We start from the raw sequence: 46,394 nt of genomic DNA, 5'->3' as shown, positions 1-46,394 counted from the left end.
AGTAGTTGGGGGTCTCCCCCTGTGAGGATAGGACGTTGCCAGGCAAGATCGTTCCGCAATAGCTCAGTGGTAGAGCAACCGGCTGTTAACCGGTAGGTCGTAGGTTCAAATCCTACTTGCGGAGCCACTTTTTCTCTTCTTTGGAGAGCTGTCCGAGTGGCCGAAGGAGCACGATTGGAATTCGTGTAGGCGGCACAACCGTCTCAAGGGTTCGAATCCCTTGCTCTCCGCCAGTTTATCCATATTGTATGGCCCGTTGGTCAAGCGGTTAAGACACCGCCCTTTCACGGCGGTAACACGGGTTCGATTCCCGTACGGGTCACCATTTAAATTTTATATCGTCGCGGGGTGGAGCAGTCTGGTAGCTCGTTGGGCTCATAACCCAAAGGTCGTTGGTTCAAATCCAGCCCCCGCAATTGTGTGGTCCTGTGGTGTAGCGGTTAACATGCCTGCCTGTCACGCAGGAGATCGCGGGTTCGAATCCCGTCAGGACCGCCATTTTTTTATTTAACTAAATTACTACATACATGGCTTTGTAGCTCAGTTGGTAGAGCAAAGGACTGAAAATCCTTGTGTCGGCGGTTCGATTCCGTCCAAAGCCACCATGTGGGGGGGTAGCGAAGTGGCTAAACGCGGCGGACTGTAAATCCGCTCCCTCGGGTTCGGCGGTTCGAATCCGCCCCCCCCCACCACTTAGGGGCATAGTTTAGCGGTAGAACTACGGTCTCCAAAACCGTCAGCGCGGGTTCGATTCCTGCTGCCCCTGTTTATTATGGCGATTGTGGCGAAGTGGTTAACGCACCGGATTGTGATTCCGGCATTCGAGGGTTCAATTCCCTTCAGTCGCCCCATTTTGTTGGGCTGTAGCCAAGTGGTAAGGCATCGGATTTTGATTCCGACATGCGTAGGTTCGATCCCTTCCAGCCCAGCCATTTTGCGGAAGTAGTTCAGTGGTAGAATACGACCTTGCCAAGGTCGGGGTCGCGGGTTCGAATCCCGTCTTCCGCTCCATTTAATCTCTTTGGCGCCATAGCCAAGTGGTAAGGCAGAGGACTGCAACTCCTCTATCGTCGGTTCGATTCCGACTGGCGCCTCCAACATAATATGCCGGTGTGGCGGAATTGGTAGACGCGCACGACTCAAAATCGTGTTCCTCTGGAGTGTCGGTTCGACTCCGACCACCGGTACTCTCTGCGGGTGTAGTTTAATGGTAAAACCTCAGCCTTCCAAGCTGATGACGAGAGTTCGATTCTCTTCACCCGCTTCATATCTCTCTGCCCTTAGTGGCGGGGAGATTTTTTGTATGCGAAAATAAAGAGTGAGGGGATGAATGGGATGACTCCTGAGATACTAAAACAACAGATTGTCGAGTACGCTGCCTCAATCGGGATCGATGAGTTGAAAGTGACGACGGCCGATCCGTTCATCGTCATGAAACAACGGCTCATCAAACAACAAGAAAAAGGCTTCGCTTCAGGATTTGAAGAACCCGATCTTGATAAACGGACGACGCCTGAACTATTGTTAGAGGACGCGCAATCCATCATCGCGATTGCGATTGCCTACCCGAGCAAATTGAAAGACGCGCCCCGAAGCGTGGCGGGCGACCGGCGTGGGCTGTTCGCGCGTGCCTCGTGGGGGCTTGATTATCATCGCGCCGTCGGCTCACGGCTTGAACAGCTTCAAGTGTATATCGAAGAACTCGTTCCCGGCGTCAAAACGCGCTCGATGGTCGACACGGGTGAACTCGTTGACCGGGCTGTGGCCGAACGGGCCGGAATCGGGTTTAGTGGAAAAAATTGCTCGATCATTTCGCCGGAGAAGGGATCTTACTTGTACTTGGGCGAGATGATTTTAGACACGTATCTGCCACCCGATACAGCAATCGAGGACGGGTGCGGGGACTGTGATAAATGCATGACCGCCTGTCCGACGACGGCGCTCGTCGAACCGGGTGTGCTTGACGCCAAACGGTGCATCGCTTACTTGACCCAGATGAAGACGCTCATGCCGCGAGAGTTCCGCTCGCAGCTTGGCGGACGCCTTTACGGCTGTGATACGTGCCAACAAGTCTGTCCATATAACCGTAAGAAAGATTGGCGCCATCATGAAGAGCTGTTGCCGGAGGCAGAAGTCGTAAAACCGCTGCTCGAACCGTTGCTCAGCTTGAGTAACCGCGAGTTCAAGGCGAAGTTTGGTCACTTGTCCGGTTCGTGGCGCGGCAAGAAGCCGATTCAACGTAACGCGATTTTAGCGCTCGCACATTACCGTGAACCGTCAGCCGTCTCGGTGCTCGAAACATTCATTCGAACCGATGAGCGTGAAGACATGCGGGCGACGGCTGTCTGGGCGATCGGCGCGATTCTCGGTACTGACGCTGAAGCAATCTATCAAGAGATCGAACGCGTAGAGCAATCAGAACTGGTTAAAGAAGAGATTCGTATATTCCGAGAGGAGTGGGAACGTGAAGACCGTGTCATCTAAATGGGGAACGTTATCGTACGAATTAAATGAGCAGGGAAAATTAATCGCGTTAGACTTTGCGGAAACAAAACAGGCAGATGGGAGCGCACCGGTGTGGCTCGTCAACATGATTGAACGGGTCGAACGGGAAGGGCTCCAAGAAATTGACCGCGTGTGGATTGATATGAACGGGACGGTTTTCCAACAAGAAGTGTGGGATGCGTTGTTGACGATCCCGTCTGGAGAGACGCGGACGTATAAACAAATCGCGGAACAGATCGGACGTCCGAAAGCAGTCCGTGCCGTCGGCCAGGCGTTGAACCGTAATCCGTTGCCTGTCATCTTCCCGTGCCATCGTGTCGTCGGCAGCAGCGGACAGCTCACGGGTTTTGCGGGCGGGCTCGATCAAAAACAACGATTACTCGATATCGAACAAGTGAAGTGAGGAATAGATTATGGCTAACCATGTAGTAATGTTTCAACCGGAAATCCCGGCAAATACGGGTAACGTCTCGCGGACGTGTGCGGCAACGAACTCGGTGCTCCATCTGATTCGTCCGCTCGGCTTCTCGACGGATGACAAGATGTTAAAACGGGCCGGCCTCGACTATTGGCAGTTCGTCGACGTCCGTTACCATGACTCGCTTGACGAACTATGGGCACAACATCCGGACGGCGAATTTTTCTATATTACAAAGTACGGCGAACAGTATCCGAGTGACCTTGACGTGTCTGACGTCGAGAAAGACTATTTCTTCGTCTTCGGACGTGAGACGAAAGGCTTACCGATGGAAGTGATCGAGGACAACCTTGACCGCTGCATTCGCTTGCCCCAGTCAAACCTCGTCCGTTCGCTCAACGTCTCGAACACGGCAGCCATCATCGTCTATGAGGCACTGCGCCAGCAAAGCTATGCGGGATTAAAGTAAGAAAAAAGAGCCCGATTCGTTAGAATCGAGGCTCTTATTGATTACCTTCAGGTTTTCTGTTGTATCCTGCTGTTAAGATCGCCGCAAGGAAGACGACACTGATTCCGACCATTAATAATAATCCCATTTAAAAATCCCCCTTTTGTTCTCCGTGACTACGAATATTATAATATACTTGATAATAGATTTGCACTGAATATGAGAAATTCTTGTGAAATGAGAGCCTATATGAAAACAAATGTGTACTTGTTAAGCTACGCCCCGTTGATTGGGATCATTCTTTTTTCGATGTCACTCGCTATCGCCACGTCTGAATACGCCATTCAATGGCTGACGCGTGTCGGGGTGTATAGTGAAATCATCGCTCTGTTGTCTGTTCAAGAGACGAAGATCCTCGTGCTCGTCATGTTCTTCACGATATACTTCATGCTGTTTAGCGCTTTCAAACTCGTCGCCGATACGTTCAACCAACTCGGTTTCGCATTTTTTGCGCGTGAGACGAACGGTAGCTCGCTCCATCGCTTAAAGCCAGGAGCAACGATTTTCTTGGTCGGTTCAGGTGTCAGTTTTTTGTTTTTGACTTCACTGCCGGCAGCGATTGCGGTCTTGCTTGGGACGTTTGTCGTCTATTTATTCTACTATATTTGGCAAGTCAGTCAGTTGATGTCGACACTTCGTGCAATCGGGCTCTTGTTGATTCAAGCGATGATGTGGGCGATTCTTTTAAGTGGGCTCGTCTGGGCGCTCCTCAGGCTGTTTAACTCGGTCGGGGATATCATCTTATGAACGGGCCTCACATAAAACTAGCCCCTTCAGAAGCTGTGATCAACGAATGGATCAAGTCGTTTATGCCTGCTCATGATTTGTACTTTATCGATGAACGGCTACTATCGCGGCTCGATCATTCTCCAGGCATATTGCTCATACCAAGAGAAGAGTTCAGTCAGCATCCGACATATCGGGATATTAGCGTCGCCAACAGCTACACATACTGGACGGTCGATCCGGTCGCGACACACGTCGTCCATGCGCCTAGCGGGTGGCTAACATCGTTACCGGACGCGTTGAGAAGCGATGTGCTCACATTTCAGGCCACGGTCGGCCGAGGACTTGTCTTTCGGTTAACGGACGACGAATCCAGACGAGAGTGGATGCCTTATATCATCAACGTGGACGGGGTTAGATACCTCGTCTTGCAACAAGATGTATGGACGCTGATGACGAACTTCGAGCGCCGTCAGCTAGTGCTGAACTACGCGAAAGAATGGGATGTGTGGGACGCACATGATTTACCACTTGAAGCACCAAGTCATTTGACGAGATACGCCAACATGTTCTCGACGGAGGCGGGGAGCAACTGCTTAGCGGCGACACTGTTTGCTGTGACGGGGGAAGACTGGTTGATCACGCAATGGGTCCATCCGAAGACGTTTTTACAGACACTGGCTCATGCGTCTTATACTCAAGTCGATGCGGTAGCTGAGGCAGGGGACGTTCTCACTTTTTGGGATGACGCCGGACGTTTGCAGCATGCGACGTATCGTATAGACGATGAGCTGTTCTTCAACAAGAACGGCCAGACGATGTTTAATCCGTGGAAAGTGATTGACGAAACCGAACTACGCGCAGCTTGGGGCGCATTTACCGTCAAAATATACAGACGGACGAAACAAGGCTAGAGGACGCGTCCTCTAGCCTTGTTTTTTAGCGATGCGCTTCTGTCCAAATGATAGCCGGGTATGCCTGGTTGGCAAGCTCCGGGAACGGACGCGGCGTGTCGGCACCGAGCCAGATCGCCGTGATCGTCTGATCGGTCAAGCCGACATACCACATGTCCTTATGCGAGTTGGTCGTGCCGGTCTTGCCTCCGACGTAAGGGCGTTTGATCTGGCCGGCGTAACGTCCCGTTCCGTACGTTGTGACGGCAGATAACGCTTCTTGCATCGCCGAGGCCGTCTCGTCCGACCAGACGGCTTGTTTCATCATGCCCGGGCTGATTGTCGGGGCGCCCGAAGCAAAGCGGATTTCTTTAATCGTCTGACCAGATACGTACACACCTTTATTGAGAAAAGGCGTGTACGCGGCAGCGAGTTCCTTCGGAGATACTCCTTGTGTCAGACCGCCGAGCGCGCTCGCGAGATTGCTGTCTTTGTCGGGATCCCACTGGCTGAACATCATGTCGGCCGTCTCGTAAGCTCGCTCTTGATCGATCGCCGTGAACGCGGCGAGTGCCGGTGTGTTATACGAGTAAGCGACCGTATCTTGGAGCGTGACGTCGCCTAGGACACGGTTGCCACTGTTCGTCGGGCAATACGTCCCGTAACAGACAGGTCGTCCGTCAAGCACCGTATCGAGCTTCGCTCCGGTCTCTTCGATGTAAGGCGCAAACACAAGGACAGGTTTTATAGCCGAGCCCGGCTGCCGGTACGCTTGGGTGGCCCGGTTGAATTCACCACTCTGCTTCATCTCAGAATCGACGAGGGCGACGATGCGCCCGTTCGGCGTCAATTCGGCATAGCCGCCGTTCAAGCCGTTCGGTAAGCGGCTCATCACTTGTTTCGCTTGGTTTTGACGTTCGACGGACAAATACGTTTCGACTGTTGCTTTATTGCTCGCCAAGTAATCTTTAGCCGCTTCTTCATCGAGGTCATAACGTGTACGGACGAGGCGGACCGCGTCTTTCATGACCGTGTCCATATAGTCTGGATAGCGGACTTTGTGGCTACGATAAGAGGCCTTGAGTTTGACGCCGTGAAACGCATCATATGCTTGCTTCGATAGGACACCCGCATCTCTCAATTGCGTTAGGATGCGATCTTTACGCTCGTAAAAGGCAGGAGATGGGTCAAGCGGATCGTAAAGGGACGGATTGTTCGGTACAGTCAGCAAGAAAGCAATCTGGTTCCAATTTAAATCGTCTAGTGGACGGGAAAAGTACGTATCGGCTGCCGACTGGATACCATAGATGTTATGACCGAAGAAAATAACATTACTGTAAGCGGTCATAATTTCTTTTTTACTATAATTTTTTTCAAGCGCTCGCGCGATCATTAATTCCTTTACTTTGCGCTCATACGTCCGTTCGTGCGTTAAATATTCATTCCGGGCCAGTTGTTGGGTAATCGTGCTCCCGCCTTGGACCGACGATTCGTTCGCGTTGTTGATGAACGCTCGGGCAATCCCTCCGAGGTCATAGCCGGGATGGGCGTTGAACTTCCGATCCTCAATGACGATGATTGCTTCACGGATGTGATTCGGAAGCCCATCGACGGAGACATCGTTGCGGCGACCGTTCAAATACAACTGTTCCGTCCCTCCTTTATAAGTCAGCATGACAGCATGTTTCGATGAGAGCGGAGCGGAGCGGACGGCCTCCTCGCCCCACGCGACAATCGTTTTCGCTTGGTCAATCTCTTCTTTTAAAGCTCCGCTGACTGTGAAGCCGACGGCAACCAATCCAGCAATAAACACAACCCCGAGCCATGCTCTCATCGTCTCACCTCTTTCTCTATTCATTATATCGTCAATCTTTCGATAAAATTCAAAATGTAAACGCTATCATATAATAATTTAAGCAGGAATACATTAGGAAACAGCGAAAAAGGGTAATAGAGGATTATATTATGAATTTAGGAGGCAGTACTATGAAGCAAGAAATGGTTGCGATGCTCCTCGCTGGCGGGGAAGGCAAGAGACTTGGGCCTCTCACACGGAAGACGGCGAAACCTGCCGTCAACTTTGGAGGGAAGTACCGGATTATCGATTTCCCACTATCGAACTGTACGAATTCGGGAATCACGACAGTCGGTGTGTTGACACAATATGAGCCGTTAGAATTAAACCGTTACCTCGGCATCGGGTCTGCCTGGGATTTGGATCGCCGCAATGGCGGATTAGCTATCCTGCCACCATACCAAGCTCAGTCGGGGAAAAACTGGTACGAAGGTACTGCGAATGCGATTTATCGGAACTTAAGTTATATCGATGCCTACGATCCGGAGTACGTGTTGATCTTGTCGGGAGACCACATTTACAAAATGGATTACGAGAAAATGCTCGATTTCCATAAAGAAAAACAAGCCGATGTGACGATTTCAGTCATGGCCGTACCATGGGATGAAGCACCGCGTTTCGGCATCTTGAATACGGGCGATGATTTACGGATCCAAGAATTCGATGAGAAACCTGAGAAGCCGAAGAGCAACTTGGCGTCGATGGGGATCTATATCTTCAACTGGAAAGTGTTGCGGGAACACTTAATTCAAGACGCAGAAGACGAGACGTCAAGCTTTGACTTCGGGAAGAACATCATTCCAAACACGCTCCTCGACGGATTGAATGTCTTTGCCTATAAATTCAAAGGCTACTGGAAAGACGTCGGTACGATCCAGTCGCTATGGGAAGCGAACATGGACCTACTCGAAGAAGATCCACCGTTCGATTTATATGACCCAGACTTTAAAATTTACTCGGTCAACCCGAACCAAACGCCGCAATTCATCGGAAAAGATGCTTGTGTCGAGCAGTCGGTCATCAATGAAGGGTGCCGGATCGAAGGAGAAGTCCAACATTCGGTCTTGTTCTATGACGTGCGTGTCGGCGAAGGGTCGCTCGTGAAAGACTCCGTCATCATGCCAGGGGCCCGCATCGGGAAAGACGTTACAATTCATCGAGCCATTGTTGCCAGCTGTGCCGTCATTGAAGATGGCGCGACAGTTGGTGAGCCGGGGGGCGACATCGTTGTCATCGAGCCGCATGAAAATATCGAAAGTGGAACAGTCTTCAAGCAACGTGCTTGATTATAAAATAGACCGACGCAAGGAGGCGTTATTGTTGACGAATGATTTGTTAGGAATCATCAACTTAGGTACCGAAGAGGGGTTATTCCCGGAGTTAACGGGACATCGCAACTTAGCAGCTGTCCCGTTCTCGGGGCGTTATCGTCTCATCGACTTTACATTGACGAATATGATTACCCAAGGTATCGATCAAGTTGGAATTTTTACACTTGATAAGTATCGTTCTTTAATGGACCATGTGGGATCAGGAAAAGAGTGGGATCTTGACCGCTCACAAGGCGGATTGCATATCTTCCCGCCGGCGCTTAAACCGGATGGCGAAGCCTATCTCGGAGATTTAGCGAACTTCTCGATGCACAGGGAACACTTCGTGCGTAGCAAACAAGCCTACGTTGTCATCACCGGCTCGAACGTGTTGACGACAATCGATTATCAAAACATGCTCGAACATCATAAATCGATGGGGGCGGACATCACGCTCGCCTATACGGAGCATGAACAAAAATGCGGCTACTGTCGTCCGATTCGACTCGGGGAGAATGACCGTGTCGTCGGAATCGGGGAGCGCGGCTTTAGTCCGGACGATGAGCATGCATATACGGAAACAATCGTCATGTCGAAAAACTTATTCCTTCGCCTCGTCGATGAAGCGACGTCAAAAGGGGAGTATGACTTGTTAGATGGAGTTATTCTTCCCCAGCTCCACCGTCTCCACGTTCATGGATATCACTATACGGGTAAAATGCAGGTGATTCATTCGGTGCTTTCGTACTATAATGAAAGTATGCGCTTACTTCGCCAAGAAGGAATCATCTACGACTTCCCTCATATTTACACGAAGATCAAACATGAGCCGCCGACTCGCTACTTGAAAGGGTCGAAAGTGAATGAAGCGCTAGTCGCCAATGGATGTAAAATCAGTGGAGAAGTTCAAAATAGTATTTTGTTCCGAGGTGTGGTCATCAGTGAACATGCGCGCGTCAAAAATTCAATCATTTTATCCAAGTCGATCATCGAAGAAGGAGCTGTCGTCGAGAACGCCATTTTAGACAAAGAAGTGGTCGTGAAACGTGGACAGGTCATTCGTGGAACGGTCGATGAACCGATCGTCATCAGAAAACGGACAACGGTTTAAAGGAGGATATTATGAAAATATGGTATGTCGCTTCAGAAGCGGCACCGTTCATGAAAACGGGGGGGCTTGCCGATGTGATTGGCTCGCTCCCTCAAGCGGTGTCTAGCCTCGGTGAAGATGTCAGTGTCGTAATGCCGAAGTACGGCTCGATTGCGCAAGAATATGTCGATGAGATGGAATATTTATTCGATTTGATCGTCCCGGTCGGCTGGCGTAAGCAGTTCGGGGCCGTCTTGAAGTTAGAGCGCGACGGGATCACGTATTACTTTATCGATAACGAGTACTATTTTAATCGCGAAGGCGTGCTCTACGGTCATTACGATGATGCAGAACGATTCGCCTTTTTCTCCCGGGCCGTCCTTGAGATGATCGGACAGATTGAAGAAGTGCCGGACGTGTTGCACTGCCACGATTGGCAGACGGGTGTCGTTCCGGCGTTTCTACGAATCCATTATCAACACATCGAAGCGTACCAAAAGATTCGAACGGTCTTTACTATCCATAACCTGCAATACCAAGGGATTTTCCCAGAAGCTGTGCTCGGTGAACTGCTGCAGTTTGGGCACGAGCATTTCACGGCAGAGGGCATCCAACATAACGGCCTCGTCAATTACATGAAGGCCGGCATCGTCCATTCCGACCAAATCACGACGGTGAGTCCGTCTTATCGCGATGAGATCATGGAACCTTACTACGGCGAAGGTTTAGATGCGGCACTACGCCACCGTGCCGTCGACGTCCGCGGCATCTTGAACGGTCTCGATTTGGCGACGAACGACCCGAGCACGGACAAACGAATCGCACAAACGTATGATCTCGACACTTTCAAAGAAGGAAAGCTTGCCAACAAACGCATGCTTCAAGAACGGTACGGTCTCGAAGTGCGTGATGATATCATGTTGATCGGATTTGTGAGTCGTCTCGTCGAGCAAAAAGGTCTCGATTTGATTCATGCGGTGAACCATGAGTTGGGGAATTTGGACTGTCAGTTCGTCTTCCTTGGATCGGGTCAACCTGAATATGAGGCGATTGTCCATGAGATGACGGCAGCCCACCCTGGGAAAATCGGTTCTTACATTGGGTTCGATATCGAACTGGCCCACTTGATTTATGCGGGATCAGACGCCTTCTTGATGCCATCTCGATTCGAACCGTGCGGCCTTAGCCAATTGATCTCGATGCGTTATGGAACACTTCCGATCGTTCGTGAGACAGGCGGACTTCGAGACACGGTCAAACCTTACAATGATTACACGCAAGAAGGGACTGGATTCGGTTTCTTGAACTACAACGCTCACGAGATGCTCGCGACGATTGAAAAATCAATTCGTGTTTTCTACGAGGATAACACTTGGAATGCGCTCGTCCATCAAGCGATGACTTCGGACTTCAGCTGGAAACAATCCGCTAAGCAATACCGTGAGTTATATCACCTATTCGCATGACTGGAAGGAGATTTACACATATATGTTTACAGATAAACAGAGCTTCGTCACTTCGTTTCAAGAAAGATTCGTCGCCTTAAATGGGAAATCGTTCGATGAAGGGACCGAGCAGGAAGTGTATCAAACGTTGGCAACGATGGTGCGTGAACAAGCGATTCCGAAATGGATCAACACACGCGACAAGCAAGAAGCCAAACAGAGCAAGCAAGTCATTTATTTCTCACTCGAGTTTTTATTAGGCCGTTTCCTCTATAACAACTTACTCAGTATGGACGTTTTAGAAGTTGTCCAAGAAGGGCTTGAAGAACTCGGTTTTGATTTCACGGAAATCACGGAGTTCGAGCCGGAACCTGGACTCGGTAACGGCGGCCTCGGCCGTCTAGCCGCTTGTTTCCTCGATTCACTTGCCGCGCTCAGTCTGCCCGGTCACGGTAACGGGATTCGTTATCGTTACGGTTTGTTCAAACAAAAAATCGTCGATGGCTATCAAGTCGAGTTGCCGGATAACTGGCTCCGTAATGGGAATATGTGGGAGACGCGTCGCGCCGATCGTGCCGTTGACGTAAATTTTGGGGGCTGGATCGAGATGAAGCAGATTGGAGACCGTCTCCGTGTCGTTCATCACCCAGACGAAGTCGTCCGCGCCGTTCCATACGATATGCCGGTCATCGGTTACAAGAACGACGTCGTGAACACGCTCCGGCTTTGGAACGCAGAGTCGCCATTTGATGACGAAGAGTATATGGAACGCACGAAAGGGTCGTACAAAGACTTGTTGAAACACAAACAGTCGATTGCGACAATTTCAGAGTTCCTCTATCCGGATGACACGACGTATGAAGGTAAAGTGCTCCGTTTGAAACAACAGTACTTCTTCGTGTCAGCGGGTGTCCAATCGATGATTGCGTCTTACTTGCGACACAACAAATCACTCAAACATTTAGGTGACTACTACGCAGTCCACATTAACGATACCCACCCGGTCGTCGCGATCCCTGAACTGATGCGGATTTTGATGGATGATCACGGGTATAGCTGGGATGAGGCGTGGCGCGTGACGAAGAGTGTCATGTCGTTCACAAACCATACACTTCTCGCCGAGGCGCTTGAAAAGTGGCCGGTCGAGATGTACGAGCGTCTATTACCACGAATCTATCAAATCATTAATGAGATTAATACCCGGTTCTGTAAAGACGTGCTCGTCAATTATCCACACCTTGAACCGCATATGGGTGAGATTGCGATCGTCTCGAACAATTACATTAATATGGCAAACCTTGCCGTCGTCGGGTCACATTCGACGAACGGGGTCGCCCGTATTCATACAGATATTTTAAAACAACGCGAGATGCGCCACTTGTACGAAATGTTCCCGCTTCGTTTCAATAACAAGACGAACGGCATCACGCATCGCCGTTGGCTCTTGAAATCAAATCCGCGTCTGTCGAACTTGATCACTGACGCAATCGGTCCGTCATGGATCGAGCATCCGAACGATCTTGAGAAGTTGATGGACGTCTCGAAAGATACGAGCTTCCAGGAGCAAGTGATGGAAGTGAAACAACAAAATAAACTCGACTTAGCGGCTTACATTCAAGATGAGACGGGAATCAGTGTCGACCCGAACTCGATTTTCGATGTTCAAGTCAAACGTCTGCATGCGTATAAGCGTCAGCTCATGAACGCGATGCATATTCACGCGCTCTATCAAAAGATTCAAACAGACCCGACGTTCACGATGGTTCCACGAACGTTCATCTTCGGAGCGAAAGCGGCGCCAGGTTATTATTACGCGAAAGAAGTCATTCGCTACATCAATGCCCTCGCGTCGATGATTAACAACGACAAACGGGCGAGTCAGTTCATCAAGATCGTGTTCCTTGAGAACTACCGCGTCTCGATGGCAGAACGGATCTTCCCGGGCTCGGATGTTAGTGAACAGATTTCGACGGCGAGCTACGAGGCGTCAGGAACCGGAAACATGAAGTTCATGATGAACGGAGCGCTCACAATCGGTACGCTTGACGGGGCGAACATCGAGATTCGCGATGCGGTCGGTGATGACCATATCTTCATTTTCGGATTGACGCCGCAAGAAGTCATGAACTATAAAAAATTCGGCGGGTATCATGCGGCCGACATTTATCATGCCAACACCGAAGTACGTAACGTCGTCGACGGTCTCGTCAATGGGACGTTCGATAAAGTCGGAGAATATCAGTTCCAAGCGATCTTTGATTCGCTTCTCGTCTATAACGATGATTTCCTCGTCTTGAAAGACTTTATGTCCTATATGCAGGCACAGCGACGCGTCGATGAAGTGTTCGCAGATAAGGCGCGTTGGGCGGAAAGTTCAATCGTCAATACGGCCAAGTCTGGTATTTTCTCGAGCGACCGCACAATCACGGAATATGCGAACGCGGTTTGGAACATCAAGCCGACGAGTGTGAAATAAAAAAATCCACCCGTTATGGGTGGACCTTATTTTCTGGATAACTGATCCAGTCAGAGTATGAACCGGGATAGAGACGGACATCGTCTTTACCGAGCGCATGCAATGCCAAAATGTTCACGCAAGCGGTGACGCCGCTGCCGCAATAAAAGATCGGGTTCGGGACATCAAGCACGTTGGCGTAAAGTTCGCGCAAATCGTGAAAGTCTTGAAGCGTCCCGAGCTCCGTGACGGCGTCTACGTATGGGCAAAGCAGGGCGTTCGGGATATGCCCGGCTTTTTTATCGATCGGTTCGTGGCTTCCGTCGTAACGGTCGGCCGTTCTTGAGTCATACAGGCCGCCTGTTGTTGTTGCGGCGCGCACGTCTTCGATTGTGGCGATCATATCGTCGTGGAAATCAGGGACGTATGTCGAAGTAGGGTACGTCGGAACCTCGGTCGTTGTCTCACCACAGTAAGTGATGCCGGCCTGAATTCCGCCTTCGAGCACGATGACGCGCTCATGGCCGGCCCACTTGAATAACCACCAAGCACGTGCGGCGTATGGGAAACCGTCGTCGTAAATAATGATCAAGTCGTCCTTTTGGATGCCGATGCGTCGGAGCGTCTCCGTCCACGCTTCTTTTGACGGGAGCGGGTGACGTCCGCCGTGAACGGACACAGGGCCTGACAAGTCTTCCATCAAGTCGAGATGGACGGCATTCGGGAGATGTCCTTGGCGGTACACGTATTTTCCGTATGAAGCGTCGTTCAATGAATAGCGGCAATCAATAAATCGGATTGAGTCCGTATGGACGATTTGTTTCAATTCTTGGGCACGCATAGTTGGAAACATAGTATCACCTCGAAGTTTCGTTACTCCCATCGTATACAAGATGGAACAAATTGGCGAGTACTTCGATTGAATTTGAACGTCGAAAGGGGAATTGACCATGGCATGGCAACAAACATATGAGCGTTGGAATCAATATGAGGAACTTGAACCTTATCTTCGGACCGAATTAGACGAGATGGCACAAAATGAGACGACACTCGAAGAGGCGTTTTATAAGACGCTTGAATTCGGAACGGGTGGTATGCGCGGTGAGATCGGACCAGGTGCCAATCGAATGAACGTCTATACGATTCGTAAAGCGGCGCAAGGGTTTGCCGACTTTATTTCGGCGTCAGGCGAGGAAGCGAAACGGCACGGAGTCGTCATCGCCCATGATCCACGTCACTACTCACCTGAATTCGCGCTCGAGGCGGCACGGACGTTTGCATCGAACGGGATCAAGACTTACTTGTTCCCGAGCTTACGGGCAACGCCAGAACTGTCATTCGCCGTCAGACACCTAGGTGCGTTTGGAGGAGTCGTCATCACGGCGAGTCATAACCCGCCTGAGTATAACGGCTTCAAAGTATATGGCGCCGACGGCGGGCAACTACCGCCGGCCGAGGCAGACGAGCTCGTGTCTTACGTCAACGCGATCGAGGACGAGTTAAGCATCCCGGTCCAAGACGAAGCAACGCTCCGCGCCGACGGGACACTCGTTAACGTCGATGGGTCTGTCGATGCGGCTTACATGGAAGCTCTTCAATCGATTCGAATTCATAAGGACGTCCCAACAGACGCCCTCAAAATCGTCTTCTCGCCCCTTCACGGGACGGGTCGCCGACCGGTCATGGAAGGACTCAAGGCGTATGGGTTTGACCATGTCACGATCGTCGAAGAGCAAGCCGAACCAGACGGCGCGTTCCCGACGGTCAGTTCTCCGAACCCGGAAGAGCGGGCGGCGTTCAAGCTGGCGATGGAATATGGTGACCGTGTCAGCGCTGATTTGCTCATGGCGACCGACCCGGACGCTGACCGCGTCGGCTTCACCGTGCGTGACCGCGACGGGGAATGGTTCGTCTTGACAGGGAACCAGACCGGAGCGCTCTTGATGGATTACATCCTATCGCAAAAAGTCGAGACCGGTACGCTGCCAGCGAACGGATTCGTCGCGAAAACGATCGTCACGTCCGAGCTTGGGGCAGCCATCGCCAAAGCGTATGGCGTGCATCTCGAGAACACGCTCACCGGCTTTAAATTCATCGGTGAGAAGATCAAACAGTACGAGGAGTCAGGCGAGTACGAGTTCTTGTTCGGCTACGAAGAGAGCTACGGCTATTTGATCGGTGACTTCTGCCGTGATAAAGACGCTGTCCAGGCGTGCGTGCTCGGTGCCGAGATGGCAGCTTTCCATAAGCAGCAGGGACGAACGTTGTATGACGCGCTCCAAGCGATTTATGAGAAGTATGGCTTTTATGAGGAATCGCTTCAATCGATGACGTTGAAAGGGAAAGCCGGGCTTGAACAAATCGGCCGGATGATGGAATCGTTCCGTGCCAACCCGCCGCAAGAAGTTGCCGGCTACGAAGTCGTCCGCTTCGAGGATTACAAGCTGCAAGTCGCGACCGACCTTCGTCAAAATACGAGCGAGGACATCGACTTGCCGTCTTCGAACGTGCTCAAATTCGTCTTCGAGGACGGATCGTGGTTCTGCCTTCGCCCGTCTGGCACAGAGCCAAAGATCAAGTTCTATTTCAGTGTTCACGCGGATAGTGCCGAGACGACGACGGCGAAACGTGAAGCGATTGAACGAGACGTTATGAAGCAAGCAAAAGCAATCGACTGACTAGTGTACCACCGCTCAACTGGGAGCGGTGGTTTTTGTTTGACTTCTTTTAACCTCGTCAGTATGATGAGTATATTGCTCAAAACCATGTAATCATATAAGGATTATCAGGAAGGCGGAAATCACATGAAAAAATCATTAACGGCAGTTCTCGCAATCGGCGCATCGTTCGGGGTGCTCGCAGCTTGCGGTACAGAGACGGACAGTGGATCTGAAGAAACAGTCATCACAGTCGGGACGGAAGCGACATACCCGCCATTCACATACAAAGATAAAGGTGAAATCACAGGGTATGACATCGACGTGTTGAACGAAGCGGCAGAGCGTGCCGGCTATACGGTCGAGTATGAGCCGATGGACTTCAAAGGACTCGTCCCGGCACTCGACGCGGAACGCATCGATATGATTGCGAACCAAATGAGTATCACACCGGAGCGTGAAGAGAAGTATGCGTTCTCGGATACGTATGCGGTGTCAGGTGCACAAGTCATCGTTGCTTCAGATAACGAAGACATCCAAGGCATCGACGACCTTGACGGCAAAGTCGTTGGTTCGACACAAGGATCGGTCTACGCCCAGATGGCTGAAGAAGCTGGCGCAGAAGTGAAGTTTTATAAAGGTGCGAACCAAGTGCTCCAAGACCTTCAAGTCGGACGTCTCGACGCAGCACTCAACGACCGTCTCTTCATCTTGACGGAGCTCGAGAAGACAGGCTACGACGTGAAAGCGGTCGGTGACGTCTTCAACAAGAGCGAGGCGGGGTACATGACACGCCAAGACAGCGACGTGCTCGATCAGTTGAACGAAGCGCTTGCTGAAATGAAAGAAGACGGAACGATGGCTGAAATCGGTGATAAGTACTTCGGTGAGGACATCAGTCAATGAATGAACTGATCACGACCGTCATCGAGAACCGTTCGGCCTATATCGAAGCCGTACAATTGACGTTGATCGCCAGTATCCTGTCGATTATCCTCGCCTTGGTGCTCGGTCTGATCATCGCGTTACTTTACAGCAGTCCAATCAAAGTGTTGCGGTTGTTCACTCGGACGTATACCTCGTTCTTCCGGGGCACGCCACTGCTCTTGCAACTGCTCATCTTGTACGTCGGGTTGACCGGGTTCGTCCAACTGAGTGGGATGCAGGCGCTCATCTTCGGATTGGGTCTGCACTTTGCGGCTTATATCTCGGAGGCGTTCCGGGCAGCCATCAATTCGGTCGATCGCGGACAAGTCGAGGCGAGTGTCGCCCTCGGGATCCCGCGGGCGAAACGTTTTAAAGACATTATCTTCCCACAAGCGTTATCACGTGCCATCCCACCGGTGTCGAACTCGGTGATTGATATCATCAAGTCGACGTCGCTCGGGTCGGTCATCGCCGTGCAGGAGTTGACGTACGTCTCAGACCAGATTGCAGCGACAACCTATTTGGTCATGCCGCTCCTCTTATTCTCGGCCTCGATCTATTGGATCTTGTCGACACTTATTCAAGCGGGGCAGCATCGGCTCGAACGTCGCTATGCGACCCGCTAAACGAAAAATCCCCTCGATTCCAAGAATCGAGGGGATTTTGTATTAACGGATGACGAGCTCTGTTTCAGAGTCGAAGAAGTGTGCTTTCGTCATGTCGAGCGCGAGTTCTACGTCGTCACCCATGCGGATGTTCGAGCGGCCGTCGATGCGGGCCGTGAACTGGTGTCCACCGAGCTCGGCGTAAAGGTAAGACTCGGCACCCATGAGTTCAGATACATCGATGTGTGTTTGGAACGTGTGTGTTGTCGGAGAGTCGATGTAGATCGGCTCATCGTGAATTGATTCTGGACGAATCCCGAGGATGAGCTCTTTACCGATGTAACCGCGGTCGCGAAGACCTTTCATCTTGCCTTCAGGCACGTTGATTTCTTCGCCGTTCACGACGAACTTGCCGTCTGCGAGTGTTCCGCGGAAGAAGTTCATCGAAGGCGAACCGATGAAGCCGGCAACGAAGATGTTATCTGGGTTGTCGTATACTTCTTTCGGCGAACCAACTTGTTGGATGATCCCGTCTTTCATGATGACGATACGAGTCGCGAGTGTCATCGCTTCTGTTTGGTCATGGGTAACGTAGATCGTCGTCGTATCGAGACGGTTGTGCAACTGGATGATCTCTTTACGCATTTGTACGCGAAGTTTTGCATCCAAGTTTGAGAGCGGCTCATCCATCAAGAACACTTTTGCATCACGGACGATGGCACGACCGATGGCGACACGTTGGCGCTGACCACCTGAGAGTGCCTTCGGTTTACGTTGGAGGTATTCTTCAAGTCCGAGGATACGAGCCGCATCTTGGACGCGACGGTCGATCTCTTCTTTCGGGAACTTCCGAAGCTTCAAACCGAATGCCATGTTGTCATAGACGCTCATGTGCGGGTAGAGGGCATAGTTTTGGAAGACCATCGCGATGTCGCGGTCTTTCGGCGCCACGTCGTTCATGCGTTTGCCGTCGATGATGAAGTCGCCGCTCGAGATTTCTTCGAGTCCTGCAATCATGCGAAGTGTTGTCGATTTACCGCAACCAGACGGTCCGACGAAAACGATGAACTCCCGGTCTTTAATGTGCAAGTTGAAGTCGCTGACGGCTTTCCCGTCACCACCGTCGTATATTTTATCAATGTGATTCAATTGAATTTCTGCCATTGTCGTTAGCCTCCTGAGAATGTGTTCTTGTATAATAGCGCTTACAAGATTGATTATACGATGAAACCGCTTGCACGAGATATGTACACGTTGCACAAAAACAGTTACTCAGATTTGTGCAACGTGACAATCAGTTGGAGTAAACTCGCATCATAAAACTGACGAGCGTCATATCCTGTCAGTTCATAGAGCCGATCGAGCCGGTAATTGAGCGTGTTCCGATGCATGAACAGCGCTTTCGCCGTATGGGACACGTTCAGCGAGTTTGCGAACAGCGCCTCTAACAATTCGACGCTCGTCTTATCGAGTATCGAATACGCCGCCTCTGTCAATTGGAGACGTGTGGCAAAAGTCTCATGGTCTTGTAGCAAGTAATGGTATAATAATTGACTAGCAGGGTAAGTTTTAGTAGGGAGTTTCGCGAACGGGCGCAACGTCATGTGTTGATGGTAAAGCGTCCCCAACACACCGAGCGGCCGCTCACTAAAGATGACGTGCGCTTCGACGTAGCAGTCGCTCGCGCCGGCACGCAATACGTCCTCGAAATCAGACAAGTCGACGAGTTGGTTCATCTCAATGATTTCAACGTGATGTCGCGTCATGACGACAATCTCCGCTTCTGGCATGAAGTCGTGTAATATCTCTAAAAATTGCTCGAGCGATTCCCTTTCTTGATAGTGGAGCGATAGCGACAACAGACGGAACGGTTGCGCGATCCGATACGAATCGGTGAGCAGGCGGTTTTGCCATTTTTCTTGACGGGGGTCGGCGGTCGTCAAAAACGGTGTCGCCGACCATTCGAGCAGTTGCCGTTCACGCTCGTTCAACTCGCTTTTTGGCAAGCCGAACACGGTCCCGTCATGTGCTTGATACCAAGCATAGTCTCCGGATGCGTCTTCCGACCGATGGACAACGGTCGGGAAAATCGATTTAATACGATCAAACGTAGTCAACACAATCACCTCTTCAACAATGTATCATATTTCAGAACGGGGGCAGGCAGTTTGGATAGTCTACTAAAAATATTCATCATGATCGCCATTGGGGCGACAATCGGGGGAGTGACGAACTTCCTCGCCATCAAAATGTTATTTCGGCCCCACGAGCCAAAGTACATCGGAAAAGTCCGAGTACCGTTCACACCGGGGTTGATTCCGAAACGCCGCGACGAATTGGCGACGAGTCTCGGCAAGACGGTCGTGAAACACTTGTTGACGCCTGAAGGGATGCGCAAGCGCCTGCTCGACGAACAAGTGAGCGGCCACATCACCTATTTCGTCCAAGAGGAAGTCCGGACGATGCTCCGTTCGGACAAGACGATCCGTACACTAGTCGAACCGCTTTATCCGGACGCCGAGTCGCGTGTGTTGACGGAAGCGGACACGAAACTCCGTCAAGAGCTCCGGCTCGTGCTCGCTGACGTCAAGTCACGCAAGCTGTACGAACTGCTCGGTGAGGACGGGATGGACCGTGTCCGTGACGTGATCCCAGAAATCGTCGATGCGATACTCGTCAAATCAGAAGAGTATTTCTATTCGGCGGAAGGAGAGGCTCAGCTGCGGTATATGGTCGACTCGTTCGTCCAACGCCGGCTCGGTTTTATCGCCGGGTTCATTCAAAATATGAACTTCGTCGAGATGATTCGCCCGGAGATTGTCAACATTTTACGTGGCGGGTCGACTCGGTCTGGAATGGCGACGATGATCACGCGCGAGTTCGAACGGTTCAGTGAGCGTACGGTCGACACACTCTTAGATGAGCGATTAGAAGACCGATTGATCGATGGGGTGACGACAGAAGTCATCACCCGTCTCCCGATCGGCGAATTGCTCGACCGGACCGTCTATTCGTATACACGAGACGTCGAGACGCGCATCGTCGACGATCTCGTCCCGAACGGGGTTCAGCTCGTCATCGAGCGGTTCACCAATCAAATGGAGACGGTGATGGACCGTCTGAAAATCGATCAAATTGTGCAAGAGCAAGTCCAATCGCTCGATACGTCGTACCTCGAGGAGATCGTCTTATCGATCTCGAAACGGGAGTTCCGGGCAATAACATGGCTTGGGGCGCTGTTAGGTGGTATGATTGGTTTGATTCAAGGGTTGATTGCCATCGTTTGATCGGCCACGGCCCTAATAGTATTTAGGAGGACGTCACATGTCACAAACAAACTTGTACGATCATGCTAACCAATTGGAAAAAGCACTTCGCGAATCTGAGGAGTTCACAAATCTCTCTTCATTATACGATCGTGTCAATGCGGATGCAGAAGCGAACCAGTTGTTCGCTGACTTCCGTGATATCCAAATGACGCTTCAGCAAAAGCAAATGCAAGGCGAAGAAATCTCAGAACAAGAGATGATGGATGCTCAAACGAAAATGATGAGCGTTCAACAGAACGAATTGATCATGGAGCTCATGCAAGAAGAGCAACGCATGCATCAACTGGTCACAGAAGTGACAAAAATTATCATGAAACCACTTGAAGAGCTATACGCTCCGATGGTTAATGAAAACGAAGTTCAATAACACCTGTGCGGATGGCTTTCGAGCCATCCGTTTTTTTTGTTGACCGACTTGTCAAATTCATTATGATAGCGCTTACATATTATGGTGTATAATAACCTTGTATATCAATTCACAAGAGAGGGTGGGCGTCATGGTCACCTTGTTCATATTAGCGGTCATGATCATCTTTTTCATCGGGGGCTGGTTGCGGGCCGATCTCGTCGCACTCGTCGGGTTAGTCGCGCTCGTATTGACGCAACAACTGTCGCCTGTCGAGGCGATGGCAGGTTTTTCGAATCCGGTCGTCTTGATGATCGCCGGATTATTCATCGTCGGAGCGGGCCTGTTTCATACAGGGCTCGCCGAACGGCTTGGCGCTGGGCTCATTCCTTATGCGAAAGGGAGTGAGGTGCGTCTATTTCTCGTTCTGATGGTCACCGTGACGTTTCTATCGAGTCTCATGTCGAACACGGGGACGGTCGCGCTCTTGATCCCGGTCGTTCTCGCCATGTCGAGACAAACGGGTACGAATCCGGCAAAACTGTTAATGCCGCTCGCGTTCTTTTCAAGCATCGGCGGGACGATGACACTCATCGGCACCCCACCGAACCTTGTCGCCGCAGAGGCGCTCCGCGGTGCCTCAGGCGGGACGCTCGGTTTCTTCTCGCTACTACCGATCGGGTTCGCCGCCGCCGTCGTCGGGCTGCTCTACTTTTATGTCATCGGGAACCGGCTGCTCGATGCGGGCGAGGTTCGTTCGGTCATCGTCGCCCGTCTGCCGATGCCCGAGTTGAACATCTACGCGCTCACGCTCACGAAAGGTCATCCGCTCGTCGGGAAAAGGCTCCGAGATGTGAAGTGGTCACGTGACGGTTTGATCGTCCTCGGCGAAAAGCGAAAAGGGCTCGCGCATCGACTCGTCACGGCCCGAGCCGATACGGTGCTCTATGAGGGACGTGTCCTCGTTAGCGGGGCAGAAGCGGATGTTCGACGTGTCGCCCGTCAAGAAGGGGTGATCGTTGAACCGATGGAGCTGAAAGATGTCTACGGGAAAGAGTCAGGCGTCGCTATTTTCACCGTCCCGTCTGATAGCCCGCTCATCGGTCACTGTCTCTCGGAGAGTCGGTTGCGGAATGACTACCGCTTGAACGTGCTTCAAGTCATCCGCCCGAACGAAGAAATTGCGATGACACGGTTGAAAGATGTCCCGTTAGAGCGAGGCGATATGCTCGTGGCCCAAGGCGAGTGGGGCGATTTAGAAAAAGCGGGTGACGAGACACACTTGTTGCTCGCGAACGAGCGCGTGACCGATGTCGCCAACCGAGCTGTGTCCGAGCGCCATCAACTCGCGGCCGGTCTCATCATGCTCGTCATGATCGTGCTCCTCGTCTTCGAATGGGTCGACCCGACCGTTGCCGTTTGGCTCGCGGCCATCGCGATGGTGCTGACGGGAGCGGTCCGGCATATGGACGTTGCCTACGAGTCGGTCCAATGGTCGTCGCTCCTGTTGATCGCCGCCATGATTCCAGTCGGGACCGCACTCGAAAATGCGGGTGTCATGACCTGGCTCGTCACATGGATCAGTGAGTCGTTCGGACGCGCTGGTCCGGTCTGGGTGCTTGTCGCCATCTTCGTCGCGACGATGGTGCTCAGTCAAATCATCTCCAATACGGCGACGGCCGTCTTGTTCGCACCGCTCGCCTTATCGCTCGCCGCGTCACTCGAAGTCAGTCCGGTGCCGCTCGTCGTCGCCGTCGCGGTTGCGGCATCACTCGCGTTTATGACGCCGTTCGGCTCACCGACGAACGCTATGGTGTTCAGTATCGGCGGCTATCGCTTTTTCGATTTCGTTAAAGTTGGTTTGCCGCTACAATTGATTGTCGCGGTCGTCGCGATTTTTTCGATTTTATTTCTCTTCCCATTCTGAAAGAGGAAATTTTTGTTAGTTGACGAATAAGTTATCAACAATGAACTGATGAGGTGGACAGATGATGTGGAAACGAATCGGCATCTTGTTGGCGGTCGTCTTGCTCGCGGCCTGTTCAGATGCGAGTGAGAAGCCGGAGCCGACGCTAGGGGCGGACGTCAAAATGGCCGAGGCGTATTTAGAAGAGCAAGGTTATGAGGTTGTCTCTTATAAAGGGAATCGAACGTCGAGCTTTGAGAAATCGGATTTGCTTGAGCTGCCGACTCGTAGTACGTGGGAAGTCCAGACGACGCCTCCGGATGAATACATCGGACGCAACATTCGGCAAGAGCATTTTATCGTCCGCAACCATCCGCTCGGTCAGGCGAACGTCTTTGTGATGATGGTGGACGGTGAAATCATCGGCGGTACGTCGTTCCCGGATTCGGCCGAGCCGCTCGTCGGCAGTTCGTATTCGCTAGACGGCAAAACGTCGGAAGAGCTACATCCCGATTATTGGACGTGGCGCGAACAATGGGAGACTAAATATAGCGAATAAACAAGCGCCTCGGGGTTCCCGGGGCGCTTCTGTTATGAGGAAGTGCCTTTTAGTTTTCCAGGAAGTTTGCACCGTTCGAAATAGATGAGTTGCCCTTGGCGGACGATGCGCGCCCCTTTATGGTCGTGACCGGCCTCATGGAGCATCGCTAGCCCTGTCGCTTTTCCGTCTTCGTCGTTCGCTGCCTCGAATGAATCGTTAAGTAAAATCGTGCCGTCATTCTCGAACGCAGTGACTGTGTACATGTTCAAACGGATCCCCCCTTTTCTTCCATTGTACTGAATCACCATTCATTCTTCAAGCGATGGTTTCGTCAGTTCGTCGAACGTGAGCTGACGGGCCGTCTCCGTTCGGGGAATCAAATCGGAGACGGTCATGCCGATCAGACGAACCGGCTCGTTGATTGACATCTCGTCGAACAAGCGTCGGGCAAGCCGTTTGATCTCATCATGGTCATGGGTCGGATGGTTCAGCTTGATTTGGTGACTGCGTGCTTGAAACTCGCTTGTTTTGATTTTGATCGTCACAGTTTGACAACTCAATTCACGGCGGTCGAGCTGCTGCAACACGTCTTCAATCTCAGGCATGACGCGCTCATACACTTCCTCCGGGTCGTCGAGGTCAAAGGCGAACGTCGTCTCCGAACCGATTGACTTGCGTTCACGGGTCGGTACGACGGGACGGCTGTCACGTCCGTGGGCGAGTTCGTATAACTGGACGCCACGATCATGGCCGAGGATGGCCTTCAACTGTTCTGGTCGCGATTGCTGGATGTCGGCAATCGTTTCAAAGCCATGTTTGAAGAGGATTTGAGCAGTCACTTTCCCGACACCGTGCATCGCCGTGATTGACAGCGGGGCGAGGAACGACTCGACTTCGTCCGCGGCGACGATAGTGAGGCCGTTCGGTTTGTCGAACCCGGAGGCGATTTTGGCGACGAACTTGGACGGAGCGACGCCGGCGGAAGCGGTCAGTCCGGTCCGGCGTTTGATCTCACCGAGAATGTAGCGCGCCACGTAAGGCGCCGACGTGCTCATGAGTGAGTTCTCGGTGACGTCGAGGTACGCTTCATCGAGCGATAGCGGCTCGACAAATGGCGTCACGGACTTGAAGATCTCCATCACGTCTTGGCTCACTTGCCGATACGCCTGAAAGCGCGGCTTGACGAATGTCGCTTGCGGGCACAGTGCGAACGCCCGGCGTGACGACATGGCGCTATGCACGCCGTATTTCCTCGCCTCATACGAACAGGTGGCGACCACTCCACGGCTGTGGGGGGCGCCACCGACGACGACGGGCTTATTTCGCAAGTGAGGGCGGTCTCGTTGTTCGACGGATGCATAGAACGCATCCATATCGACATGTATGATTAAACGTTCCATCGGCATCTCCTTTCTGTTTCAATCGACTCCTTTCATTATAGCGAACTTTTGTTCGTTTTTTTACTGTTTTGTTCTCTTCCGCTGTTTTTCCATTTGTTTTTGGTTACGGATTTGATTCGGGAATTGTAACAGAGACCCAATCCAATTTTTTTGTTTTAACCAAGCGTAAACTAAGCCCGTGAAGAGAACGATCATGACCCAAGCGAACAGATAGCCGAGCGGCCATTCGAGTTCTGGCATCTGTTTAAAGTTCATGCCCCAGACGGCACCGAAGGCGACGACCGGTGTCGTCAGCGCCGTGAAGACGGTCAACGCCTTCATGATCTCGTTGCCACGGAAATTTGACAGCGTCGAGGCGAGGTCGGTCAAGGCGATGACATCGCCTTGGTAGTGTTCGATCAACGTCAGCAGTCGGTCGACACGATACTCAGCGAGGCGATAAGATTTCAGTTCATTTAAATCGATATCTAAAAACGCTTCCCGGCCCGCCATCAGCAACTCGCGATATGGGACGACCGTATCCGACCAGCGTTCAATCTCGCTCCGCAGCCCAAATATTTCGTTCATGAATTCAGGCGGAACTTGACCGCTCATTTGACGCTGTGCCATCATCAGACGTTCCTCGTATTCATCGATCCCGTGGAAATAATAATCCATCTTTTCGGCGAGCAGGTCATAGAACGCTTCAATCGGTGTGGCATATTGTTTCGCTGCGACGCTATCGCAATACAGATCATCAAACCCGATCGTCCACAAAAAGTCGCGCGTCACGAAATAGTGACCGATTTTCTGCGGTTCCCGTTCGATCTGCTCATAGTCAAGCGTAAGCGAACCATACATATAGTCCTGCTCAACAATAATTTTTGTCACTTTGGCCGTCGTCATTTGTTCAAGCCAATACGTGTACGCTTCCGTATAGTAGTCATCAATGTGTACGATTTCCTCAGGTCGTGTGTACCAAGTCCAGTTCATCTCGTATTCCCCCAATTTCTCTTTCTCCTCAAGTATTCCCCATTTACCGAGAAAGTTGGCATCTCATGCGAACTTTCGTTAAGATGGAAGTACTGACGAGAAGAGAGGTGCTTTCATTGACGACTAAAATCGGTCAGCTCAAAGTGGGCGACACGTTAAACCAATATGTAATGATCAAACAATCATATCGAGGGCTCGCCGGGAACGGGAAGCCTTATCTGACGCTCGTTTTATGCGATGAGAGCGGCGAAATCGAGACGAAGGTGTGGGATAGCGCCGATACCGAGAAGTACGGGACGAAAAAGATCGTCCACGCCTCAGGAGAAGTCATGGATTATCGGGGCCGGACGCAACTCAAACTGAAGCAGATCTCGATCATCGAAGGGGAGACGGACATCGCCCCTTACGTCCGCTCTGCGCCGATTCCGAGGTCGGAGCTCGAGACGACGATCCGGGCGTATATCGACGCAATCAGTCACGAGGGTATGCGGGAACTCGTGACGACGATTGTCGACCGAAACGAAGAGACGTATTTCACGTATCCGGCGGCGGTGCGTCATCATCATGCGGTCTATTCAGGTCTCGCGTTCCACGTCATGTCGATGCTCAAGCTTGCTGGAACGATGTGTGACTTGTATCCGCAGTTGAACCGTGACTTGCTCGTCTCAGGTGTCGTCTTGCACGATTTGGCGAAAGTCATCGAGCTGTCGGACGCGATTACTCCGGAATATACGCTCGAAGGCAAGCTGCTCGGCCATTTGTCGCTCATGTCGTCCGAAATCGAAGTCGTAGCCCGCGAGCTCGGGACCGACCGCGAAGTCACGACGTTGTTACAACATCTCGTCTTGAGTCATCACGGGAAGCCGGAATGGGGCTCGGCGAACGCGCCGCAACTTCCGGAGGCAGAAATGCTATTCTTCATCGATAACATCGATGCCCGGATGAACATGTTCGATAAGGCGTTCGAAGGTGTTGAGCCAGGAACGTTCACAGAACGGGTCATGGCGCTTGATAACCGGGCGTTTTACAAACCGAAATTATAAGAAAAGGCAGGCATCCCGCGGGACGCCTGCCTGTTGCTTATTGTTCTGTCGACTCTTCAGCCGGTGCTTCTTCTGATGTTCCTTCTTCTTCCGCTTTGAGTGCGTCTTTTACTGCGTCGAACTGTGTTGAGGCTTTCGCGTCTTTCACGTCAACGTTGTATTTTTCGATCAACTCAGCGTAGATTTTGTTGGCGTCGATTGAAGCTGCCTTTTCAGTTGCCACTTCTTCACGGATGCGGTCTTTCTCATCTTCGAGTTTGAGGTCTTTCTCTTTACGGTCAACGACTTTGATGACGTGGAATCCAAATTGTGATTGGATCGGCTCTGAGACTTTACCGACGACATCTTCTTGGAACGCGTATTCCTCGAATTCAGGAACCATAGCGCCGGCTGAGAAGTAACCGAGGTCGCCGCCTTTTTCGCCTGAACCAGTGTCTGTCGATTTTTCTTTCGCAACGTCTGCGAAATCAGCGCCATCGTTGATTTCTTTGATGATGGCTTGCGCTTCTTCTTCAGTCTCGACGAGGATGTGGCTCGCCTTGACTTCAATGTTCTCTTTGGCGAATTGTGCTTCAATTTCTTCGTCCGTCACGTCTACGAGTTCAGACTTTGCAGCATCGACTAGCATCTGGCCGCGGAGTGCCTCTTTGAACTCATCCGTATTTGTCATGCCAGCCTGTTGGATCGCTTGTTCGAACTCTTCTTTCGAATTGAACTGCTCTTCCGTCTTGCTGAACTCTTCGTCGACTTTCTCTTGCTCGACTTTGTCGCCATACTCTTTTTCAAGAAGTGCGTTCATCGTTTCTTGGAAAGCGAGTTGTGGGACCATACGGTCGTAGCTCATGTCCGCGATTTCACCGCGCGTGATTTCGCCACCTTCGAATGAGACAACTGCTGAGTTGTCAGAAGATCCGCCGCTCGTTGCAGCGTACGTACCACCTGCACCGATGAGAAGCGCGATTGCCGATGCGCCGACAAGGGCACCAGTTGAAAACTTTTTGTTTTGTTTGTTTGGTTCATTCGTCATTCCGTTTGACATATATTCCACCCCTAAAAATCTATAAGTTTCTATGTTCGACTATACCACATTTTGTTAATCATGACAGCTGTTCGATTACCTGTGTAGTATCATAGCACAGAAACGTGTCGTATAATGATGAAAGAGAATGTGAAATGATGGGGTGGGAAACGTGTCGCTAGAAGAGAAAGTTAATCAGTTGTCTTTTCAGATGGAGCTGTTGCTCGGACTAGTCGATTGGTCGAGTCGGCCGTTTGAATATGAAGTCATCAAAGCAAACTTGACGAAGGAAGAAGTTGCTGACTTCTATAAACTGCTCGACGAAATCAACAATCAACAAAACGAGCAAAGGCGTTACGGCTTGTCGTCCGTAGAGCCTTTGCTCGTCAGTTTCGTCGGGATGTTGCATCCGTCGTTAGACCCTGGGGTCATCTTGGCGGCGTGCGTCAAGCAAGGGATCGCTCTCGAAATCACAGAGCCCCTTTACGCGCACGTTAAGCTTCTTTAGTCAGCTCGTCATCTTCGGGACGACGTCCGGCCTCTTCAGAAATCATTTTTGATGTTTCAGCGAAGATGTCCATAAAGTTGTCGCCGTACAGGCGGCGGACGATGGCCGTGATGTCCGTCAAGTCCGGGAACTTCCCATATAACTCCTGCAACGGGAGCGAGGCACGGAACACACCGTTCTCTTCAGGGTCGAACGCATGAATCGTTTCGAGCAAGAGTGCTTCGCCTTCAGGCGTCAACTGTACATAAGTATTACGTTTGTCCGTTTCTTTTTTAGAGAACGTGAGGAGACCACGATCTTCTAATTTTTTCGAAAAGTTGAACGCGGTCGATACGTGCATCACGCCATATTTCGCAATCTCAGAGATTGAGGCGCCACCGAGCGCGTGGGCGATCCATAAAATATGATGCTCGTTTATGTTCAAATCGAAAGGCTTGATCCAGTTCTGCCAGTCTTTTTCGACCGTCTTCCACAATGCTTTACTGAGCTGAATGATTTTATGACTATAGAGCATGGCCTCAGGGCCAGAGAATTCTTTTTCATGTTCCATCTCAATTCATCCTTTCCGGATACAAAGTGACTAAAACGACGGACGATGCCTAAAGACCGGTCAGTCGGTCTTCTTCGCTTTCGCTTCGGTCATATCTGACTGTACGTTTGAAAGCTCGTTTAGGTTTCCTTGGATCTGCTCGATTGAAGGCTGAATGTCTTGTTGGTAGCGTTCGACCTCGGCTTTCACTTGATCCGTCAATTCTTTGCCTTGTAACTTACCAGCCGCCACCACTTGTGAAGCATCTTTGGCAACTTTTTGGAATTGTTCTTTCAACGTAGTGATTGTAGACGCCCGATGCTGATTCGATGCGGCATCGTTGGCTGTTCCACGAGCAATCTTTTTCACTGTCGCCACGCCTAAAAACGCTACGACAAAGCCAAAAGCAACCCACTCGCGACGATTGTGACTCGACAATACATTCCCCTCCTCAAGCACGATAATGCTAGAATACATTCTTTTCATATTATTTTACCAAAAAAGAGAGATTAAAAACCTATATCTCAAATAAAATTTTTCAGAACATTCAATTTTGACCGAAAAATCATTTTATTTTAAAATGAGGTCAAAGGAAGGTGACCTCCAGTGGACAAGCAAAAGCGTTGGTTTGATGACATGCTAGACTTGTACAACGCGGCGAAACAACTGGGAGATGACCCTTGGGCACATAAAATAATGGAAGCACTCGAGGCGGGATACGAAGCGTCAGAACAGAACGAACAGACGCGTAAACAAACTTTGCTTGAAAAGCGACTTTTTGAAATCGATACCCGTCTAAATGTATTAAGAAAAGAGTTCGAACAAGCGGAGTCTGTCAAATCTCGTCAGCAACTGTATGAGCAGGCGATCAAATTGCAAATAGAACGGGCACAAATTGAAGAAGAGCGGAAGCGGCACTTCAATTCGATCAACTCGTCATGACACACAAGAAAGCGGACCAGGCTCTCGGAGGAGTCTGGTCCGCTTGTTTCGTTCAAACACGTTGTTTGATTTGAGCCGCGAGCGTGTTCATTTCTTCTGGCGTGTACGCATCGTTATGGGTTTCCCATTTCGCGTCGAAGCCGTCTTCGTGGCCGTAGCGCGGGAGCAAGTGAATATGGAAATGGTACACCGTCTGACCGGCGATTTGTTCGGCGTTCGAGAGGACGTTCATCCCGATCGCGCCCGTTTCGCGTTGAATCGCGCTCGCGATTCCCGGGACTGCTTTAAAGACGTCACTTGCGACGTCGCTCGGTAGTTCGTAAATGTTTTTGGCATGATGTTTCGGGATGACGAGGGTGTGGCCTTTCGTCACTTGGGAAATGTCGAGAAAAGCGACGACGTCATCATCTTCGTACACCTTGTAAGAAGGGATGTCGTTGTTGACGATTTTACAAAAGATACAATTGGCATCGGTATGCATCGTATTTCCTCCATTCATGAAATGACTGATCGATTTCATCATAACACGGAAGTTCAGGCGAAAGGATGATTGTCCTCGTTCTCACGTCATCCTACAATAGAAGGACAAGAGAAAGTGATAGGAGTGGAGAGAATGGCTTATGAACGATCGAAGAAGACGACAAGGCAGCGCAAGATTCGCCTCGTCATCGTCCTAGCCGTTTTGCTCGTCTTAGCGACGGGTGCAATCTATATATGGGGCTATAAGCCGGCGGAGGCGAACGCGCAAATCCACGTTCGATTTAAAGAGGCTCTGTTGACGGAAGACGTCGCTTTCTTTGAGCAGACGGTTGAATATGAGACTGAGCCGCTTACGCGTGCCGAGGCACTCCGGTTCATGCGTTGGCTGAACGAAGAGAAGTCGATTCGAGGTGAGGCGATCTCTGAGGTGGCGGCGGACCGCGCCGATGAACGTCAAGGTATGGAGTCAGTCGGGTTGTTCCGCTTGCTTGATACGGGAGACGGCCGGTTCGGCTTTGCGGATTATCGGATTGAGCTGTTGCCGCAAACGTTCGTTGCGACGTCAGACGTGCCATTGACGAACATATGGGTCGATGGGACGCAAGTAGGCCGGATTGATGCGGCGGGCGACAGCTTGACGGTCGAGCGGATGCCAGGCCGGTACGACGTCAAAGCCGTCGCGGTCGTGAACGGGGAGACCGTCACGCGAACGGAGACGGTGACGCTCGTTCGGGAGGAACAGCTCGCTTTCGCGCTACAGCCCGAAGCGAACGAGACGATTGCCGGTCAGTTCGATATCGAGCGGGTCGAGCTGATCGAGATTGAAGTCGAGGCGAGGACCGGGCATTCGCTTGACACGATTGAGTCGGTTATGAACAAGCGGGAGAAAACGGTCGTCGAACAGCTCGGTGAACCGCTTGAACGGGACGGCGACGTGTGGCGGTATGACGGCATGGACGTGACATTTGTTAAAAAGAAAGTGAACCAAATTGACATCGATTTGGACAAACGGACGGACGATATGGTCGCCCTCCTCGGTGAACCGAATGAACGAATCGAGACAGAGCTTGGGATCGAGTGGCGTTACGATCGCTCGCTGTTCGAATCGATTTTCACGTTGCTCGGTTTAGAAACGGATAAACGCTTCATCGAACGCGACGGGGCGATGTATTTACTGTTAAGTTGAACGGAAAAACGGGACCCTCGTGTCGAGGGTCCCGTTTTTGTAGCACTTGATTAGCGCTTTTTGTTCATTGATTTCATAACGAACGATACGATCAAGATCAAGATAATCGCACCAAGAAGTGCTGGAATAATCGCGATGTCAGCGATGATTGGTCCGAAATCAGGGAAGATCAATCCACCAAGCCAAGCACCAATGATACCAGCGATGATGTTACCGATAACGCCACCTGGTACGTCTTTACCTAAAATAAGACCTGCTAACCAACCGATGATACCTCCGACGATCAAATAAAGAATAAAACCCATGCAAACATTCTCCTCTCTGTTTTGTCCATTGTTCTCAATAACAATTTTATGGAACAATGGAAGTGATGAATAAGTTTTTAAAATGCCTTACAGTAGAGAATATTCCCATGGGACAATTTTTAAAACATATATCACAAAAAAAAGTTGAAAATAAGGGGTGGAGTTTTCATGTTACACGTCGAACACTTGAACGGCGGTTATATAGGTAAACAAGTGCTACATGATGTTTCGTTTGAAGTAAAAAAAGGTGAGCTCGTTGGGCTGATAGGGCTAAACGGTGCCGGGAAATCGACGACGATCAAACATATTTTAGGATTGCTTGAACCGATTTCGGGATCAGTCGAAGTCGACGGAGAAACTTTGCAATCGTCCGAAAAAAATTATCGCAAGAAAATAAGTTATATTCCTGAGACACCGATTTTGTATGACACGTTGACGTTACGTGAACATTTGTTGTTGATGGGGAAAGCGTACGAGATCGATAGCCGTGACCTCGAGATGCGGACGGAACGATTGGCCCGCGACATGCGCATGGAGAAACAGTTGGACTGGTTCCCATCCGTCTTCTCGAAAGGGATGCGCCAAAAAGCAATGATCCTGAGCGCGCTCGTGACGAAGACGCCGCTCTTGATCGTCGACGAACCGTTCGTCGGTCTCGATCCGCTGGCAATACGTCAACTGCTCCGCCTGTTTGATGAGTATAAACAAGAGTGTGCGATTCTCATGTCGACGCACATCCTCGAGACGGCGGAACGTCACTGTGACCGGTTCGTGTTTCTCCATCAAGGAGTCGTGATCGCGACCGGTACGGCAGCGCAGTTGCGTGAAAAATATGCGCTCCGTCCTGACGCGACGCTCGATGACATTTATGTCGAGGCGATCGAGGCCGAGGAGCGGGCAAAATGAGGGTGTTTAACGCTCGGTTCAGTAGTTGGATGGAAGAAGTCGTGAAGTATAGCCGCTATGTGGCGAACGGGGGTCTCTTGTTCACGCTCTACTTCACGCTCATTTACGGAGGGTTCGTCTACAATCAATTTTTAAACGAACTCGACCCGGCGTTTCCGAGCGAATGGGTCGTCGCGCTCGTGTTCTTGCTCTTGCCACTCGGGCATCGGCCGCGGACGTTGCTTCAAGAAGCGGATCAAGTGTTTTTGTTGCCAGAGCTCGGTGATATCCGTTCGTATATGAACGGGATCCGTCTGTTCAACGTCGTGTTCGCGAGCGTTCGGGCGCTCGTCGCCATGCTCGTCGTCTTGCCGCTCATCGTCCGGACGCAAGCGCTCACGCCGGCAGAAGTAGGCGCCATCGTCGCAGCGAGCGTGTTGCTTTCGGCAGCGGGTCGACTCGCAAAGCTCGAACTGGTCTCAAACGTGGTGCTCTTCAGTGCGCTCGCGAGTGGAGTCATCATGATTTTCGGTGTCCCGTTATTGACGCCGGTGCCGGCGCTTGTCGCGCTTGTCTTGCTTCATCTAAGACGACACGACCGCATCCCGCTCCTTGATTGGCTCACGCTCGAGCAGAAGAGCAAGGCGCAGTTCGACCGTGTCATCAGTTGGTTCGTCGACTTGCCGGCGATGCGGGAAGAAGTGAAGGAGAGAAGTGTCATCGTGCGAGCGCTCGAGCGTTCGGTGCTCAGACGCGCGGATGCCGCGCGTTATGTCTATGGCTTACGCGTCATCCGTTCGAAAGACTCGCTCGACCTCGTGTTCCGCCTTTCTGTCGTGGCGTTCATCGTCATGTGGTTGTCGGGTGGCTGGTATGTCGGCTTGGTCGTCCCGCTGTTCGTCGGTTTGACCGCACTCCAACTCGTGCCGCTCTTCAAACGACTCGATACGATGTCGATCGCTTCATGGTTGCCAATCACGCGTCTTGAACGGTTGGCGGGTTACAAATGGTGGATGAACCGCTTACTGATTGGTCAGTTGGTCGTCCTGACGCTCGGGTCGGTCGCTTTCGGTGCTAGAGTTGACGCGGTCGCGGGAGTCGTGCTCGGCTATCTCGTCATCCGTTACTATTTAGGGCGGTTGAAATGAATAAGGGACACCCTTCCGCGTGGAGGGTGTCCCTTTGAACTGCTGTTATTTTTTTGGTGACATGACCGACACGCTCGAGCCGAGAATCTTCGGCAGACGAGCCGGAGTGTCAGTTTCCGAATCGATTTCACCGTACGCCGATACACCGTGCTCGGCGATATCGAGTCCGACGTCTTCTTGCTCCTCAGTGACACGGAGACCGATCGTCACGTCGAGCAGTTTTAAGAAGGCGTAGCTTCCGCCTCCGGCGATGACCATTGCAATCAAGACACCAAGCGCTTGGACGCCGAGTTGTGACAAGCCGCCACCATAGAAGAGGCCGGCCGAACCGATGCCGGTGATCTCGACGAGACGCGGTGATGCGAAGAACCCGAGTGCGAGTGTTCCAATGATGCCAGCGACACCGTGGACCGAGAAGGCACAGAGTGGGTCATCGATATATTTCGCCATGAGGATGCTCGTGCCGTATGTTGCGATGGAAGCGAGGGCGCCGATGACGACAGCGGCCCATGGTTCGACAAAGGCACATGCAGCAGTGATGGCGACGAGCGCCCCGAGGACACCGTTGACGACTGAAGGGATATCAGCCGTCTTCTTGTGGATCATGACAATTGCGAGCGCGCCGAGCGCACCGGCAGCCGTAGCGAGCATCGTCGTAAGTGCGACATAACCGAAGAATCCGTCAGCGACCGACATCGTCGATCCCGCGTTGAATCCGAACCAACAGAGCCAAAGGACGAGTCCGCCGACGACCGTCAAGACGTGGTTATGACCGGCGAGTGATTCTGTTTTCCGTCGTGGTTTCAAGATGATCGTCGCCATAAGGGCGGCCATCCCACCTTGAAGATGGACGACAGCTGAGCCTGCGAAGTCTTGCATCCCCATTGAGCCGAGGAGTCCACCCGCCCAAACCGAGCGAGCGACGATCGGATAGAGAACGGCGACGAAGAAGATACCGAATAAGACGTAAGCCGACAGTTTAGCCCGTTCCGCAAATCCGCCCCAAGCGATTGCGAGCGCAACGGCGACGAATGACAATTGGAACAAGAATTTAATGTCGAGCGAGACGTTGGCCCAGTCGAGGCTCGTGAACGATCCGTTCAAAAAGAATCCTTCAGTCCCGAACCAGCGGGTACCATCCCCGAATGAGAGGCCGAACCCGACGGCCCAAAAGGCGAGTGCCGCCACAGAGAGGCTGATGATTTGTTTGACAGCGACATGCCCGGCGTTTTTAGCTCGGAGCGTCCCGGTCTCGAGTAAGCCGAAACCAAGTTGCATCGTCAAGACGAGCAGTGCAGCGATGAGTACGAACAGCGTGTCCATATAATACATAATTTCTTCCATGTTGCGATTCCTCCTTTTAGCAAGTGTGATTTCAAAAGTTGGTTTCAGTTTAAGACGAAATGAACGGGGTGGATTGCAATTTGTCAGATTATCTGACATAGTTTTTTTGAGAAGGGAGATGGCGGACGATGGACTATAAGTCGAAGAAAGTGATTGGAATGGGCGTTATTACCGAACTGACCGGGCTTTCTGAACGACAAGTGCGCTATTATGAGGCGAAAGGACTCGTCTTCCCGGAGCGGACAAAGGGAGGCTCGCGTAAATATTCTTTCCATGACGTCGAGCGGTTGATCGACGTGGCGTCAAAGCTTGAGGACGGATGGCGGATTCAAGACATTAAAGAGCGCGAAAAACGTCTATCGACGAGACAGCGTGATGAATTGATCCGGGGTCAGCTCAATTCGGCGTTCCGCACGTATCCGACAAAGAAATGACACAATGAAAACACAATGAAAATGCTTCACATTAGCATTATTCTAATTAATTTCTGTATAATGTTTTTGAGTTCACATACCTATAGAAGAAGAGTGTAGGAGAATTATAGAGGGGAATGACGCGACGTATGAACGATACTATTTTGAAGGCGTTTCGAGGAGAGGCGACAGACTATGTGCCGGTCTGGTATATGCGCCAAGCCGGACGCTACCAACCAGAATATCGTGAGATCAAGAAAACGAGGACGTTGTTCGAAATCACACACGATTCAGAACTATGCGCCTACGTGACGGAACTCCCGGTCAAGCAACTCGGAGTCGACGCGGCCATTCTGTACAAAGATATTATGACGCCACTCCCGTCGATGGGCGTCAATGTAGAAATTAAGAGCGGGATTGGCCCGGTCATCGATAATCCGTATCGGACGATGGAGGACGTCGAGCGCTTAAAACCGCTGAATGTTGACGACATCTCGTACGTGCTTGAGACGATCCGTTTGCTTCGAGAGCGTCTTGAAGTGCCGCTTATCGGATTCTCGGGAGCGCCGTTTACGCTTGCGAGCTATATGATTGAAGGCGGTCCATCGAAAAGCTATCATCGGACGAAAGCTCTCATGTATGCTGAGCCGGACGTTTGGAACGCGCTCATGGACAAACTTGGAGACATGGTCATCACGTACGCCAAAGCGCAAGCCGAGGCCGGTATCCAAGCGTTCCAATTGTTCGATTCATGGGTCGGGACGCTCAGCCGCAAAGATTATGTCCGTTACATTAAACCGACGACTGAGCGCATCTTCACTGAATTGCGCACACTCGACATCCCGCTCATCATGCACGGTGTTGGAGCGAGCCATCTTGTAGAAGAATGGCAAGATCAGCCAATCGACGTCGTCGGGCTCGACTGGCGCTTGTCGGTTCAAGAAGCGCGCGATCGCGGCATTACGAAAGCGGTGCAAGGAAACTTGGACCCGTCGTTCTTGCTGGCACCATGGCCGGTCATCGAGGAGAAAGTGAAAGAAATCCTCGATGAAGGGATGAAACAACCGGGCTACGTCTTCAACTTGGGACATGGGGTGTTCCCAGAAGTCGACCCGGCCGTACTCGTCAAATTGACGGCATTTATCCATGACTATTCACGTGAAAAAATGGGAGGCAAATCATCATGAAAACAGTCGGATTACTCGTAATGGCTTATGGAACACCATATAAACCGGAAGACATTGAACGATATTATACGCACATCCGTTACGGACGCAAGCCGGCACCGGAAGCGCTCCAAGACTTGACGGAACGCTATGAGGCGATCGGGGGCGTATCTCCGCTCGCGAAGATCACGATCGACCAAGCAGAGACGCTTCGAGACATTTTGAACGAGCGTCACGCTGGTGAAATCGACTTCAAATTATATATCGGTCTCAAGCATATCGAACCGTTCGTCGAGGATGCTGTCGCGCAAATGGCGAACGACGGCATTAAAGAAGCGGTCTCAGTCGTTCTTGCTCCTCATTATTCGTCATATAGCGTCAAGTCTTACAACGGACGCGCCCATGAAGAAGCGGCGAAATACGACATCGAGATCCGTTCGGTCGAGTCGTGGTACGATGAGCCGAAATTTATCAATTGGTGGGCTGAAGCGATCAAAGAGACGTTCGCGAACTTGCCGGTCCCAGCCGAAAAGGCATGCTTGATCGTGTCGGCGCATAGCTTGCCAGAGAAGATTTTGGCTGGTGGCGACCCGTACCCGGATCAGTTGAAAGAGACAGCAGATAAGATCGCGCAAGCTGCTGGTGTCATCAACTATGAGGTCGGTTGGCAGTCTGAAGGCAACACGCCGGATCCTTGGATCGGGCCGGACGTCCAAGATTTGACGGCTGAACTTCACGAAAAACATGGCTACGAGGCGTTCGTCTATACGCCGGTCGGTTTTGTCGCTGACCACCTTGAAGTGCTCTTCGACAACGACGTGGAATGTAAAGTCGTTTGTGACCGCCTTGGCGTTCACTACGCACGTCCAAACATGCCAAACGCAGAGCGGAGCTTCATCGAAGCCGTCGCAGATCGGATGGAAAGCGTGATCGTGCATCATGCGTAATTTGACGATTGTCGGTGGTGGGATCACAGGTCTCACCGCCGCTTTTTATGCCGAGCGTTATTTGCCGGAAGACGTGACGATCACGCTGTTAGAGGCCAATGACCGGTTGGGCGGGAAAATCGATACGTTCGAGACCGGTGAATTCGCGGTCGAGCGCGGTCCTGACTCTTACGTGTTCAGGAAGACGGCGATGACCGAGTTGATCTATGACGTTGGTCTCGGGGACGAGCTCGTCCGGAACGGGGTCGGGCAAGCGTACGTCTTGCATCATGACGGGTTACATCCGATCCCGAAACAGACGGTGATGGGCATCCCGCTCGACGTCGACGCGTTCAAGCAGACGTCGCTCTTGTCAGAAGACGAGCACGCGGCATTGCGGGCCATACTGTTGTCGCCCCCAGACATCATTCCCCCAGAGACGGACGTCTCACTTGGCCTCTATCTTCGAGAACGGGTCGGAGATCCGATTGTCGACCGATTGATCGAGCCGCTATTGTCGGGTATTTATGCCGGCGATATCGACAAGATGAGTGCGCTGTCGACGTTCCCGCAGTTTATCGAAGGTGAGAAGAAGTACGGCAGTCTATATGAAGGGATGCGCCATCTTCGTCCCGAACAGCGTGTCGCTGAAGTCGGCGCGAAGAAAGTCGGACAGTTCGCTTCGCTCCGGCGAGGTTTGAAGTCGCTGACGGACCGTCTCGCGGAACGGCTCGAGCGGACAGAGGTCATCTTGAACTGTTCGGTCGAACAAGTCGAGGAGATGGAGACAGGCTATCGTCTGCTCACGAATCGTGGCGATATGGATTCAGAGCGTCTCGTACTGACGGTCCCGCCGCGTCTCATTCGTCAGTTCTTACCGAAAGTCGACAGTGATTTCTTGGCCGATATGAAGCCGCATGCGACCGCGACGTGCTCACTCGTCTTTAAAGAGACAGACATCGAGCTCCCGTTCGTCGGTACGGGCTTCGTCACGAGCCAAGAAGCGGACGTGATGATCACGGCGTGTACGTTCATCGATCAAAAATGGCCACACGCCGTGCCGGACGGCTATCACGTTCTCCGTGTCTTCCTCGGTCGTCCGGGTGCTGACGAGATCGTCGATGCACCGGATGAGGACATCGTGGCGACAGCGCTCCGTGACTTGGGCGATTTGATGAACATCAAAGCCGCACCGCTCCAGGCGGTCGTCAGCCGGCTGCGGGACGGATTGCCGCCGTACGCGGTCTTCCACGCCGACCGGGTGCGAGCGCTTCGGGCCGAGATGAGCCGAGTTTATCCGGGCGTGCTGCTCGCGGGGATCGCCTACGACGGGATCGGCATGCCGGATTGTATTAAGAGCGTCCACGAGCAGATCAAACAGTTAGCAGAACTTGGTTAAGGAATTGTGAAGAGAGGTGTCGGATTTTTCCGTCGGCCTCTCTTTTTGTTATAGTTAGAAGCGAAAGAGAAAAAGAGGGAGTGGATGTTGATGACAACGTATAAACTGTTCGTATCCGATATGGATGGCACGATTCTGCACAACCACACAAAAATCGCACCGGAGACGGCTGAAATCGTCCGCGCCGCCGAAGAACAAGGGATTCGCTTTGCGATTGCGACGGGACGCAATTACTTCAACGCGAAAGAGATTCTCGATGAAGTCGGTCTTACGTGCCCGATCGTCTCGTCAAACGGGGGCCGCGTCTTGACCGAAACGGGAGAAGTGCTCCATGAAATCGATTTGACGGTAGAAGAAGCGCTCGAAGTCGTGTCGGTGCTTCATCAAGACCATAAGTATTCAGACATTTTCTACGAGATGTATTCGGAAGCGGGACTTGTCGCAAGTCGCCTCGATTTGATCGATGCGACGATGGAGAACTTGAAGCAAAATGGTGACGACCGGTCGCTCGAGATGTATGAGTTCTTCCGGAAGCGTTATTACGTCAACGAAGACGTCCGTCTCGTCGAGGATATCGAGGACTTCATCAAAAACGAGGCTGGACGCGTCTATAAATTCATCGCGTTCTCAAGTCATTTTGAGAAGATGTCATCACTATGGACTGAAATCGATGAGCGTGTCGACGGGGTATACGTCACGTCATCAGGGAACGACAACATCGAAGTGATGGCGAACGGGGCCGACAAAGGTCACGGCGTCAAGAAGCTCGCCGAGCACTTCGGTGTCGATTTGTCAGAAGTCGTCGTCATCGGTGACAACTTGAACGACGTGCCGATGTTTGAAGTCGCCGGCAAAGCGATCGCGATGGGCAACAGTCACGACGACTTGATCGCGATCAGCCACCACGTCACGGAACGTCATGACGAGTACGGCGTCGCGAACGCGTTGAAACGCATCATGAGCGGTGAATGGAAGTAAACAGGTTGTAGAGTGGATGATTCGTCTCGTATAATACAACTAACGAACATCCGATTAGGAGGAAACCGACTGTGAAATTTATCTTTAACCCGGACATCCGGGACCCAAAACTCAACTTGGCGGTCGAGGAGTATATCCTCAAACATTTGAACGTCGAGCACGAGGACTACTTCTTGTTCTATATTAACGGCCCGTCGATCATCATCGGGAAAAACCAGAACACGTCAGAAGAAGTCAACTTGAAGTATATCGAAGAGAACGGGATCGACGTCGTCCGTCGCTTGTCTGGAGGCGGTGCCGTCTATCACGACGAAGGCAACTTGAACTTCAGCTTCATCACGAAAGATGACGGCAATTCGTTCAACAACTACAAGAAGTTCACACAGCCGATCGTCGATGCGCTCAAACAACTCGGTGTCGAAGCAGAATTGACCGGTCGTAACGATATTCAAGTCGGCGAACGGAAAATCAGCGGGAACGCCCAATTCACGACGCGCGGTCGCATGTTCAGCCACGGGACGCTCATGTTCAACTCGAACATCGAGGAAGTCGTCAACTCGCTCAACGTTTCGGAAGAGAAGATGCGCTCAAAAGGCATCAAGTCGGTCCGGAGCCGGGTCGCCAACATCACGGAATTTTTAGAGGAAGAGATGGAGATGGAACGGTTCGTCGAGGCGCTCCTCCACTCGATCTATGATGGTCAAGACCCGGAACGTTACGTACTCCGTGACGAGGACTGGGAAATCGTTCAAGACATCTCGAAAGAACGCTACGCGAACTGGGACTGGAACTTCGGGAAGTCACCGAAGTTCGACGTCGAATCGAAGCGTCGTTTCCCGATCGGCACAATTGACGTTCGTTTGAACGTCAATAAAGGGACGATCACAGAAGCGAAAATCTACGGCGACTTCTTCGGCGTCGGTGATATCCACGACGTCGAGCAAGCACTCGTCGGGACGCGATTCGAACGAGCCGCGATTCGGGAACAATTGTCACACCTCGACGTCAAGCATTACTTCGGTAACGTCGACTTAGAAGAACTGGTCGATCTCATTAGCTGAGGCGATTTTGCAGAAGGATGGTCTGTTTCAGAGACCATCCTTTTTGGCGTTTTCGTGAAACCTTGTGTGTAGCGTTGCGAGTCGTTGCGGGAAGGCGTATCATAATCAGTGCAAGCGCTTTCTTTAATGGAGATGAGCCAATAGGAGGAATGAAGATGTGCCGTTTCATCACAGAATGGATGGACACGAACTGGATGTGGGTGACCGATCAACCGACGTTCGAGCGAGCCATGCTCGCGATTGGTCTTGAGCTAGAAGGAAAAGGGATTGTCGATGATACGTTCGCGCAAGTCATCATCGAGCAGGAGCGCACGATCCCGTCCGGAGTGACGGACGTCGCCATCCCGGTCGCTGTCGTTGACGTGCCGAACCGGGTCTCAAAGCGCGATGGCATCACGCTGCTCCACTTGAACCGTCCGTTCGACGTGCAGACGATCGCTGGGGAATCGGTCTGTGCAGAAATGATCTTTATCATCACAGCGACGACTGACGAGAAGAAGCAGATGTTTCATAAGTTGATCGATGATCTGCTCATGGACGACGAAGCGTTGCAAGCGCTTGTTCACGTCCAAAGCCGGGCCGGACTATATCATTTACAGATGATGGATTTGAAAGCGTTTTCTTACTGAGATGTTTCATGTACAATAGAGATAACTGAAAAAGAGCGCGGTTGACGTGCTCTTTTTTACGGCTCAAGAGTGAATCGTCATTCATTTCTAAAGGGGGATTACCATGGCAAACTTAGTCACAGCGTTACAAGGGGTTGTGGCCGCGCATCCAAATAAGGCGGCCTACGTGTTCGGGGAGGACACGGTCAGCTACGAACAGTTTTTCGGACAAGTCCAAGCGATGGCATCGACGCTTGAACAGAAGGGGATCGACAGAGGGGACCACGTCGCGCTCGTCCTCGGGAATAGCCCGGCGTTCTTGATTTCTTATTTTGCGGTCCTCGCGCGTGGGGGAATCGTCATTCCGATCAACCCTACATATACGCCGGACGAGATGGCTTACATTTTACTCGATGGAGACGTGAAAGCGATCGTCGCCTTGTCACCGCTCGTCGCGCAAGCCGAAACGGCGCTCACGAACTTGCCGCAGTTGAAGCTTGTCATCTCGGTACCGTATGCGGAGGTGCCCGCAATCGAGCGCACAGGGGATATCGAATTTATGCCGTTTTCAAAAGCGTTCGCCTCGGGCGTGACGGCGCTAGTCGAGGTCGATGAACAAGACGTCGCCGTCATCTTATATACGAGCGGGACGACAGGTAAACCTAAAGGGGCGCTGTTGACCCACCTCAACTTGTTCTCGAACGCGCACTCAATCGGAGAATATCTCGAGATCACACCGGACGATAAGGCGCTCGCGGCGCTGCCGATGTTCCACGTCTTCTGTTTGACGGTCATCGTCAACGCGCCGCTCCTGCGCGGAGCGACGATCATCATCTTGCCGAAGTTCTCGCCGCAAGACGTATTCGATCTCATTCCGAAGCATCAGGTCAGCATTTTTGCCGGTGTGCCGACGATGTACAACTTCTTGTTACAAACGGCGCTGAAAGTACCGGCTTACGCGTCGGCGCTCAAGCACGTCCGCGTCTTCGTCTCGGGCGGGGCGAGCTTACCGGTCCAACTGCTCGAATCGTTTGAACAAAAGTTCGAGTGTAAGATCCTCGAAGGGTATGGCCTGTCAGAGGCGTCGCCGGTCACTTGTTTCAACCCGCTCCACGGGGAACGGAAAGCGGGATCGATCGGTCCGTCGATCATCCACGTCGAGAACAAAATCGTCGACGAGCTCGGTGAAGAAGTTGGTGTCGGCGAAGTCGGGGAACTGATCGTCCGCGGTCCGAACGTCATGAAAGGCTATTACAAACTGCCTGAGGAGACGTCGATGACGCTTCGGGACGGATGGCTCTATACGGGCGACTTGGCGAAACGTGACGAGGACGGATATTTTTATATCGTCGACCGGAAAAAGGATATGGTCATCGTCGGTGGTTATAACGTCTACCCGCGGGAAGTCGAAGAAGTGTTATACCAACACCCGGGTATCGTCGAGGCTGCCGTCATCGGCGTGCCCGATGCCGAGCAAGGTGAAGCGGTGAAGGCGTTCATCGTCACCCGCGATGAGCTTTCGATCGACGAGATCCGCGCGTTCGCGGCGACGAAACTTGCCAAGTACAAACAGCCGAGCCACATCGAGATCATCGATGAGTTACCGCGAAATACGACCGGTAAGATTTTGCGGACGGTTTTGAAAAGCGAGGCGTTTCAACGCAACTGAATCAAGCAAGGGCGACACACAATTGTCGCTCTTTTTTATTTCATACGTTTGACACCATTACGGGGTAGGGGTATATTAGACGTGAGGTGATAACAATGGATGAATTCTTGCACGAACAGCCGCTCGTCCCGCGCGAAGACGCCGAGCGAGTTGCACTCAGTAAGCGACTGCGCCGGATCGAAGGCCAAGTCCGTGGGATTCAAAAGATGGTCGAGAGCGACCGATATTGCGTCGATATCTTGACGCAGACGTCGGCTATTCAAGCCGCTTTAAAGCAAGTCGAGATGCAGCTGCTTGAGCGTCATATGCGTAAATGCTTGGTCCATGCGAGTGAAACGGAAGATATGGATCCATACATTGACGAATTGATGACAATTGTCAGCCGCATTAAAAAGTAAGGAGGTGCTCGTATGAAGACTGTCGAACTGTCGATTCAAGGAATGACATGCGCCGCATGCTCAGCCCGAATCGAGAAAGTATTGAATAAGATGGACGGGGTCGATGCGACCGTCAATTTGCCGCTCGAGACGGCGACAATTCGCGTCGAGGACGGCATCACCGAAGAGGAGCTGATCGCCCGGATCGAGAAGATCGGCTACGGGGCTGAACGAAAAGTCGAGCTCACACCGAAACATGACCTCCGCCCACTAGAACGGAAAGTGCTCATTTCGGCGCTTCTTTCGGCGCCGCTCTTACTCGTCATGATTACCCATATCCCTGGGTTAATGTTCCATGCCGATTGGCTCATGAACCCGTGGTGGCAATTCGCGCTCGCGACACCGGTCCAGTTTTGGATTGGGGCCCAGTTTTATCAAGGAGCGTATAAGAGCCTGAAGAGCGGGGCGGCCAATATGGACGTCCTCGTCGCGACGGGGACATCCGCCGCCTATTTCTATTCCGTGTTCGAAATGCTCGTCCATCCGATGAATCCGTCCCTTTACTTCGAGACGAGCGCTGTGTTGATCACGCTCGTATTGCTCGGGAAATGGTTGGAGGCACGGGCGAAAGAAAAAACGACAGATGCGCTCAAATCGCTTCTGTCGTTGCAGGCGAAAGAAGCAATCTTACTCGTCGACGGGGAAGAACGGTCGGTGGCGATCGACCTTGTCAACGTCGGCGACGTGATCGTCGTCCGTCCAGGTGAGAAAGTGCCGGTCGACGGTAAGATCGTTGAAGGTGAGACGGTCATCGATGAATCGATGCTGACCGGCGAATCGATCCCGTCTGAAAAAGGCGTCGGTTTTGATGTCGTCGGTGGGACGATCAATCGAACACACCGCTTCTTGATGGCGGCAGAGCGTGTAGGCAGCGAGACGATGCTTGCGCAAATCGTCCGTGTCGTCGAACAGGCACAAACGGATAAAGCACCGATTCAACGGCAGGCCGACCGAATCTCTGGCGTGTTCGTACCGATCGTCGTCGCCATCAGTGCCGTCACGTTCGCCGCTTGGTTGTTCGGGTTTAATGATCTCGATATGGCGATTCGGTCATCAATCGCCGTCCTCGTCATCGCTTGTCCGTGTGCGCTCGGACTTGCGACTCCGACATCGATCATGGTCGGGACCGGCCGTGCGGCTGAACAAGGCGTCCTCTTTAAAGGGGGCGGTCAACTCGAATCATTGAACGGTGTTGATATCGTCGTGTTCGATAAGACGGGGACGCTCACGAACGGGACGCCTGAAGTCGTGGCGACGTTCGGGGACGAATCGTTCTTACAACGGGCGGTCATGGCCGAGCGTCAGTCGACGCATCCACTCGCGGAAGCGATCGGTCGTGGTGCCGGCGTCGGGCACGTGGAACGGGTCGAAGAGTTATCGGGCCGAGGATTGAAAGCGGTCGTCGATGGGAAAGAGCTTCTTATCGGTTCGGTCCGGATGATGCGCGAGGCCGGATTCACGTTGCCTGATTGGGACATGCAAGCGATGACGCCGGTTTACGTGGCGAGTGAATCTGAAGTCGTGGCAGCGTTCGGTCTTCAAGACCGGTTGAAAGAAGGTAGCCGGGCTGTCGTGCAACGACTTGCGACGACGAGACAAGTGTATGTCTTGACGGGAGACCGAAAAGAAGTCGCGCTCGACGTGGCGCGTGAACTAGGCATCGCTGAAGCGAACGTCATTGCCGAGGTGTTGCCCGTCGAGAAGGCAGACCACATCGAGGCACTGAAACAACGTGGCCGCGTCGCCATGGTCGGTGACGGAATGAACGATGCGCCTGCGCTCGCCGTCGCGGACGTCGGTATCGCCTTCGGCAGCGGGACGGACGTCGCTTTAGAAGCGGCGGACGTGACGATCATGGGTCGGGATATCGAAGGCGTGGATCGGGCGATCGAGATGAGTGCGCTCACGATGCGAAACATCCGTCAAAACCTATTTTGGGCGCTCGCCTATAATAGCTTCGGTATACCGATTGCCGCGGCCGGTTTGCTCGCTCCATGGATTGCTGGGGCAGCGATGGCGTTCAGTTCGGTTTCGGTCGTATTGAACGCACTGCGATTAAAAAAACAAGGAGGACATTCCAAATGAATGAAACAGTCTTGAAAGTAGAAGGTATGACATGTAACCATTGCAAGGCAGCGGTTGAAGGGGCTTTGACCGAATTAGAAGGCGTCGAGTCAGCCATCGTCTCGTTACAAGATCACCGAGTCGATGTCATCCATAACGATAAGATTTCCGTCAAAGTGATGATCGAAGCTATCGAAGAACAAGGTTACGACGTCAACGCATAACGACCGAATCCCGCCTGTGAGGCGGGATTTTTTTGTGATGTTCTCATGCTAAAAACTATGATATAGTATAGATGATAATGAGAATCGGTATCAGCGGGAAGGTGGGACTACGATGGAACTCGTCATGATCAGCGGCGTGTTGGCGTTACTTAGCGGGGGGACGGCCTTCCTCG

The 46,394-nt window shown here is 51.9% G+C and carries 46 protein-coding genes and 14 tRNA genes; 47 read left to right on the top strand and 13 right to left on the bottom strand.

The window, feature by feature from the left end:
* Positions 1–52 precede the first annotated feature (52 nt).
* The 19 genes from EVJ24_RS13285 (at position 53) to EVJ24_RS13195 (ending at position 5,071) form a co-directional block, all read left to right on the top strand.
* A tRNA-Asn gene (locus EVJ24_RS13285) sits at positions 53–127 on the top strand.
* Positions 128–142: 15 nt separating this feature from the next.
* Positions 143–233, top strand: a tRNA-Ser gene (locus tag EVJ24_RS13280).
* Positions 234–250: 17 nt separating this feature from the next.
* Positions 251–325, top strand: a tRNA-Glu gene (locus tag EVJ24_RS13275).
* 17 nt (positions 326–342) lie between these two features.
* Positions 343–416 (top strand) — tRNA-Met (locus tag EVJ24_RS13270).
* A gap of 6 nt (positions 417–422) precedes the next feature.
* Positions 423–498: transfer RNA gene (locus tag EVJ24_RS13265), tRNA-Asp, on the top strand.
* A gap of 31 nt (positions 499–529) precedes the next feature.
* Positions 530–605 (top strand) — tRNA-Phe (locus tag EVJ24_RS13260).
* Between the two features lie 3 nt (positions 606–608).
* Positions 609–692: transfer RNA gene (locus tag EVJ24_RS13255), tRNA-Tyr, on the top strand.
* Between the two features lie 3 nt (positions 693–695).
* Positions 696–766 (top strand) — tRNA-Trp (locus EVJ24_RS13250).
* Between the two features lie 9 nt (positions 767–775).
* Positions 776–851 (top strand) — tRNA-His (locus EVJ24_RS13245).
* A gap of 6 nt (positions 852–857) precedes the next feature.
* Positions 858–932, top strand: a tRNA-Gln gene (locus tag EVJ24_RS13240).
* A gap of 4 nt (positions 933–936) precedes the next feature.
* A tRNA-Gly gene (locus EVJ24_RS13235) sits at positions 937–1,011 on the top strand.
* Positions 1,012–1,023: 12 nt separating this feature from the next.
* Positions 1,024–1,097 (top strand) — tRNA-Cys (locus EVJ24_RS13230).
* A gap of 9 nt (positions 1,098–1,106) precedes the next feature.
* A tRNA-Leu gene (locus tag EVJ24_RS13225) sits at positions 1,107–1,187 on the top strand.
* 6 nt (positions 1,188–1,193) lie between these two features.
* A tRNA-Gly gene (locus EVJ24_RS13220) sits at positions 1,194–1,264 on the top strand.
* A 71-nt stretch (positions 1,265–1,335) separates the two neighbouring features.
* Entirely contained in the window at positions 1,336–2,484 is a 1,149-nt protein-coding gene (queG, locus tag EVJ24_RS13215; RefSeq protein WP_131441617.1) for a tRNA epoxyqueuosine(34) reductase QueG, read from the top strand.
* Positions 2,474–2,908 carry a methylated-DNA--[protein]-cysteine S-methyltransferase gene (locus EVJ24_RS13210; RefSeq protein ID WP_131441624.1) on the top strand — a complete coding sequence of 145 codons (435 nt, stop codon included), beginning with the start codon at positions 2,474–2,476 and terminating at the stop codon, positions 2,906–2,908. Before queG ends, EVJ24_RS13210 begins: the two co-directional genes overlap by 11 nt.
* Positions 2,909–2,918: 10 nt before the next feature.
* Entirely contained in the window at positions 2,919–3,392 is a 474-nt protein-coding gene (gene trmL / locus EVJ24_RS13205; protein WP_070327891.1) for a tRNA (uridine(34)/cytosine(34)/5-carboxymethylaminomethyluridine(34)-2'-O)-methyltransferase TrmL, read from the top strand.
* A gap of 228 nt (positions 3,393–3,620) precedes the next feature.
* A complete protein-coding gene (locus EVJ24_RS13200) occupies positions 3,621–4,178 on the top strand; it encodes a DUF5366 family protein (RefSeq protein WP_131441616.1) in 558 nt (185 codons plus the stop codon).
* Between the two features lie 35 nt (positions 4,179–4,213).
* Positions 4,214–5,071 (top strand): hypothetical protein, encoded by an 858-nt coding sequence (locus EVJ24_RS13195; protein ID WP_131441615.1) that lies wholly within the window; start codon positions 4,214–4,216, stop codon positions 5,069–5,071.
* A 25-nt stretch (positions 5,072–5,096) separates the two neighbouring features.
* Here the strand turns inward: EVJ24_RS13195 and EVJ24_RS13190 are convergent, their stop codons facing one another.
* Positions 5,097–6,884 (bottom strand): transglycosylase domain-containing protein, encoded by a 1,788-nt coding sequence (locus tag EVJ24_RS13190; RefSeq protein ID WP_233589631.1) that lies wholly within the window; start codon positions 6,882–6,884, stop codon positions 5,097–5,099.
* Between the two features lie 152 nt (positions 6,885–7,036).
* Between EVJ24_RS13190 and EVJ24_RS13185 the strand changes: the two genes are divergently transcribed.
* Genes EVJ24_RS13185 through EVJ24_RS13170 form a run of 4 tightly spaced genes read left to right on the top strand, consistent with a single transcriptional unit; the run spans position 7,037 to position 13,226 of the window.
* Positions 7,037–8,191: a glucose-1-phosphate adenylyltransferase gene (locus EVJ24_RS13185; protein ID WP_071399201.1), complete on the top strand. Its 1,155-nt coding sequence runs from the start codon at positions 7,037–7,039 to the stop codon at positions 8,189–8,191.
* 34 nt (positions 8,192–8,225) lie between these two features.
* Positions 8,226–9,326: a glucose-1-phosphate adenylyltransferase subunit GlgD gene (gene glgD / locus EVJ24_RS13180; RefSeq protein ID WP_131441613.1), complete on the top strand. Its 1,101-nt coding sequence runs from the start codon at positions 8,226–8,228 to the stop codon at positions 9,324–9,326.
* Positions 9,327–9,337: 11 nt separating this feature from the next.
* Positions 9,338–10,771 (top strand): glycogen synthase GlgA, encoded by a 1,434-nt coding sequence (glgA, locus tag EVJ24_RS13175; RefSeq protein WP_131441612.1) that lies wholly within the window; start codon positions 9,338–9,340, stop codon positions 10,769–10,771.
* A 22-nt stretch (positions 10,772–10,793) separates the two neighbouring features.
* A complete protein-coding gene (locus tag EVJ24_RS13170; RefSeq protein ID WP_071399203.1) occupies positions 10,794–13,226 on the top strand; it encodes a glycogen/starch/alpha-glucan phosphorylase in 2,433 nt (810 codons plus the stop codon).
* Between the two features lie 13 nt (positions 13,227–13,239).
* Here EVJ24_RS13170 and EVJ24_RS13165 read toward each other — a convergent pair whose 3' ends face one another.
* Positions 13,240–14,058, bottom strand: coding sequence for a sulfurtransferase (locus tag EVJ24_RS13165; RefSeq protein ID WP_236637666.1), 819 nt, complete (start codon positions 14,056–14,058; stop codon positions 13,240–13,242).
* Between the two features lie 97 nt (positions 14,059–14,155).
* On the opposite strand from EVJ24_RS13165, the gene EVJ24_RS13160 reads away from it, so the two are divergent.
* The 3 genes from EVJ24_RS13160 (at position 14,156) to EVJ24_RS13150 (ending at position 17,415) form a co-directional block, all read left to right on the top strand.
* The gene (locus EVJ24_RS13160; protein WP_131441611.1) at positions 14,156–15,883 is read left to right on the top strand and encodes a phospho-sugar mutase; all 1,728 of its coding nucleotides are present in this window, start codon (positions 14,156–14,158) and stop codon (positions 15,881–15,883) included.
* A 126-nt stretch (positions 15,884–16,009) separates the two neighbouring features.
* Positions 16,010–16,768, top strand: a complete 759-nt coding sequence (locus tag EVJ24_RS13155) for a transporter substrate-binding domain-containing protein (RefSeq protein WP_071399206.1) — start codon at positions 16,010–16,012, stop codon at positions 16,766–16,768.
* Positions 16,765–17,415, top strand: a complete 651-nt coding sequence (locus tag EVJ24_RS13150; protein WP_016510211.1) for an amino acid ABC transporter permease — start codon at positions 16,765–16,767, stop codon at positions 17,413–17,415. Before EVJ24_RS13155 ends, EVJ24_RS13150 begins: the two co-directional genes overlap by 4 nt.
* A gap of 42 nt (positions 17,416–17,457) precedes the next feature.
* On the opposite strand, the gene EVJ24_RS13145 is transcribed toward EVJ24_RS13150, so the two are convergent.
* The gene (locus EVJ24_RS13145) at positions 17,458–18,558 is read right to left on the bottom strand and encodes an ABC transporter ATP-binding protein (protein ID WP_070327880.1); all 1,101 of its coding nucleotides are present in this window, start codon (positions 18,556–18,558) and stop codon (positions 17,458–17,460) included.
* A 104-nt stretch (positions 18,559–18,662) separates the two neighbouring features.
* Positions 18,663–19,514 (bottom strand): PucR family transcriptional regulator, encoded by an 852-nt coding sequence (locus EVJ24_RS13140; protein ID WP_071399207.1) that lies wholly within the window; start codon positions 19,512–19,514, stop codon positions 18,663–18,665.
* Positions 19,515–19,589: 75 nt separating this feature from the next.
* Here EVJ24_RS13140 and EVJ24_RS13135 point away from each other — a divergent pair, with 75 nt between their 5' ends.
* The 4 genes from EVJ24_RS13135 (at position 19,590) to EVJ24_RS13120 (ending at position 23,534) form a co-directional block, all read left to right on the top strand.
* Entirely contained in the window at positions 19,590–20,681 is a 1,092-nt protein-coding gene (locus tag EVJ24_RS13135; RefSeq protein WP_131441622.1) for a DUF445 domain-containing protein, read from the top strand.
* Positions 20,682–20,718: 37 nt separating this feature from the next.
* Positions 20,719–21,090, top strand: a complete 372-nt coding sequence (locus tag EVJ24_RS13130; RefSeq protein ID WP_016510204.1) for a YlbF family regulator — start codon at positions 20,719–20,721, stop codon at positions 21,088–21,090.
* A gap of 130 nt (positions 21,091–21,220) precedes the next feature.
* Entirely contained in the window at positions 21,221–22,996 is a 1,776-nt protein-coding gene (locus EVJ24_RS13125) for an SLC13 family permease (RefSeq protein WP_236637663.1), read from the top strand.
* 61 nt (positions 22,997–23,057) lie between these two features.
* On the top strand, positions 23,058–23,534 hold the full coding sequence (locus EVJ24_RS13120; RefSeq protein WP_131441609.1) for a hypothetical protein: 477 nt from the start codon (positions 23,058–23,060) through the stop codon (positions 23,532–23,534).
* A gap of 32 nt (positions 23,535–23,566) precedes the next feature.
* Here EVJ24_RS13120 and EVJ24_RS13115 read toward each other — a convergent pair whose 3' ends face one another.
* The 3 genes from EVJ24_RS13115 to EVJ24_RS13105 are packed head-to-tail and all read right to left on the bottom strand — an operon-like array spanning position 23,567 to position 25,888.
* Positions 23,567–23,779, bottom strand: a complete 213-nt coding sequence (locus EVJ24_RS13115; RefSeq protein ID WP_236637667.1) for a YhzD family protein — start codon at positions 23,777–23,779, stop codon at positions 23,567–23,569.
* A gap of 45 nt (positions 23,780–23,824) precedes the next feature.
* Complete coding sequence (gene dinB / locus EVJ24_RS13110; RefSeq protein ID WP_236637662.1) at positions 23,825–24,916, bottom strand: DNA polymerase IV; 1,092 nt, start codon at positions 24,914–24,916, stop codon at positions 23,825–23,827.
* A gap of 60 nt (positions 24,917–24,976) precedes the next feature.
* Complete coding sequence (locus EVJ24_RS13105) at positions 24,977–25,888, bottom strand: magnesium transporter CorA family protein (protein ID WP_131441606.1); 912 nt, start codon at positions 25,886–25,888, stop codon at positions 24,977–24,979.
* Between the two features lie 83 nt (positions 25,889–25,971).
* Between EVJ24_RS13105 and EVJ24_RS13100 the strand changes: the two genes are divergently transcribed.
* On the top strand, positions 25,972–26,931 hold the full coding sequence (locus tag EVJ24_RS13100) for an HD domain-containing protein (RefSeq protein ID WP_071399212.1): 960 nt from the start codon (positions 25,972–25,974) through the stop codon (positions 26,929–26,931).
* A gap of 37 nt (positions 26,932–26,968) precedes the next feature.
* On the opposite strand, the gene EVJ24_RS13095 is transcribed toward EVJ24_RS13100, so the two are convergent.
* Positions 26,969–27,970, bottom strand: coding sequence for a peptidylprolyl isomerase (locus EVJ24_RS13095; protein ID WP_131441605.1), 1,002 nt, complete (start codon positions 27,968–27,970; stop codon positions 26,969–26,971).
* A gap of 142 nt (positions 27,971–28,112) precedes the next feature.
* On the opposite strand from EVJ24_RS13095, the gene EVJ24_RS13090 reads away from it, so the two are divergent.
* A complete protein-coding gene (locus EVJ24_RS13090; RefSeq protein ID WP_083274001.1) occupies positions 28,113–28,457 on the top strand; it encodes a DUF1878 family protein in 345 nt (114 codons plus the stop codon).
* Here EVJ24_RS13090 and EVJ24_RS13085 read toward each other — a convergent pair.
* Both EVJ24_RS13085 and EVJ24_RS13080 read right to left on the bottom strand, forming a co-directional pair.
* Positions 28,444–29,007 (bottom strand): HTH-type transcriptional regulator Hpr, encoded by a 564-nt coding sequence (locus tag EVJ24_RS13085; RefSeq protein WP_070327870.1) that lies wholly within the window; start codon positions 29,005–29,007, stop codon positions 28,444–28,446. The genes EVJ24_RS13090 and EVJ24_RS13085 overlap by 14 nt on opposite strands.
* 60 nt (positions 29,008–29,067) lie before the next feature.
* Entirely contained in the window at positions 29,068–29,424 is a 357-nt protein-coding gene (locus tag EVJ24_RS13080; protein ID WP_233589624.1) for a hypothetical protein, read from the bottom strand.
* Positions 29,425–29,592: 168 nt separating this feature from the next.
* On the opposite strand from EVJ24_RS13080, the gene EVJ24_RS13075 reads away from it, so the two are divergent.
* Positions 29,593–29,928: a hypothetical protein gene (locus tag EVJ24_RS13075; RefSeq protein ID WP_070327869.1), complete on the top strand. Its 336-nt coding sequence runs from the start codon at positions 29,593–29,595 to the stop codon at positions 29,926–29,928.
* A gap of 52 nt (positions 29,929–29,980) precedes the next feature.
* On the opposite strand, the gene EVJ24_RS13070 is transcribed toward EVJ24_RS13075, so the two are convergent.
* A complete protein-coding gene (locus EVJ24_RS13070) occupies positions 29,981–30,409 on the bottom strand; it encodes an HIT family protein (protein WP_131441620.1) in 429 nt (142 codons plus the stop codon).
* 132 nt (positions 30,410–30,541) lie between these two features.
* Here EVJ24_RS13070 and EVJ24_RS13065 point away from each other — a divergent pair, with 132 nt between their 5' ends.
* Positions 30,542–31,594, top strand: a complete 1,053-nt coding sequence (locus EVJ24_RS13065) for a hypothetical protein (protein ID WP_131441604.1) — start codon at positions 30,542–30,544, stop codon at positions 31,592–31,594.
* A 50-nt stretch (positions 31,595–31,644) separates the two neighbouring features.
* Here the strand turns inward: EVJ24_RS13065 and EVJ24_RS13060 are convergent, their stop codons facing one another.
* On the bottom strand, positions 31,645–31,899 hold the full coding sequence (locus EVJ24_RS13060) for a GlsB/YeaQ/YmgE family stress response membrane protein (protein ID WP_070327866.1): 255 nt from the start codon (positions 31,897–31,899) through the stop codon (positions 31,645–31,647).
* Between the two features lie 168 nt (positions 31,900–32,067).
* Between EVJ24_RS13060 and EVJ24_RS13055 the strand changes: the two genes are divergently transcribed.
* The gene (locus EVJ24_RS13055; RefSeq protein WP_131441603.1) at positions 32,068–32,805 is read left to right on the top strand and encodes an ABC transporter ATP-binding protein; all 738 of its coding nucleotides are present in this window, start codon (positions 32,068–32,070) and stop codon (positions 32,803–32,805) included.
* The gene (locus tag EVJ24_RS13050) at positions 32,802–33,932 is read left to right on the top strand and encodes an ABC transporter permease (RefSeq protein ID WP_131441602.1); all 1,131 of its coding nucleotides are present in this window, start codon (positions 32,802–32,804) and stop codon (positions 33,930–33,932) included. The genes EVJ24_RS13055 and EVJ24_RS13050 overlap by 4 nt, the downstream gene beginning before the upstream one ends.
* A gap of 45 nt (positions 33,933–33,977) precedes the next feature.
* Here the strand turns inward: EVJ24_RS13050 and EVJ24_RS13045 are convergent, their stop codons facing one another.
* A complete protein-coding gene (locus EVJ24_RS13045; RefSeq protein WP_131441601.1) occupies positions 33,978–35,276 on the bottom strand; it encodes an ammonium transporter in 1,299 nt (432 codons plus the stop codon).
* A gap of 128 nt (positions 35,277–35,404) precedes the next feature.
* Here EVJ24_RS13045 and EVJ24_RS13040 point away from each other — a divergent pair, with 128 nt between their 5' ends.
* The 11 genes from EVJ24_RS13040 (at position 35,405) to EVJ24_RS12990 (ending at position 46,221) form a co-directional block, all read left to right on the top strand.
* Entirely contained in the window at positions 35,405–35,710 is a 306-nt protein-coding gene (locus tag EVJ24_RS13040) for a MerR family transcriptional regulator (protein ID WP_071399222.1), read from the top strand.
* Positions 35,711–35,826: 116 nt separating this feature from the next.
* The gene (gene hemE, locus EVJ24_RS13035; RefSeq protein ID WP_070327861.1) at positions 35,827–36,876 is read left to right on the top strand and encodes a uroporphyrinogen decarboxylase; all 1,050 of its coding nucleotides are present in this window, start codon (positions 35,827–35,829) and stop codon (positions 36,874–36,876) included.
* Complete coding sequence (gene hemH, locus EVJ24_RS13030; RefSeq protein ID WP_070327860.1) at positions 36,873–37,802, top strand: ferrochelatase; 930 nt, start codon at positions 36,873–36,875, stop codon at positions 37,800–37,802. The genes hemE and hemH overlap by 4 nt, the downstream gene beginning before the upstream one ends.
* Positions 37,795–39,180 (top strand): protoporphyrinogen oxidase, encoded by a 1,386-nt coding sequence (hemG, locus tag EVJ24_RS13025; RefSeq protein WP_131441600.1) that lies wholly within the window; start codon positions 37,795–37,797, stop codon positions 39,178–39,180. The genes hemH and hemG overlap by 8 nt, the downstream gene beginning before the upstream one ends.
* Positions 39,181–39,264: 84 nt before the next feature.
* On the top strand, positions 39,265–40,158 hold the full coding sequence (locus tag EVJ24_RS13020) for a Cof-type HAD-IIB family hydrolase (protein WP_131441599.1): 894 nt from the start codon (positions 39,265–39,267) through the stop codon (positions 40,156–40,158).
* A gap of 71 nt (positions 40,159–40,229) precedes the next feature.
* Positions 40,230–41,219: a lipoate--protein ligase gene (locus tag EVJ24_RS13015; protein WP_131441598.1), complete on the top strand. Its 990-nt coding sequence runs from the start codon at positions 40,230–40,232 to the stop codon at positions 41,217–41,219.
* A gap of 155 nt (positions 41,220–41,374) precedes the next feature.
* Complete coding sequence (locus EVJ24_RS13010) at positions 41,375–41,848, top strand: PTS sugar transporter subunit IIA (protein WP_236637660.1); 474 nt, start codon at positions 41,375–41,377, stop codon at positions 41,846–41,848.
* A gap of 103 nt (positions 41,849–41,951) precedes the next feature.
* Positions 41,952–43,496 (top strand): long-chain-fatty-acid--CoA ligase, encoded by a 1,545-nt coding sequence (locus tag EVJ24_RS13005; RefSeq protein ID WP_131441596.1) that lies wholly within the window; start codon positions 41,952–41,954, stop codon positions 43,494–43,496.
* Between the two features lie 95 nt (positions 43,497–43,591).
* Positions 43,592–43,894 (top strand): metal-sensitive transcriptional regulator, encoded by a 303-nt coding sequence (locus tag EVJ24_RS13000; RefSeq protein WP_070327854.1) that lies wholly within the window; start codon positions 43,592–43,594, stop codon positions 43,892–43,894.
* A gap of 12 nt (positions 43,895–43,906) precedes the next feature.
* Positions 43,907–46,018: a heavy metal translocating P-type ATPase gene (locus EVJ24_RS12995; protein WP_131441595.1), complete on the top strand. Its 2,112-nt coding sequence runs from the start codon at positions 43,907–43,909 to the stop codon at positions 46,016–46,018.
* Positions 46,015–46,221: a cation transporter gene (locus tag EVJ24_RS12990; RefSeq protein WP_131441594.1), complete on the top strand. Its 207-nt coding sequence runs from the start codon at positions 46,015–46,017 to the stop codon at positions 46,219–46,221. Before EVJ24_RS12995 ends, EVJ24_RS12990 begins: the two co-directional genes overlap by 4 nt.
* The last annotated feature ends 173 nt before the right edge of the window (positions 46,222–46,394 follow it).

It is taken from the genome of Exiguobacterium sp. SH1S21 (genome assembly GCF_004337175.1).
Taxonomy (GTDB): domain Bacteria; phylum Bacillota; class Bacilli; order Exiguobacteriales; family Exiguobacteriaceae; genus Exiguobacterium; species Exiguobacterium aurantiacum_A.
This window is presented reverse-complemented; position numbering and strand designations above follow the sequence as displayed.

Coding starts and splice junctions, on each gene's coding strand:
- EVJ24_RS13185 (WP_071399201.1), top strand. CDS start 7,037: ATGAAGCAAGAAATGGTTGCGATGCTCCTCGCTGGCGGGGAAGGCAAG.
- EVJ24_RS13060 (WP_070327866.1), bottom strand. CDS start 31,899: ATGGGTTTTATTCTTTATTTGATCGTCGGAGGTATCATCGGTTGGTTA.
- glgA (WP_131441612.1), top strand. CDS start 9,338: ATGAAAATATGGTATGTCGCTTCAGAAGCGGCACCGTTCATGAAAACG.
- EVJ24_RS13135 (WP_131441622.1), top strand. CDS start 19,590: ATGATCGCCATTGGGGCGACAATCGGGGGAGTGACGAACTTCCTCGCC.
- EVJ24_RS13125 (WP_236637663.1), top strand. CDS start 21,221: ATGGTCACCTTGTTCATATTAGCGGTCATGATCATCTTTTTCATCGGG.
- EVJ24_RS13170 (WP_071399203.1), top strand. CDS start 10,794: ATGTTTACAGATAAACAGAGCTTCGTCACTTCGTTTCAAGAAAGATTC.
- EVJ24_RS13055 (WP_131441603.1), top strand. CDS start 32,068: ATGTTACACGTCGAACACTTGAACGGCGGTTATATAGGTAAACAAGTG.
- EVJ24_RS13155 (WP_071399206.1), top strand. CDS start 16,010: ATGAAAAAATCATTAACGGCAGTTCTCGCAATCGGCGCATCGTTCGGG.
- EVJ24_RS13085 (WP_070327870.1), bottom strand. CDS start 29,007: ATGGAACATGAAAAAGAATTCTCTGGCCCTGAGGCCATGCTCTATAGT.
- EVJ24_RS13020 (WP_131441599.1), top strand. CDS start 39,265: ATGTTGATGACAACGTATAAACTGTTCGTATCCGATATGGATGGCACG.
- EVJ24_RS13120 (WP_131441609.1), top strand. CDS start 23,058: ATGATGTGGAAACGAATCGGCATCTTGTTGGCGGTCGTCTTGCTCGCG.
- EVJ24_RS13045 (WP_131441601.1), bottom strand. CDS start 35,276: ATGGAAGAAATTATGTATTATATGGACACGCTGTTCGTACTCATCGCT.
- EVJ24_RS12995 (WP_131441595.1), top strand. CDS start 43,907: ATGAAGACTGTCGAACTGTCGATTCAAGGAATGACATGCGCCGCATGC.
- EVJ24_RS13145 (WP_070327880.1), bottom strand. CDS start 18,558: ATGGCAGAAATTCAATTGAATCACATTGATAAAATATACGACGGTGGT.
- hemG (WP_131441600.1), top strand. CDS start 37,795: ATGCGTAATTTGACGATTGTCGGTGGTGGGATCACAGGTCTCACCGCC.
- EVJ24_RS13105 (WP_131441606.1), bottom strand. CDS start 25,888: ATGAACTGGACTTGGTACACACGACCTGAGGAAATCGTACACATTGAT.
- EVJ24_RS13100 (WP_071399212.1), top strand. CDS start 25,972: ATGGAAGTACTGACGAGAAGAGAGGTGCTTTCATTGACGACTAAAATC.
- EVJ24_RS13050 (WP_131441602.1), top strand. CDS start 32,802: ATGAGGGTGTTTAACGCTCGGTTCAGTAGTTGGATGGAAGAAGTCGTG.
- EVJ24_RS13070 (WP_131441620.1), bottom strand. CDS start 30,409: ATGCATACCGATGCCAATTGTATCTTTTGTAAAATCGTCAACAACGAC.
- trmL (WP_070327891.1), top strand. CDS start 2,919: ATGGCTAACCATGTAGTAATGTTTCAACCGGAAATCCCGGCAAATACG.
- EVJ24_RS13005 (WP_131441596.1), top strand. CDS start 41,952: ATGGCAAACTTAGTCACAGCGTTACAAGGGGTTGTGGCCGCGCATCCA.
- EVJ24_RS13150 (WP_016510211.1), top strand. CDS start 16,765: ATGAATGAACTGATCACGACCGTCATCGAGAACCGTTCGGCCTATATC.
- EVJ24_RS13010 (WP_236637660.1), top strand. CDS start 41,375: ATGTGCCGTTTCATCACAGAATGGATGGACACGAACTGGATGTGGGTG.
- EVJ24_RS13065 (WP_131441604.1), top strand. CDS start 30,542: ATGGCTTATGAACGATCGAAGAAGACGACAAGGCAGCGCAAGATTCGC.
- EVJ24_RS13200 (WP_131441616.1), top strand. CDS start 3,621: ATGAAAACAAATGTGTACTTGTTAAGCTACGCCCCGTTGATTGGGATC.
- EVJ24_RS13190 (WP_233589631.1), bottom strand. CDS start 6,884: ATGAGAGCATGGCTCGGGGTTGTGTTTATTGCTGGATTGGTTGCCGTC.
- EVJ24_RS13115 (WP_236637667.1), bottom strand. CDS start 23,779: ATGTACACAGTCACTGCGTTCGAGAATGACGGCACGATTTTACTTAAC.
- EVJ24_RS13095 (WP_131441605.1), bottom strand. CDS start 27,970: ATGTCAAACGGAATGACGAATGAACCAAACAAACAAAACAAAAAGTTT.
- EVJ24_RS13000 (WP_070327854.1), top strand. CDS start 43,592: ATGGATGAATTCTTGCACGAACAGCCGCTCGTCCCGCGCGAAGACGCC.
- EVJ24_RS12990 (WP_131441594.1), top strand. CDS start 46,015: ATGAATGAAACAGTCTTGAAAGTAGAAGGTATGACATGTAACCATTGC.
- EVJ24_RS13040 (WP_071399222.1), top strand. CDS start 35,405: ATGGACTATAAGTCGAAGAAAGTGATTGGAATGGGCGTTATTACCGAA.
- EVJ24_RS13165 (WP_236637666.1), bottom strand. CDS start 14,058: ATGTTTCCAACTATGCGTGCCCAAGAATTGAAACAAATCGTCCATACG.
- EVJ24_RS13130 (WP_016510204.1), top strand. CDS start 20,719: ATGTCACAAACAAACTTGTACGATCATGCTAACCAATTGGAAAAAGCA.
- hemH (WP_070327860.1), top strand. CDS start 36,873: ATGAAAACAGTCGGATTACTCGTAATGGCTTATGGAACACCATATAAA.
- hemE (WP_070327861.1), top strand. CDS start 35,827: ATGACGCGACGTATGAACGATACTATTTTGAAGGCGTTTCGAGGAGAG.
- queG (WP_131441617.1), top strand. CDS start 1,336: ATGACTCCTGAGATACTAAAACAACAGATTGTCGAGTACGCTGCCTCA.
- dinB (WP_236637662.1), bottom strand. CDS start 24,916: ATGGAACGTTTAATCATACATGTCGATATGGATGCGTTCTATGCATCC.
- EVJ24_RS13160 (WP_131441611.1), top strand. CDS start 14,156: ATGGCATGGCAACAAACATATGAGCGTTGGAATCAATATGAGGAACTT.